Origin of the sequence: Sphaerimonospora mesophila, assembly GCF_001417795.1 — a bacterium.
Taxonomy (GTDB): Bacteria; Actinomycetota; Actinomycetes; order Streptosporangiales; family Streptosporangiaceae; genus Sphaerimonospora; species Sphaerimonospora mesophila.
In genome coordinates this window covers 1-54,140 of sequence record NZ_BCBX01000059.1, presented here as the reverse complement: position 1 = coordinate 54,140, position 54,140 = coordinate 1, and the positions used below count along the sequence as shown (strand labels likewise).

44 protein-coding genes and 1 pseudogene are annotated in these 54,140 nt (G+C 68.8%); 26 read left to right on the top strand and 19 right to left on the bottom strand.

Annotated features, from left to right (window positions below):
- Window positions 1-932, top strand: a 932-nt coding sequence (locus tag AP234_RS32440; protein ID WP_235558520.1) for an Acg family FMN-binding oxidoreductase, incomplete at its 5' end; no start/stop codon positions are given.
- A 228-nt stretch (window positions 933-1,160) separates the two neighbouring features.
- On the opposite strand, the gene fbp is transcribed toward AP234_RS32440, so the two are convergent.
- Together fbp and ppsA are read right to left on the bottom strand one after the other, a co-directional pair.
- Complete coding sequence (gene fbp, locus AP234_RS32435; RefSeq protein ID WP_055483573.1) at window positions 1,161-2,279, bottom strand: fructose-1,6-bisphosphate aldolase/phosphatase; 1,119 nt, start codon at window positions 2,277-2,279, stop codon at window positions 1,161-1,163.
- 182 nt (window positions 2,280-2,461) lie between these two features.
- Window positions 2,462-4,855 carry a phosphoenolpyruvate synthase gene (gene ppsA / locus AP234_RS32430; RefSeq protein ID WP_055483572.1) on the bottom strand — a complete coding sequence of 798 codons (2,394 nt, stop codon included), beginning with the start codon at window positions 4,853-4,855 and terminating at the stop codon, window positions 2,462-2,464.
- A gap of 147 nt (window positions 4,856-5,002) precedes the next feature.
- On the opposite strand from ppsA, the gene AP234_RS32425 reads away from it, so the two are divergent.
- On the top strand, window positions 5,003-5,602 hold the full coding sequence (locus AP234_RS32425) for a CBS domain-containing protein (RefSeq protein ID WP_055483571.1): 600 nt from the start codon (window positions 5,003-5,005) through the stop codon (window positions 5,600-5,602).
- A gap of 76 nt (window positions 5,603-5,678) precedes the next feature.
- Here the strand turns inward: AP234_RS32425 and AP234_RS32420 are convergent, their stop codons facing one another.
- Together AP234_RS32420 and AP234_RS32415 are read right to left on the bottom strand one after the other, a co-directional pair.
- On the bottom strand, window positions 5,679-7,019 hold the full coding sequence (locus AP234_RS32420) for a nicotinate phosphoribosyltransferase (RefSeq protein ID WP_062416344.1): 1,341 nt from the start codon (window positions 7,017-7,019) through the stop codon (window positions 5,679-5,681).
- 67 nt (window positions 7,020-7,086) lie between these two features.
- Window positions 7,087-8,541 (bottom strand): AAA family ATPase, encoded by a 1,455-nt coding sequence (locus AP234_RS32415; protein ID WP_235558517.1) that lies wholly within the window; start codon window positions 8,539-8,541, stop codon window positions 7,087-7,089.
- A gap of 201 nt (window positions 8,542-8,742) precedes the next feature.
- Here AP234_RS32415 and AP234_RS32410 point away from each other — a divergent pair, with 201 nt between their 5' ends.
- Both AP234_RS32410 and AP234_RS32405 read left to right on the top strand, forming a co-directional pair.
- Complete coding sequence (locus tag AP234_RS32410) at window positions 8,743-10,065, top strand: phosphoribosyltransferase family protein (protein ID WP_055483568.1); 1,323 nt, start codon at window positions 8,743-8,745, stop codon at window positions 10,063-10,065.
- Between the two features lie 48 nt (window positions 10,066-10,113).
- A complete protein-coding gene (locus AP234_RS32405) occupies window positions 10,114-11,049 on the top strand; it encodes a ribose-phosphate diphosphokinase (protein WP_055483567.1) in 936 nt (311 codons plus the stop codon).
- Between the two features lie 93 nt (window positions 11,050-11,142).
- On the opposite strand, the pseudogene AP234_RS35630 reads toward AP234_RS32405, so the two are convergent.
- From AP234_RS35630 to hypF, 3 genes and pseudogenes are all read right to left on the bottom strand, one after another.
- Window positions 11,143-11,250 (bottom strand): annotated as a pseudogene (locus tag AP234_RS35630) (dsRBD fold-containing protein); the annotation flags it as partial.
- 12 nt (window positions 11,251-11,262) lie between these two features.
- A complete protein-coding gene (locus tag AP234_RS39320; protein WP_268778098.1) occupies window positions 11,263-11,391 on the bottom strand; it encodes a hypothetical protein in 129 nt (42 codons plus the stop codon).
- A 138-nt stretch (window positions 11,392-11,529) separates the two neighbouring features.
- Window positions 11,530-14,004 carry a carbamoyltransferase HypF gene (hypF, locus tag AP234_RS32400; RefSeq protein WP_200926823.1) on the bottom strand — a complete coding sequence of 825 codons (2,475 nt, stop codon included), beginning with the start codon at window positions 14,002-14,004 and terminating at the stop codon, window positions 11,530-11,532.
- 168 nt (window positions 14,005-14,172) lie between these two features.
- On the opposite strand from hypF, the gene AP234_RS39040 reads away from it, so the two are divergent.
- From AP234_RS39040 to AP234_RS32350, 10 genes are all read left to right on the top strand, one after another.
- Entirely contained in the window at window positions 14,173-15,480 is a 1,308-nt protein-coding gene (locus tag AP234_RS39040) for a D-sedoheptulose-7-phosphate isomerase (protein ID WP_235558516.1), read from the top strand.
- A gap of 5 nt (window positions 15,481-15,485) precedes the next feature.
- Entirely contained in the window at window positions 15,486-15,782 is a 297-nt protein-coding gene (locus AP234_RS32390) for a HypC/HybG/HupF family hydrogenase formation chaperone (RefSeq protein ID WP_055483566.1), read from the top strand.
- Window positions 15,783-15,788: 6 nt separating this feature from the next.
- Complete coding sequence (hypD, locus tag AP234_RS32385; protein ID WP_055483565.1) at window positions 15,789-16,916, top strand: hydrogenase formation protein HypD; 1,128 nt, start codon at window positions 15,789-15,791, stop codon at window positions 16,914-16,916.
- A complete protein-coding gene (gene hypE, locus AP234_RS32380) occupies window positions 16,913-18,160 on the top strand; it encodes a hydrogenase expression/formation protein HypE (protein WP_235558514.1) in 1,248 nt (415 codons plus the stop codon). The genes hypD and hypE overlap by 4 nt, the downstream gene beginning before the upstream one ends.
- 160 nt (window positions 18,161-18,320) lie before the next feature.
- Window positions 18,321-19,424, top strand: a complete 1,104-nt coding sequence (locus AP234_RS32375; protein WP_055483564.1) for a 4Fe-4S dicluster domain-containing protein — start codon at window positions 18,321-18,323, stop codon at window positions 19,422-19,424.
- Window positions 19,421-20,230: an FAD/NAD(P)-binding protein gene (locus AP234_RS32370; RefSeq protein WP_055483577.1), complete on the top strand. Its 810-nt coding sequence runs from the start codon at window positions 19,421-19,423 to the stop codon at window positions 20,228-20,230. The genes AP234_RS32375 and AP234_RS32370 overlap by 4 nt, the downstream gene beginning before the upstream one ends.
- The gene (locus tag AP234_RS32365; RefSeq protein WP_055483563.1) at window positions 20,230-21,036 is read left to right on the top strand and encodes an oxidoreductase; all 807 of its coding nucleotides are present in this window, start codon (window positions 20,230-20,232) and stop codon (window positions 21,034-21,036) included. The genes AP234_RS32370 and AP234_RS32365 overlap by 1 nt, the downstream gene beginning before the upstream one ends.
- On the top strand, window positions 21,033-22,322 hold the full coding sequence (locus tag AP234_RS32360; protein WP_055483562.1) for a nickel-dependent hydrogenase large subunit: 1,290 nt from the start codon (window positions 21,033-21,035) through the stop codon (window positions 22,320-22,322). Before AP234_RS32365 ends, AP234_RS32360 begins: the two co-directional genes overlap by 4 nt.
- Window positions 22,312-22,755, top strand: coding sequence for a hydrogenase maturation protease (locus tag AP234_RS32355; protein ID WP_055483561.1), 444 nt, complete (start codon window positions 22,312-22,314; stop codon window positions 22,753-22,755). The genes AP234_RS32360 and AP234_RS32355 overlap by 11 nt, the downstream gene beginning before the upstream one ends.
- Window positions 22,756-22,774: 19 nt before the next feature.
- Window positions 22,775-23,452: a CBS domain-containing protein gene (locus AP234_RS32350; RefSeq protein WP_063843180.1), complete on the top strand. Its 678-nt coding sequence runs from the start codon at window positions 22,775-22,777 to the stop codon at window positions 23,450-23,452.
- A 24-nt stretch (window positions 23,453-23,476) separates the two neighbouring features.
- Here AP234_RS32350 and AP234_RS32345 read toward each other — a convergent pair whose 3' ends face one another.
- Window positions 23,477-25,351 carry a GNAT family N-acetyltransferase gene (locus tag AP234_RS32345; RefSeq protein ID WP_083502632.1) on the bottom strand — a complete coding sequence of 625 codons (1,875 nt, stop codon included), beginning with the start codon at window positions 25,349-25,351 and terminating at the stop codon, window positions 23,477-23,479.
- 153 nt (window positions 25,352-25,504) lie between these two features.
- A complete protein-coding gene (locus tag AP234_RS32340; protein ID WP_055483559.1) occupies window positions 25,505-26,374 on the bottom strand; it encodes a universal stress protein in 870 nt (289 codons plus the stop codon).
- A 268-nt stretch (window positions 26,375-26,642) separates the two neighbouring features.
- Between AP234_RS32340 and AP234_RS35620 the strand changes: the two genes are divergently transcribed.
- Complete coding sequence (locus tag AP234_RS35620) at window positions 26,643-27,119, top strand: Hsp20/alpha crystallin family protein (RefSeq protein ID WP_083502631.1); 477 nt, start codon at window positions 26,643-26,645, stop codon at window positions 27,117-27,119.
- Between the two features lie 6 nt (window positions 27,120-27,125).
- On the opposite strand, the gene AP234_RS32335 is transcribed toward AP234_RS35620, so the two are convergent.
- The gene (locus AP234_RS32335) at window positions 27,126-27,563 is read right to left on the bottom strand and encodes a pyridoxamine 5'-phosphate oxidase family protein (protein WP_063843179.1); all 438 of its coding nucleotides are present in this window, start codon (window positions 27,561-27,563) and stop codon (window positions 27,126-27,128) included.
- Window positions 27,511-30,006, bottom strand: a complete 2,496-nt coding sequence (locus tag AP234_RS32330; RefSeq protein ID WP_055483557.1) for a glycosyl hydrolase family 65 protein — start codon at window positions 30,004-30,006, stop codon at window positions 27,511-27,513. Before AP234_RS32330 ends, AP234_RS32335 begins: the two co-directional genes overlap by 53 nt.
- A 445-nt stretch (window positions 30,007-30,451) precedes the next feature.
- Here AP234_RS32330 and AP234_RS32325 point away from each other — a divergent pair, with 445 nt between their 5' ends.
- Complete coding sequence (locus AP234_RS32325) at window positions 30,452-33,271, top strand: cation-translocating P-type ATPase (protein ID WP_083502636.1); 2,820 nt, start codon at window positions 30,452-30,454, stop codon at window positions 33,269-33,271.
- Between the two features lie 53 nt (window positions 33,272-33,324).
- On the opposite strand, the gene AP234_RS32320 is transcribed toward AP234_RS32325, so the two are convergent.
- Together AP234_RS32320 and AP234_RS38270 are read right to left on the bottom strand one after the other, a co-directional pair.
- Window positions 33,325-35,847, bottom strand: coding sequence for a cation-translocating P-type ATPase (locus AP234_RS32320; RefSeq protein ID WP_055483556.1), 2,523 nt, complete (start codon window positions 35,845-35,847; stop codon window positions 33,325-33,327).
- Window positions 35,848-36,291: 444 nt separating this feature from the next.
- Complete coding sequence (locus AP234_RS38270; protein WP_235558513.1) at window positions 36,292-36,558, bottom strand: DNA methyltransferase; 267 nt, start codon at window positions 36,556-36,558, stop codon at window positions 36,292-36,294.
- Between the two features lie 115 nt (window positions 36,559-36,673).
- Between AP234_RS38270 and AP234_RS38265 the strand changes: the two genes are divergently transcribed.
- From AP234_RS38265 to AP234_RS32310, 4 genes are all read left to right on the top strand, one after another.
- Window positions 36,674-37,120 (top strand): hypothetical protein, encoded by a 447-nt coding sequence (locus AP234_RS38265; protein WP_200926821.1) that lies wholly within the window; start codon window positions 36,674-36,676, stop codon window positions 37,118-37,120.
- Window positions 37,104-38,132: a GAF domain-containing protein gene (locus AP234_RS34455; protein ID WP_200926820.1), complete on the top strand. Its 1,029-nt coding sequence runs from the start codon at window positions 37,104-37,106 to the stop codon at window positions 38,130-38,132. Before AP234_RS38265 ends, AP234_RS34455 begins: the two co-directional genes overlap by 17 nt.
- Window positions 38,017-39,528, top strand: coding sequence for a SpoIIE family protein phosphatase (locus tag AP234_RS32315; protein ID WP_160330530.1), 1,512 nt, complete (start codon window positions 38,017-38,019; stop codon window positions 39,526-39,528). The genes AP234_RS34455 and AP234_RS32315 overlap by 116 nt, the downstream gene beginning before the upstream one ends.
- 278 nt (window positions 39,529-39,806) lie before the next feature.
- On the top strand, window positions 39,807-40,694 hold the full coding sequence (locus AP234_RS32310; protein ID WP_055483555.1) for a recombinase family protein: 888 nt from the start codon (window positions 39,807-39,809) through the stop codon (window positions 40,692-40,694).
- Between the two features lie 15 nt (window positions 40,695-40,709).
- Here the strand turns inward: AP234_RS32310 and AP234_RS32305 are convergent, their stop codons facing one another.
- Window positions 40,710-41,243, bottom strand: coding sequence for a TetR/AcrR family transcriptional regulator (locus AP234_RS32305; protein WP_055483554.1), 534 nt, complete (start codon window positions 41,241-41,243; stop codon window positions 40,710-40,712).
- 95 nt (window positions 41,244-41,338) lie between these two features.
- Between AP234_RS32305 and AP234_RS32300 the strand changes: the two genes are divergently transcribed.
- Window positions 41,339-42,259: a zinc-binding dehydrogenase gene (locus AP234_RS32300; protein WP_055483553.1), complete on the top strand. Its 921-nt coding sequence runs from the start codon at window positions 41,339-41,341 to the stop codon at window positions 42,257-42,259.
- A gap of 201 nt (window positions 42,260-42,460) precedes the next feature.
- Here the strand turns inward: AP234_RS32300 and AP234_RS32295 are convergent, their stop codons facing one another.
- On the bottom strand, window positions 42,461-43,084 hold the full coding sequence (locus AP234_RS32295) for a TetR family transcriptional regulator (RefSeq protein ID WP_083502628.1): 624 nt from the start codon (window positions 43,082-43,084) through the stop codon (window positions 42,461-42,463).
- Between the two features lie 115 nt (window positions 43,085-43,199).
- On the opposite strand from AP234_RS32295, the gene AP234_RS32290 reads away from it, so the two are divergent.
- Both AP234_RS32290 and AP234_RS32285 read left to right on the top strand, forming a co-directional pair.
- On the top strand, window positions 43,200-44,342 hold the full coding sequence (locus AP234_RS32290; RefSeq protein WP_055483551.1) for an epoxide hydrolase family protein: 1,143 nt from the start codon (window positions 43,200-43,202) through the stop codon (window positions 44,340-44,342).
- The gene (locus AP234_RS32285) at window positions 44,335-44,952 is read left to right on the top strand and encodes a pentapeptide repeat-containing protein (protein ID WP_055483550.1); all 618 of its coding nucleotides are present in this window, start codon (window positions 44,335-44,337) and stop codon (window positions 44,950-44,952) included. The genes AP234_RS32290 and AP234_RS32285 overlap by 8 nt, the downstream gene beginning before the upstream one ends.
- Window positions 44,953-45,346: 394 nt before the next feature.
- On the opposite strand, the gene AP234_RS38260 is transcribed toward AP234_RS32285, so the two are convergent.
- Window positions 45,347-47,026 carry a Tn3 family transposase gene (locus tag AP234_RS38260; RefSeq protein WP_200926819.1) on the bottom strand — a complete coding sequence of 560 codons (1,680 nt, stop codon included), beginning with the start codon at window positions 47,024-47,026 and terminating at the stop codon, window positions 45,347-45,349.
- Window positions 46,948-48,375, bottom strand: a complete 1,428-nt coding sequence (locus AP234_RS38255) for a DUF4158 domain-containing protein (protein ID WP_200926818.1) — start codon at window positions 48,373-48,375, stop codon at window positions 46,948-46,950. The genes AP234_RS38260 and AP234_RS38255 overlap by 79 nt, the downstream gene beginning before the upstream one ends.
- A 208-nt stretch (window positions 48,376-48,583) precedes the next feature.
- Here AP234_RS38255 and AP234_RS32275 point away from each other — a divergent pair, with 208 nt between their 5' ends.
- Window positions 48,584-48,772, top strand: a complete 189-nt coding sequence (locus tag AP234_RS32275) for a hypothetical protein (protein ID WP_055483549.1) — start codon at window positions 48,584-48,586, stop codon at window positions 48,770-48,772.
- A 506-nt stretch (window positions 48,773-49,278) separates the two neighbouring features.
- Window positions 49,279-50,271 carry a bacteriocin fulvocin C-related protein gene (locus AP234_RS39745; protein ID WP_152990741.1) on the top strand — a complete coding sequence of 331 codons (993 nt, stop codon included), beginning with the start codon at window positions 49,279-49,281 and terminating at the stop codon, window positions 50,269-50,271.
- A gap of 6 nt (window positions 50,272-50,277) precedes the next feature.
- Here the strand turns inward: AP234_RS39745 and AP234_RS32270 are convergent, their stop codons facing one another.
- Window positions 50,278-51,681, bottom strand: a complete 1,404-nt coding sequence (locus tag AP234_RS32270) for a glycine--tRNA ligase (protein ID WP_055483548.1) — start codon at window positions 51,679-51,681, stop codon at window positions 50,278-50,280.
- Window positions 51,682-52,122: 441 nt separating this feature from the next.
- Between AP234_RS32270 and AP234_RS32265 the strand changes: the two genes are divergently transcribed.
- Window positions 52,123-52,980, top strand: a complete 858-nt coding sequence (locus AP234_RS32265; RefSeq protein ID WP_235558511.1) for a recombinase family protein — start codon at window positions 52,123-52,125, stop codon at window positions 52,978-52,980.
- A 393-nt stretch (window positions 52,981-53,373) separates the two neighbouring features.
- Here the strand turns inward: AP234_RS32265 and AP234_RS39740 are convergent, their stop codons facing one another.
- On the bottom strand, window positions 53,374-53,667 hold the full coding sequence (locus AP234_RS39740; protein ID WP_055483547.1) for a hypothetical protein: 294 nt from the start codon (window positions 53,665-53,667) through the stop codon (window positions 53,374-53,376).
- Window positions 53,668-54,140: the final 473 nt, after the last annotated feature.

Genomic DNA, 54,140 nt, shown 5'->3' with positions numbered 1-54,140 from the left:
GGCCGTGTGGGCCCCGTCGCTGCACAACACCCAGCTTCTCTGTCTTCGGCGAAGAGATCGGTGTGCGGGCCGACCCCGAACGCCGTCTGCGTGTGGAAGACACGTCCGGTCGGGAGATGCTCATCGGCTGTGGTGCGGCACTGTTCAACGTGCGGATCACGCTGCGCGCGATGGATTACCTGCCGCTGGTTCGGTTGCTGCCCGATCCGGATCGCCCGAACCTGCTGGCGACCGTACGGCCGGGCACCCTCGTGGCGGCGGACGAGCATGCCCGGCTGATGCACGCGGAGATCGAGCGGCGCCGAACTCACCGCGGCGCGTTCGCCGATATTCCCCTGTCTGAGGAGTTCCTGGATGCCCTGGGCAGGGAGGCTTCCGAGGAAGGGGCACGGCTGGTGCCGATTGGATCGCAGGCCGCCGTTGAGGTACTCGCCGCGCTTACCTGCGCCGCCCAGCGGGTGCAGGAGCAGGATCAGCCCTTCGCGCTGGAGGTGCTGCGTTGGTCTCGGCCACCCGGGAGCACCCGCCGTGACGGTGTGCCCGCTGGTGCCTATCCGCTGGAGCCGGGCCGGACCGATCCCGAGTTCCTCCAGCGTGATTACGCACGCGGCCAGCCATGGGGGTACGGTCGGCGACCCGAGGATCCCGAAGCGGCCTCCGCGGGCGTGGTGGCAGTGCTCACCACCGCCGGGGACGTGCGAGAGCACTGGCTCGCTGCTGGGCAGGCACTCCAGCGCGTCCTGCTGCGCGCCTCGGCGCACGGCGTCAGTGCAGCCTTCCACACTCAGGCGCTGGAGTTCAGCCACCTGCGGGAGTTCCTCAGGCAGGAACTGCTCTCCGGGGAGCACCCACAGATGATCATGCGGTTGGGGGTCACCCTCGAGGTGCCCGAGGGCGCGCGCAGGCCGCCCGAGGTGATCGAGGAGCAGTGACGGAAGGCAGAGTCCTACGCGTACGGCACTGCTGCCGGTGCCTGGGAGACGCTGACCGGCCCAGCCATCCGGTACATCATCGTGGGCATCGGCTAGTCCGAGACCGACATGGTCGGCACGTTCCTCCTGCTGACGCTCCCCTCAGCGGCGACCAACTTCAGGGCACCAAGAAGAGCGTCCGGCGCGAACGCCTGAAGCGGTCGCCGCTGTTGATCTGTGACCGACTGATCAGGTCGGTGCCGTCGCGACCTCGGTCGTCAGTGAGGTCCAGCGGTGGGCGAGGCGCTTGGTCAAGGAGGCCATCGTGGTGTACTCCAAATCCTCCAGCGGTAGCCGGTGCGGCTCGAACGGGCCGTGACGCCGCAGGTAGTCCATGACCTCGGTCGCCTGCACGCGGGCGTGGTCGAAGGCCGGGTCGTCGAACATGTCGCGCGGGCCGATCAGCTTGCCCTCGTGAACCTGGAAACCCAGGGCGACCACGCGTGGCGGGCCGTCGAACCTCGAGGTGTGCGACTGCTTCAGTGGCACCGGCATGAGCGGCGCGTGGTGCGAGCCGCGCATGCATCCGCCGACCGTGTGCGAGAAGGCGAACGGCTCCAGCGCCTCGCCGACGGCGGGCAGCCCCGACTGGCAGCGGACGATCATCACCGGGTCGTCCTTTCCGACGTACTTGCCGGCGATCAGGGACAGCCGCTGGGTGCTGGTCGCGGCCGCCGTGATGTCCAGGGTCTTGGAGCGGATGCTGTGGATGACGTAGCGGGCCGGTGCGCCGATGTACATCAGCATGTCGTAGAGATCGGAGGGGCAGTCGAAGATGATGCGCTTCTCCTCGTACAGGTCGTACACCTCGAAGCCGAACCCGGCGTGCATCTTCTCGTCGATCACCAGGCCGGCGGTGTTGAACGGGTCGGCGAACATCTTGTACAGCGGCAGGTTCCACGCCCCCGGCTCGGTCTTGTCGGCTAGGAAGCACAGGACCGGTTCGGACGGACGCTCCTCGAACTCCAGCTCGGCGTAGCCTGGGCCCATCCCCCGCAGGTTGCCGGAGAAGGCGTCCGACAGCAGGTCCTGGCCCGCGCCGTACAGGCCGAGCTCTTTGGCGATATGGGTGGTGGACTGGAAGGTGTCCCAGGCGAAGGAATGGATCAGACCCGCGTCGCAGCCGTAGGTGTGGGTCATGATGAGCGAGATGTCGTCCCCGCAACTGGCCACGGCCCCGTCGATGAGCAGCCCGGAGTCCTTGGCCCGTTCGACCTCGCGCCGCGCCTCGGCCATCATGTCCGGGTGGACCGCCGAATGTCCCACGAATCCCCCGGTGTCAGCCTTGATGATGCTCAACGTGATCATGGAGATCGCCCCCGTTATCCGTCGTCTGCCGGACGCGACGGACCCGCTCCTCCGAGATAGGACGGCAGAGCCCGGCGGCTCACGTGCCTCAATAGAGCCGCTGGGACGTCACCCGCCGCTCCGCCTGGAAATTCTGTCCGGTTTGTCTCCGCCGAAACTCCCTGGCTCGGCGACCGGGCTGCTCAGCGGTCGAGCTGCTCTGCCGTCGCGACGTTCTCCTTGACGGAGAAGAAGCTGTCCGGGGCGATCGAGATCGAGTCGATGCCCGCCTCGACGAGGAACCGGGCGAATGCCGGGTCGTCGCTGGGGCGTTGACCGCAGAGCCCGACCTTGCGGTTCTTCGTGTGCGCGGCAGAGATGAGATGCTCGATGCTGCGGGTCACCGCCGGATTGCGCTCGTCGAAGAGCCCCGCCAGAGCCGCCGAGTCCCGATCGACCCCCAGGGTGAGCTGGGTGAGGTCGTTGCTACCGACGGAGAAGCCATCGAACCGGTCAGCGAATTCCTCGGCCAGGATGACATTGGAGGGGATCTCCGCCATGGCGTACACCTTCAGGCCATTGCGTCCTCGCTCCAGTCCCTCCTCAGCCATCACCTGCAGGACGTGGTCGGCTTCCTCGACCGTCCGGCAGAACGGGATCATGACGATCACGTTGCTGAGGCCGACCTCGTCCCTCACCCGGCGCAGGGCACGGCACTCCAGGGCAAACCCCGCACGGTAACCCTCCGTGTAGTACCGACTGGCTCCGCGCCATCCAAGCATCGGGTTCTCTTCGCTCGGCTCGAACCGGCTCCCGCCGATGAGCCGGGCGTACTCATTGGTCTTGAAATCGCTGGTACGGACGACCACGGGGTCAGGCCAGCGCGAGGCGGCGATGCGGGCGATCCCGTTGGCCAGCCGCTCCACGAAGTACTCGGTCCGGTCTTCTTCGTAGCCGCGGGTGAGCTCGGCGATCCGGCGGCGCGCGTCCTCTTCCAAACGGTCGAAGTGGACCAGGGCCATCGGGTGCACCTTGACGTGGTTGGCGACGATGAACTCCATCCTGGCCAGGCCGACGCCGTCGGCCGGTAGCCGCCACCAGCGGAAGGCCGCCGCCGGGTTGGCGAGGTTGAGCATCACCCTGGTCCGGGTCCGCGCGATGCCCTCGAGGGCAATCTCCGCTTCCTCGTATTCCCGAATGCCCTCGTAGACGAAACCTTCGTCACCCTCGGCACAGGAGACGGTGACCGCCATCCCATCGTGCAGCGTGGCGGTTGCATTGCCGGTGCCGATGACCGCGGGAACGCCGAGTTCGCGACTGACGATGGCGGCGTGGGAAGTGCGGCCGCCGTGATCGGTTACGATCGCCGCCGCCCTCTTCATGATCGGTTCCCAGTCGGGGTCGGTAATCTGGGTGACCAGCACGGCACCGTCGATGAAGCGGTCGATCTGGGCCGCGCTGTCCAGCCTGCACACCGGACCGATCGCGATCGCGTCGCCGATGGACAGCCCCTTGACCAGCGTCTTACCGCCCTCGCCGCGGAGCCGATAGGAGCGCAGCAGGGAGGCCTCCCTGCGGGCCTGGACGGTCTCCGGCCGGGCCTGAACAATGAAGATCTCACCGGTCCTGCCGTCCTTGGCCCATTCCATGTCCATCGGCATGCCGTAGCGATCCTCGATGGCCGCGGCCCACCGGGCCAGCGCCACGACCTCGTCATTGTCGAGGGTGTATCGGATCTGCTCCGCTTCGCTGGTGGCGACCTGCTGGGTCCCGCCCGTCTCGTCGTATACCACCTTGCGTTCCTTGCGCCCCCGGGTCCTGGCCACGACGGGGCACAGATCCTTGTCGTGGAGCAGCGGCTTGAAGACGACGTACTCGTCCGGGTCGACCTGGCCGCCGACCACCGTTTCACCCAGCCCCCACGAGGCGTTGATCAGCACGGAGCGGGGGAAGCCTGTCTCGGTGTCGATGGAGAACATCACCCCGGCGGCGCCCAGGTCGGAGCGGACCATGCGCTGCACGCCGATCGATAGCGCCACACCGAGGTGGTCGAACCCGTTGTCCTCGCGGTAGCTGATCGCCCGATCGGTGAACAGGGAGGCGTAGCAGCGCAGGCAGGCGTCGAGCAGCGGCGTCACTCCGGTGACGTTGAGGAAACTTTCCAGCTGCCCGGCGAAGCTGGCCTCTGGTAGGTCCTCGGCGGTCGCGCTGCTGCGCACCGCCACGTCGGGGTCCGCACGCCCGAGGGCCTCCGCCAGCTCGTGGTAGGCGTCTTCGACGGCCGTGGTCAGGTCGGACGGGAGTCGTGCGGCCGAGATCGCCTCCCGGATCGCGGCGCCGACGGCCGGAAGGGCGGCACCCCTGTGCTGCCGGTCGACCCGGTGCAGCTGGTCGATCTGCCCGGCGATGACGTCGCGAAGCCCGTTCTCCGCGATGAACATGCGGTACGCCTCGGCCGTGACGGCGAAGCCCTCCGGCACGCGGACCCCGGCTTCGGCCAGGTTGCGTGTCAGCTCGCCCAGGCCGGCGTTCTTGCCGCCCACCAGGGCGACGTCCGTACGACTGAGCTCCGGAAACCAAGCGACCAATCGAGACATCTCGCACCCCGCCGCATCTGACCGATTGTTAAGGCCTTGCCCGTTCTTCGCCCAATGTCACCGCTCACCTGTCCTGGCGGCCCGACCTGCCGTATCTGCGGTGGTGATGGGAAGGATGACCTGCGAGAAAGCGTGCGGAGGTGCGCCATGTTGGTCCACGAGGTGATGACGACGCCGGTGATGACGGTGCCGCGCACATGGACGGCGAAGCAGGCCGTCCTCCTGCTCTACGAGAAGGACATCACGGCCGCTCCAGTGGTCGACGAGCACGGCCGGATGGTCGGGATCGTCAGCGAGATGGACCTGCTGCGCGGCGAGTTCGAAGCCGACCCCCGGGCCTACCTCCGCCTCTCGGCACTGCCGGGCTCCCAGCCGGCCCTGGGGGTCGAGGACGTTATGAGCCCAAACGTCAAAACCGTCCGGGAGGACACCGACGTCCTGGACCTCGTGGAACTCATGATCACCGTGGGGATGAAGAGCGTTCCGGTCGTGCGGGGTGACGAGCTGATGGGCATGGTGAGCCGGCGAGACCTGATGGGAATCCTCGCCCACGGCGATGACCGGATCCGTGACGACGTGCTCGCGGCCCTGCGTGAGACCTCGCCCGAGACGGCGTCCTTCGAGGTGGCCGTCACCAATGGAGTCGTCGAACTGTACGGTGGGGCCGGGGACGACAGTTCGGGCCGGGTCGCCGAGCTCATCGCCAACACGGTGCCCGGCGTGACCCGCATCGTGCACAAGCCGTGAGGTCACGACCCGTGCCAATACAGTGCCGTGTTCTTTGCAGTGCCGACGTTCTCCCGCGGCAGCGCTCGGCTGAGTGCTACATCGTCGGCTGGTCCGCCGTCATCTTCACCTGGATCTCCTCGCGCGTGCGACGGGTGAGCAAAGCGAGCCGTTCGCTGTAGCGAGCCTTGATCGGCTGTGGATCGCGCAGCACGCGTGCGGACGCCGGCAGGCGGGCGAGGCCGTCGGCGCAGCGGTCGCGCATCGCGGTGATCGGCTCGGGCGCGGTGAGTCTGCGTCCGGCCGCCATCACCGGGACCAGCAGGGGGTAGTGACCGGGCGGCGCGGGCTCGTCTCGCAGACCGATCATATCGCCGGTCTGTCCGCGAAAGACCTGCTTGGCGCCCGGGGCGTTGATCTTCCCGGTCGAGAGCTTCATCACCGGTCGCCCGCCGTAGTCGACCAGTTTGTACGCGCTGTTGAGCGAGGGCGCGTCGGCAGACACGCCCACCTTCGTGCCGACGGCGTAGAGATCGATCGGGGCGCCTTGCCGTACGAGCTCGGCGATGGCGTGCTCGTCCAGTCCGCCGCTCGCGAAGATCTCCGCATCGTGCAGGCCCGCCTCGTCCAGCATCCGGCGGCTCTGGCGGGCCAGGTCCGCCAGGTCGCCGGAGTCGAGTCGTACGGCGATGCGCCCGGGCAGGCGCGTCCGCCGTGCGACGGCGATGGCCGCCCGCACCCCATCCAGGGTGTCGTAGGTGTCCACGAGGAAGGTGTTTACGCCGGGGAGATCGGCTGCGAACGCCGCGAAGGCGGCCTCATCGTCGCCGAAGGCCTGGACGTACGAATGCGCCATCGTGCCCACCGGACGCAGGCCGTACCGGCGGGCCGCCTCGATGTTGCTGGTTGCGAAGAACCCCGCGATCGCCGAGGCCCGCGCCACCGACATGGCGGCGTCAATGCCCTGGGATCGCCGGAAGGCGAAGTCGACCAGGCGCGATCGGCCGGCGGCGAGCACGCACCGGGCGGCCTTGGTCGCCACGGCGGTCTGGAAGGTCACGCGGTTGAGCAGCATGGTCTCCACGATCTGGGCCTCGGTGATCGGGGCGCTCACCTCGAGGATCGGTTCATCGGCGAACAGCACGGTTCCCTCTGGGACCGCCCACACGTCGCCGGTGAAGTGCATGCCCTCCAGGTATCGCAGCATGTCATGGCCGTACAGTCCAAGAGTTTCGAGGTAGTCCAGCTCGGGGCCGGTGAAGCGGAAGCCCTCCAGGAAGGTCAGGCAGTCGTCCAGGCCGGCCGTGACGAGGAAGCCTCGATCCGGCGGCAGCTTCCGGACGAACAGGCTGAAGGTCGCGGTATCGGTCATGCCGCGGCGAAGGTAGCTCGCCACCATGTTGAGCTCGTACAGGTCGGTGAGCAGCCCGCTGGCCATGGCCCCCTCCTCGATCTCCACCCGGCGCGACGCGCCGCTTCCCGCCGCAGGGCCACTCCGGTCCGGCTCAGCCCGGTTCCATCCGTGGGCGGCGGAACCGCTGGGTGATTCCGGCATGGCGGGCGTGGATCGCCGCGAGCGCCCGTTCCAGTGCCCACTCGGGGGAGATGCCCGTGTCGATCTCCGCAGCCTCCGGCCAGGGCGTCGTTCTCGCGGTCATGGCCTCGGCGATCGCCTGGTCGGCGTCGGATATGCCGCCGGTACGGCGGGCGAGCCGTTCGGCGGTAACCGACGGCGGTGCGGTGCAACGCAGCGCTATGAGATCGCTGGAGGTGCGCCGGGCGAGCCGTTCGGCGGCGGCGCGGTGCGCGGCATCCGTCCAGGAGGCGTCGAGAATGACCGAGTCACCGTGGCCGAGCAGCCTTTCGGCCCGGGACAGCAGCTCGGCGTAGGTCCGATCGGTCAGATCCGCGCGGTAGATGCCTTCACCGAAGGGGGCGGGCGCGGGCTGGTGGGGCGGGATGCCGGCGAGCTCCTTACGGACACGGTCACTGCCCAGCAGCGTGTGACCGAGCCGGCCGGCGATGGCCGCGCCCAGGGTCGACTTGCCGGTCGCCGGCGTCCCGCCGACGAGGACCAGGGTGATCGTGCCCGCCCGCAGGTGGCGGAGTGCCAGCTCCGCCAGATCATGTGCCTCCCCCGCGGCGCCGGGCGCCCCCTGCCCGTGCCGGAAGCAGGCGACCTTGGTGCGGACGAAGGCACGGTAGGCGACATAGTGATGCCACAGCGACGGCGGGGCGTGATCGCCGGAGAACTCGGCATACCAGCGCAGGAACAGCTCCGCGAGCCGCGGCGCGCCCAGCCGTTCCAGATCCATCGCGAGGAACGCCGCGTCGTCCAGGCCGTCGAGGAAGCGGAACCGGTCGTCGAACTCCAGGCAGTCGAGAATCCGCGGTCCGCCGTCCAGGCAGAAGATGTCGTCGGCGAGCAGGTCGCCATGGCCGTCCACGATCCGGCCCGCTGCGACACGGGCGGCGAACAGGGGCTCGCGGCCGTCGATGAAGCGCAGCGTGAGCCGCTCGATCTCGCCGAGGATCCCGGGGTCGAGGATCGGGTCGGGCAGCCCCCCGACCTCGGTAAAGCTCGCGACCCAGCGGGACCGGAGCGCCGTCCCGTTCCCCTGCTCATCGATCCGCGGGTCATGCGGGGATCGGCTGTGCATGCTCGCGACCATCCGGGCGACCTGGCGCAGCGGCGCCTCCACGGATTCGCCGGCGCGGACCAGGGCGGACAGGCGGCGCTCGTCGGGCATCCGCCGCATCACGATGAGGTGCTCGCAGACCCGCCCGTCAGGCCCGACCACGTCGGCCACCCCTTCGTAGACGTCCGGCGCCAGCCTGCGGTTGAGCCTCACCTCCTCGTGACAGACCCTCCGCCGGGCCTCCAGCGTGGTGAAGTCCAGAAAGCCCAGGTCCACCGGCTTCTTCAGCTTGTATGCGTGATCTCCCAGAAGGATCACCACGCCGGCGTGCGTCTCCTTGACCTGTGCCCACGGCCCCATCCAAACGCCCCCCGCCCCGAAACCCCTCACCGGCGTGCTGAATGCATATCCCCGCTGCTCAGGCATTGAATACGGGTACGGATGGACATAGGTTCCGCGACGCCGGCCGCGAGACGGTCCGGCGTTCCAGATGGACCTCGGGAGGCGGCCGGAGGGGGACGGATGTTTCTCGATCGCCAAGATGCGGGTGTTCGCCTGGCCGAGCGGCTCTGCGGGCTGCACGGTGCTGAAGGCACGGTTGTCGTCGGGCTGCCCCGGGGCGGCGTGCCGGTGGCGTTCGAGGTGGCCACCGCCCTCGACGCGCCCTTGGATGTGATCGTGGTCCGCAAACTCGGCGTGCCGTACCAGCCGGAGTTGGGGTTCGGCGCGATCGGCGAGGGCGGCGTGCGCGTCGTCAATCCCAGCGTCGTACGGCTCGCCGGTCTCACGCCGGGCGAGATGGCGAGGGTGGAGGGGCGCGAGCAGGCCGAGGTGGAGCGCCGGGCCCGCCGCTTCCGAGGGGAACGCGCTCCTGTCGATCTGGCGGGCCGTCGGGTGATCGTGGTGGACGACGGGATCGCCACCGGCGGGACCGCCCGGGCGGCCTGTCAGATCGCGCGGGCGCGCGGCGCCTCGCGGGTGGTGCTGGCGGTGCCCGTCGGCGCGCCGGAGACGGTCGCGAGCCTGCGCGACGTCGCCGACGAGGTCGTCTGCCTGGAGACTCCCGACTCCTTCTACGCGATCGGGTTCTGGTATCAGGATTTCACTCAGACGACCGACGATCAGGTCGTCGAGCTGCTGCGGCGGGCTGCCTCCCGCGAGCGCGCCCGTGCCAAGGCGACGGCGGGGTCGCATCCGCACGGCCTCGCCGAGGACGTCGAGGTGGGCGCCGGGCCGGTACGGCTGCCGGGCCGGCTGGTCGTGCCGAGGGACGCCGGTGGGATCGTGGTATTCGTGCATGGCAGCGGCAGCAGCCGGCACAGCCCGCGCAACCGGTACGTCGCCTCCGCGCTCAACCAGGCACGACTGGGGACGCTGCTGTTCGACCTGCTGACCACACAGGAGGAAATTGACCGCGGCAACGTGTTCGACATCAACTTGCTGGCGGGAAGGCTGGTTCAGGTGACCGACTGGCTGGGCGGGCAGCAGCGGGCGGCGGGGCTCTCGATCGGATATTTCGGCGCCAGCACCGGAGCAGCGGCCGCGCTGTGGGCAGCGGCGGAACCCGGCAGCGAGATCGCCGCCGTCGTCTCCCGCGGTGGACGGCCCGATCTGGCCGGACCACGCCTCGCCGCCGTGCAAGCCCCGACCCTGCTGATCGTGGGAGGCCGCGACGATGTGGTGCTCAACCTCAACCGGGAGGCACAGGAGCGGCTGCGTTGCGAGAGCTCACTTCAGATCGTCCCAGGTGCCACGCACCTGTTCGAAGAGCCCGGAGCGCTCGAGACGGTCGCCTCACTCGCAGGCGACTGGTTCACCGAGCACTTCCGGCCCTACACCGCGTGAACGCGACCGGACGCGGACGCGAATGACCTGGTCGGTCCAGGAGGAGTGATGAGTCTGCGAATCGTGGCCGGATCCGCCGGCGGCGCGCTCGCGGGCGCCGTGGCGGCAGCGCTCGACACCGAGCCGGTCGCAGCGGACCTGGAACGCTTTCCCGACGGCGAACTTCGGCCCAGCGTCGACGGGGTGCAGGGCGCAGACCTCTACCTGGTACAGCACACCGGGCCGCCCGTGAACGATCACGTCGTGGAGTTGCTGCTGCTGCTCGACGCGTGCGGGAGGGCCGGCGCGGGTCGGATAACCGCAGTGGTGCCCTACTTCGGATACGCACGCCAGGACCGGCGGAGGCAGGCCGGCGACGCGATCGGCATCCGGGTCGTGGCGGACGCGCTCGCCTCGGCCGGGGCGCACCGGCTGATCGTGGTGGACCCGCACACGGCCGCGCTGGAGGCGATCTGCGAAATCCCCGTGGAGATGCTCACAGCCGTACCCGTGCTGGCTCGCGCTCTCGGCCAGAAAATCCCAGCGGGAGCCGTCGTGGTCGCGCCGGACCTCGGCGCGGTCAAGCTCGCACAGCACTACGGCAGACTGCTGTCCAGCCCCGTCGCGGTGGTCCGCAAGATCAGACTGACCGGGACGAGCGTCACGGCCGAGGAGCTCATCGGAGAGGTCCGCGGCCGTCCAGCGGTCATCGTAGACGACATGATCAGCACTGGCGGCACGATCGAAGCCGCCGTCGAGGCCCTGCTGAACCAGGGCGTCGCGCCGGAGATCACTGTGGCGGCCACCCACGGGCTGCTCGTCGAGGCGGCGGAGCAGCGTCTCAGCCGCTCCTCCATCCCAGAACTCGTGGTCACCGACACCATCCCGCAGCATGACAGGCCGACGTTGCCACTCAGCGTGTGCTCGGTGGCCCCCTTACTTGCGGACGCCATCGGACGCCTGCATCGCGACGAGCCGCTGGACGATCTACTGGGACATGCGTGAGCTGGGGCTGTCGATCGGAGGTCATGTCCCATCCCTTGACATCCACGACCTTCGAGGGGGCGGCCAAGATGACAGCGGCCCAGTCGAAGGGGCTCACTGACCCTCGTGTCGGCTTCCGTGGCGGTACTCGATATGTGCGTCCGGTCCCGGTAAGACGAGGGCCTCCTGTTTCTCCTCGTCAAGCCAGTGCACCGGGTAGGGAGGCGAGCCGTTCTACCGTTCGGCCATGGCCAGCGGCAGTTCGAACTCCATGGTGACACAGAGGTGCTGCCCTGTCGTCGAGCGGCGCAGCCGCACGAGCAGGATTGGGATCTGCTGCCCGAGCTGGTCGAGTGCCTCCACCAGCGGGGTGATGTCAAGACGATGCTGTGAAGGTTGGGCTAGAAACAGCGCCAACCGGTGATCGAATTCTCGCCGGAGCGTCTCGTCGTCCCGGACATAATGAATGGCGATTTCCTTGCCGACGTCGTCAGCCGAGCATCAGACCCTCCCCTGTTCGGTGCTCCGCGCGGAAACGCATCGTGCCAGGGCGGGATCCATCGCCGCGGCCACGGCTGCCTGGCCGAAGCTGATCCCGGCGTCGTTGGGCGGCACTCGGCGATGGGTCAGGACGCGGAAGCCGCGTTCCTCCAGTGCCTGTACGCATCGGTCGAGCAGCAGCGCGTTTTGGAAGACCCCGCCGGACAGCGCGACCGTACCGATCCCGGCCCCGCTCGTGGCGTCGGCCCTGGCTGGAGCCGTCGCGCCGTCCCGTACTAGGGCGCATGCGGCGGCCACGGCAGCGGCGAGACCGTTGTGGAACCGGGCGGAGACCTCCGCCGCCTCGGTGCCGCGCAGCAGGTCCTCGGCGACCGCGCGGATCAGATCATCTCCCCTGATTACCAGGCCGGTTACCAGGCCGGCACTGTTCACGAAATCGGTTCCGGACTCGAGCCGTACCGGGTAGGCGCGCTGTTCGGCCGGATCGGCCCGCTGCTCCAGGGCCATCGCGGCCTGTCCTTCGAAGGTGACCCGGTCGCCCAGTCCGCACAGGGCCGCGACGGCGTCGAAGAGCCGTCCGGCGCTGGAGGTGAGCGGCGAGTTCAGCCCCGACCGGGCTACGGCCATCACCCGGTCCCACTCGGCGGCGTTTCTGAGGCGTACGGCAAGATCTGGCGGTGGGGCGCCGTCGAAGGCGGCATCCAGGTGTGCCGCCGCCATCCGCCAGGGTTGCCGGATCGCCACCGTGCCGCTCGGCATCGGGACCGGCGCCAGGTGACCGGCGCGAGTGAACCCGGTCAGGTCGGCCACCAGCAGCTCGCCGCCCCACACGGTCCCGTCCGGGCCGTGGCCGGTTCCGTCGAACGCGATGCCGATCACCGGTCCCTCCTCTCCGCTGTCGGCGAGGCAGGACGCGATGTGGGCGTGGTGGTGCTGGACGGCGATGAGGTCGACGTCGGCCAGCTCCTGAGCGTACTTCGTCGACAGGTACTCCGGGTGCGTGTCGTGAACGACCAGCGCGGGCGTGACGTCGAACAGTCGCCGGAAACGTGTGATCTCCTCGGTGAAGGCGCGGAGCGTCTCGTAGTCCTTCAGGCCGCCGATGTGCGGAGAGAGGAACGCGTGCCCGCCCCGGGCCAGGCAGAAGGTGTTTTTCAGCTCAGCGCCGCAGGCGAGGATCGCACGCCGGGCCGGCCGCGGCAGCGGCAGCGGCAGCGGCGCGAACCCCCGAGACCTGCGGACCGGGATCTCCCGGCCATGGGCGAGGAGGATCACCGAATCCTCCGCTCGTGCGTGGATCGTGCGGTCGTGCGCCAGGAAGGCGTCGGCCAGACCGCCGCCGAGCCGGTCCGTCGCGTCTCGATCCCGGTACACGATGGGTTCGTCGGAGACGTTTCCGCTGGTCAGCACGTACGGACAGGTGAGTTGTCGGGCGAGCAGGTGGTGCAGTGCCGTGTACGGCAGCATGATCCCGAGCCGGTTCACGCCAGGCGCCACCTCGTCGGCGACCGTCCCGCCCGTACGGCGCGGCAGGACGACGATCGGCCGGGCCGGGCTGCTCAGCAGCCGCTCGGCATCCGGGCCGATCTCGCACTGCTGCGCTGCCATGGCCAGGCCGGCGACCATGACGGCGAACGGTTTGTCCAGTCGGTGCTTGCGGTCGCGCAGCGTGCGTACCGCCGGGCCATGGGTCGCGTCGACCGCCAGGTGGTAGCCGCCCAACCCCTTGATCGCGACGACCTTGCCCGCTCGCAGGAGCGCAGCTGCTGCATCCACGGGATCGCCGTCCATCGGCCGTCCCCGCGAGTCGAGCAGCCGCAGGGCCGGTCCGCAGGCCGGACAGCAGATCGGTTGAGCATGGAACCTGCGGTCACTCGGGTCGTGATACTCGGCGGCGCATTCGCCGCACATCGGGAAGGCCGCCATGGTCGTCGCCTCCCGGTCGTACGGCAGGCCGGTGACAATCGTGAATCTCGGGCCGCAGTTCGTGCAGTTCACAAACGGGTGCAGGTACCTGCGGCAGGCAGGGTCGAACAGCTCGGCCAGACAGTCATCACAGGTGGCCACGTCGGCCGGGATCAGCGCCGACCGTCCGCCGTCGCGGCTGCCCGCGATACGGAAGCTCCGTTCGCCCAGTACGGGGATCACGTCGGCGGAAATCCGGTGGATCAGTGCGAGCGGCGGCGCCTGGTAGGGCAGCTCCTCGCGAAACCGGGTGACGTCACCCTCGGGGCCCTCGGCCTCGATGAAGACGCCGAACCCGTCGTTGCCGACCAATCCCGACAGGTTCAGCCTTCTGGCCAGCGCGTGCACGTACGGCCGGAACCCCACCCCCTGGACGATCCCCTCCACTCGGATGCGCACCCGAGTCGTACGGCCTGCCGCGAAATCACAGCCGGGACAGCGATCGAGGTCATCCGGTCGTGTTCCGCGATCCGGATCGCAGTCGAAGGGGTCGAAGGCCGTATCCGTCACGTCGCCATCTTGCGCGTACGGCGCGGCGGCGGACCGGCCGCGGCGCGTTGGCCGGGAAATGCGGAAGGCCGCGTGAGCAGATCTTTACCCCTCCCGCGTCATGCGGTCGACGCATCACGGAAACACGGAACGTAGCGTGATGACCACGCCAGATCACGGAGCCTGCCCATGCCTGCCGCACCTATGACGAACACGATGAACGACGCCCTCCACCGGGCCTTCGCCAGGCGCATGGCCCCCGGCGATGCGCTGATACGCGACGCGGAGCACATCACTCGTGCCTGCCGGGACATGGCGGAGCGGTTCCGGCGGGGCGGCAAGCTGATCGTCTTCGGCGGCGGAGGTGACGGCGCGGATGCCGCGCACGTCGCTGTCGAGTTCATGCACCCGGTGATCGTCGGCAGGCGGGCGCTGCCCGCGCTGGCGTTGAGCAACGACGCGGCGACGGTCACCACGATCGGTGCCCGTGACGGCCTGGGCGAGGCGTTCACGCATCAGATCGCGAGCTGGGCCGAGCCGGGGGACATCGCGCTCGGCATCTCGCGTGATGGCCGGTGCACGGGCGTGCTACGTGGGCTGGCTGCCGCCCGGCGGCTCGGCCTGCTCACCGTGGCCCTGATCGGCGGGCAGAGTGACGGTGACGGTGGAGTGACCGATCGGAGCGGCATCGCCGCCGATCACGTCCTGCTCGCCCCCTCCCACGACCCAGACGTGGTGAAGGAGCTCCACGTCACCACCTATCACCTGCTGTGGGAGCTGGTCCACGTTCTGCTGGACACCGTTTCCGAAGAGAGCCGCTGTGGCCTCGGCGAACCGCCGTTGGCGGAGATGCGCGGGCTCTACCCCTTCCTTTATTCCGACGAGGACAGCCGGGCATCGGTGCCGGCCGAGGCCGTGCGGTCTACTGAGGGCAAGGCCGCCGAGATCGCGCGGTTGCGTACGGAGGCCGCGGGACTCGACCAGCGACGGATCGCCGCCTGCGCCCAGGACATGGCGGTCCGGTTCGCCGCCGGGGGCCGGCTGTTCACCTTCGGCAACGGAGGCAGCAGCACCGACGCACAGGAGGTGACCACGACCTTCCTCGCTCCGGCTGGCTCCGGCCGTCCGCTGCCCGCGCACTGCCTCACCAGTGATGTCGCCCTTGTCACCGCGCTCTCCAACGACGTCGGCTTCAACGTGGTCTTCTCCCGGCAACTCGCCGCGCTCGGGCGGCCCGGCGACATCGCGCTTGGGCTGTCCACCAGCGGCGACTCCGGCAACGTCGTCCAGGCGTTCAAGGAAGCGGCCAGGATCGGCATGCTGACCGTCGGCCTGGCCGGCGCCGGGGGCGGCAGGCTCGCCGAGTCCGGCCTGCTGGACCACCTGTTCGTGATCCCGTCGTCCTCGGTGCACCGCGTCCAGGAGGCGCAGACCACGGTCTACCACGTGCTGTGGGAACTGACCCAGGTCGCGCTCGATGTTTCAGGGCAGCGGTGACGCCGATGTGCCTGGGCATCCCCGGAGAGATCGTGGAGATCCTGCCCGGTCGGCATGAGCTCGCCGAGTTCGCCGACCTCGCCCTGGTCGACGTGGGCGGCGTACGGCGGAAGGTCCATATCGGCCTGCTGGACCACGAGAGCCTCGCGCCCGGCGACTGGGTGCTCATCCACGTCGGCTTCGCGCTCTCCAAGATCGACGAGACGGAGGCGGCCGCAACGCTCGACTTCCTCAAGAGCCTCGGCGCGGCGTACGAGGACGAGATCGCCGCCTTCCGCGAATCCGCCAGTGAACAGGAGTGACCTTCGTTGCGTTTCGTCGACGAGTACCGTGACGCCGACCAGGCCCATGCGCTGGCCGACCGGATGGCCGCGCTGTGCCGGCCGGGCCGCAGGTACCAGTTCATGGAGGTCTGCGGTGGGCACACCCACGCGATCTACAAGCACGGCCTGGAGGACTACCTGCCCGACGCGGTAGAGATGATCCACGGGCCCGGCTGCCCCGTCTGCGTCATCCCAATGGGCCGGCTCGACGACGCGTTCCACATCGCCGAGCAGCCCGGCGTCATCATGACCACCTTCGGTGACATGATGCGGGTGCCCGGCGGGCGCGGGACGTTCCTGGACGCCAAGGCTCGCGGCGCCGACATCCGCATGGTCTACTCCCCGCTGGACGCACTCAAGATCGCCCACGCCAACCCCGGCAGGCACGTCGTCTTCATGGCCGTCGGTTTCGAGACCACCGCCCCCTCGACCGCGCTGACGATCCTCCGTGCCGAGGCCGAGGGGATCGGCAACTTCTCGGTCTTCTGCAACCACGTCACGATCATCCCGTCGATCAAGGCCATCCTCGACTCACCCGACCAGCGGGCCGACGGTTTCGTCGGCCCGGGCCACGTCTCGGCCGTCATCGGCTGCCGCCCGTACGAGTTCGTCCCGCGCGTCTACGGCAAGCCGTTGGTCGTCACCGGGTTCGAACCGCTCGACGTGCTGCGCGCTGTCCACCAGCTCCTGACCCAGCTCGCCGAGGGCCGCTGCGAGGTCGAGAACCAGTACGCCCGGGTCGTTCCCTGGGACGGCAACGCCAGAGCACTGAGCGTGATCGGGCGGGTCATGGAGCTGCGTGGCTACTTCGAATGGCGCGGCCTGGGCTGGATCCCGCACTCCGCGCTGAAGATCTCCGAACGGTACGCCGCCTACGACGCCGAGCGGATCTTCCAGATCCCGGGCGTACGGGTCGCCGACCCCAAGGCGTGCCAGTGCGGTGAGGTGCTCAAGGGCGTGCTCAAACCGTGGGAGTGCAAGGTGTTCGGCACCGCGTGCACCCCGGAGACGCCGATCGGCACCTGCATGGTCTCTTCCGAGGGGGCCTGCGCCGCCTACTACAACTTCGGCCGCTTCTCCCGTAAGCGCGTCAGGGAGGCGACCCGCCGATGAGCCCGCGCCACCTGGACGATCCCATCAGAGAAGACGCCCCGCTCGAAGACACCGGGCTCGAAAACACTTCTCGACCGGACCTGGTGCCCGGTGCGGCCCAGGCTGAGGCCGCGGTACGCGAGGCCTGCGAGCTCGACCAGCCGGAGATCCCCCACGGCCACATGAGCGGACACTCTCGTGAGGAGGAGGTGCTCGAACGGATCGAACGCGCCAGGAAGCGCAGGGCCCGCGTCCGGGAGGATCGCATCACACTCGCACACGGTGCTGGAGGCAAGGCGGCCCGTGCTCTCATCGAGGCCGTGTTCCTGGAGGCGTTCGGCAACCCGCTCCTCGAGCCCCTCGGCGACGGCGCCGTCACCGGCCCCGTCGCCGGCGGTCTGGCGTTCACGACCGATTCGTTCGTGGTCCGGCCGCTGTTCTTTCCCGGTGGCGATATCGGCGACCTCGCGGTCAACGGCACGATCAACGATCTCGCCATGTGCGGGGCCGCCCCGCGCTATCTGTCGGCCGGGTTCATCCTGGAGGAGGGCTTCCCCGTCGAGGATCTGCGCAGCGTGGTCGCCTCCATGGCCGAGGCCGCTCGGGCAGCCGGCGTCTGGATCGTCACCGGCGACACCAAGGTCGTCGAGAACGGCAAGGCCGACGGCTGCTACATCACCACGGCGGGGATCGGCGTCATCGAGCGGCCGGTCCGGTTGAGCGCGGCGGCCGTCGTGCCGGGTGACTCCGTCGTCGTCTCCGGCCCGATCGGCGAACACGGCATGACCGTCATGCTCGCCCGTGGCGGGCTCGACATCGAAACCGATCTCACCTCCGACACCGCGCCGCTGCACACGCTCGCCGACCGGCTGCTGGCGGCCTGCCCGGGGCAGGTGCGCTGCCTGCGGGACGCCACGCGCGGCGGCGTGGCCACCGTGGTCAACGAGATCGCCGCCGCGGCCCAGGTCGCGATCGTGCTCGACGAGAGCGCTGTCCCGGTCCGGCCGAACGTGCGCGGCGCCTGCGAGCTGCTGGGCATCGATCCGCTGTACGTGGCCTGCGAGGGGCGGATGGTCGCGGTGGTGGCGGGAGATCACGCCGATGCCGCCCTGGATGCCCTCCGGTCGCACCCGCTGGGCACCGATGCCGCGGTGATCGGCCGCGCGGGCGACGACCCGGCCGGGCTCGTCCTGATGCGCACCCACTCCGGCGGCACCCGGGTCGTCGATCTGCTCGTCGGTGACCCGCTCCCGCGCATCTGCTGACGAGTGCGGTGATCACAGACCTTGGCCGGGCCGGTCCCTCGATCCCGGTGAGCGTTGGTGGACAGCGCTGGGCCGTTCGTCCCTTTTCTGGCATCTGTGCTGGTAGTTACGTTGGAGGGGGTACATGTCCGTCGGTGGCAGCGTTGGGGGGAACGCTCTGATGGACACCGTTGTAATCGAATCCCTGGAGCCGCTCATCGCGGCTCTCCAGTCAGCCGGCTACGCAGTGGTCGGGCCCACGGTGAAGGACGCGGCCGTGCGGATGGCCGAGATCTCCTCGGTCGAGGACCTGCCGGCAGGCGTAGGCGACGTCCAGAGACCGGGCAACTACCGGTTGGCCGAGCGGGGCGACGAAATGCTGTTCGACTTCGCCGCCAGCCCCGACTCGGCCAAGCGCTTCACCCAGCCGCCCCGTCAGAGGCTGTTCCGGATGCGCGGCCAGACGATCGAGGAGGTCCGGGAGAAGGCGCCGCGGGTGGCGCTGCTGGGGGTGCGCGCCTGCGATCTGGCCGCGATAGCCGTCCAGGACCGGGTGTTCCTGGGCAGGCACCCTGATCCGACCTACCGGCGGCGGCGCGAGGCGCTGTTCTTGATCGCGGTCAACTGCGCGGTGCCCGGCGGCACCTGTTTCTGCGTCTCCATGGGGACCGGGCCGAAGGCCACCACCGGATTCGACCTCGCGCTCACCGAGCTGGCGTCGCCGCATCGGTTCACGGTAGAGAGTGGCAGCGAGCGAGGCGCGCAGATCGTCGCGGCGATTCCGCACCGGCCGGCCGACCAGGGTGACCTCACCGCGGCCGAGGAGGTCTCGCGCATCGCCGCGACCCGGATGGGCCGCCATGTGGACACCGAGGGCATCCAGCAGTGGCTGCCCGCCGCGCACGACTCACCACGCTGGACCGACGTGGCCTCCCGCTGCCTGAGTTGCACGAACTGCACGATGGTCTGCCCGACCTGCTTCTGCAGCACGGTCGAGGACATCACCGACCTCACCGGCGAGGTCACCGAGCGGTCCGAGCGGTGGGACTCCTGCTTCTCGCTGGACTTCACCGAGCTCAGCGGCCAGCCGCCGGTGCGCTCCTCCGCCCTGGCTCGCTACCGGCAGTGGCTGACCCACAAGTTCGCCACCTGGTACGACCAGTTCGGCACATCCGGCTGCGTGGGCTGCGGCCGATGCATCACCTGGTGCCCCACCGGCATAGACGTGACCGAGGAACTGTCGGCCATTCGAGACGGCACCGGGGAGACGTCGTGCATCCGATGACGCCAGTGCCGTACCGCGTACGTTCACGGCGTCCGGACCGGGCCGACACCGTCACGCTGGCGCTGGAGCCGGTGAGCGGGCCATGCCCCTTCTCCCTGCCGGGCCAGTTCACGATGGTCTACGCGCATGGCGTCGGCGAGATCCCGATCTCGCTCAGCGGCCGAGGGCGCACCGGGGCGCTGGTGCACACGATCCGGGCCGTGGGCGCGGTCAGCCAGGCGCTCTGCCGCAAACGACCCGGCGACCTCGTGGGGGTGCGCGGGCCGTACGGCACCGCCTTCGACGTCGCGGGGGCGGCCGGGCTGGATGTGGTCGTGGCGGCGGGCGGTCTCGGCCTCGCACCGCTGCGCACGGTCGTCCGGGAGCTGATCGCCCACCGCTCGCGGTACGGCCGGATCAGCGTGATCGCCGGCACCCGGACCCCGATGACCCTGCTGTATCCGCGTGAGCTGGACCGCTGGCGGATGGCGCACGACATCGACGTCCAGGTCATCGTGGATCACCCCGATCACATCTGGCCGGGCCCGGTCGGGCTGGTCACGAAGCTGATCGACCGGATCGTCTTCGCACCGCGCCGCACCGCCGCCTTCGTCTGCGGCCCGGAGATCATGATGCGCGCCGTCGCCGACGACCTGATGGCGCGCGGCGTGCCGGCCCGGCGGATCGCGCTGTCGCTGGAGCGCAACATGAAATGCGGCGTCGGCCGGTGCGGCCACTGCCAGCTCGGCCCGTTGCTGCTGTGCCTGGACGGCCCGGTGGTCGACTACGAGCGGGTGGGCGGCCTGCTCGCGGTGCGGGAGCTGTGATGGGCACGCGCGAATCGGGCTCCCGGCCCCGGATGGCGGTGTGGAAGTTCGCCTCCTGCGACGGCTGCCAGCTCACCCTGCTCGACTGCGAGGACGAACTGCTGTCCCTCGCCGCCGAGGTGGAGATCGCCTACTTCCTGGAGGCCTCCAGCGCTGTCGGCCCCGGGCCGTACGATCTGTCCCTGGTAGAGGGGTCGATCACCACGCCGGAGGACGCCGAGCGCATCCGGCACGTGCGCCGGGTGTCGAAGCGCCTGGTGACGATCGGGGCCTGCGCCACCGCCGGCGGGATCCAGGCCCTGCGCGACTTCGCCGACGTGAAGGAGTTCGCCTCCGTCGTGTACGCGCGGCCCGAATACATCGCCACTCTGGACAAGTCGACCCCGATCTCCGCCAACGTGCCGGTGGACTTCGAACTGCGCGGCTGCCCCATCGACAAACGGCAACTGCTCGAGGTCATCACCGCGTTCCTGGCCTGCCGCCGTCCCGTCGTCCCCAGCCACAGCGTGTGCGTCGAGTGCAAGCTCCGCGGCAACATCTGCGTCCTGGTCGCCCACGGCACGCCGTGCCTCGGCCCGGTCACCCAGGCGGGCTGCGGCGCGCTGTGCCCGGCGTTCAACCGGGGCTGCTACGGCTGCTTCGGACCGGCGGACACCACGAACTCCAGGGCACTGAACACGAAACTCCGCGTCCTCGGGATGAGCGACCCCGAACTGGTGCGCGTCTACCGGACGTTCAACGCGACCGAGGAGCAGTTCATGCGGGCATCGGAGGAGGACCAGGGGCCGGAGGAGGACCGGGCGTGACGCACAAGAACATCCGCATCGGCGGGCTGTCCCGCGTCGAGGGCGAGGGAGCACTGCTGGTGCGGGCCCGCGACGGCCGCATCACCGATCTCCGCCTGAGGATCTACGAGCCGCCCCGGTTCTTCGAGGCGTTCCTCCGCGGCCGCGCCTACGACGAGCCCCCGGACATCACCGCGCGCATCTGCGGCATCTGTCCCGTGGCCTACCAGATGAGCGCCTGCCAGGCGATCGAGTCAGCCCTCGGCGTCGCGGTGAACGGGCCGCTACGCGACCTGCGGCTCCTGCTGTACTACGGCGAGTGGATCGAGTCGCACGCGCTGCACATCTTCCTGCTGCACGCACCCGACTTCCTCGGCTACGACAGCGGCGTGGCGATGGCCGCCGACCACCGAGAGCCCGTCGAGCGGGGCCTGGCGGTGAAGAAGGCGGGAAACGAGCTGGTCGCGACGCTGGGCGGGCGCGCGATCCACCCGGTCAATGTACGGGTCGGCGGCTTCTATCGCGTTCCCCGGCGGCAGGAGCTCGCCCCGGTGGCCGAACAGCTGCGCCGGGCGCGCGACCACGCGCTGGCGACCGTGGCCTGGGTCGCCGGGTTCGACTTCCCCGACATCGAACACGACTACCGCTTCCTCGCGCTGCGGCACCCGGAGGAGTACGCGATCCTGTCCGGAACGCCCGCCGTGAGCGACGGATCCTCCTTCCCCGTCGAGGCGTGGCCGGAGCACGTGGTGGAGGAGCAGGTCCCCGACTCCACTGCCCTGCACGCCCGTCTCGACGACGCGGGCGGCTACCTGGTGGGCGCCCTCGCCCGCTACGCGCTCAACTCCCACCGGCTGTCCCCACTGGCCCGCGAGGCGGCACGCGACGCCGGGCTCGGCGAGGTCTGCCGCAACCCGTTCCGCAGCATCGTCGTCCGCGCCGTCGAGGTCGTGCACGCCTGCGACGAAGCACTGCGGATCATCGACGACTACGTCGAACCCGACGTGCCCGCCGTACCGGTCGAGCCGACGGCCGGTGTCGGCCACGGCGCGTCTGAGGCCCCGCGCGGCACGCTGTACCACCGCTACCACCTCGATGGGGAGGGGCTGATCACGGAGGCGGACATCGTGCCGCCGACCTCCCAGAACCAGGCCCGGATGGAAATGGACCTACGCGAACTCATCGAACCCCGCCTCAACCTGGCCCAGGCCGAACTGGCCGCACTGTGCGAACGGGCCGTCCGCAACCACGACCCCTGCATCTCCTGCTCCGCTCATTTCCTGGACGTGCACCTCGATGCCCGGTAACGCACTCGTGATCGGGATCGGCGGCTACGCGCGCGGCGACGACGCCGCGGGCCTGGAAGTGGTACGGCTGCTGCGCGGCACGCTCCCGCCCTCCATCGACCTCGCCGAGAGCTGCGGAGATCCCATGCAGCTGGTCACGGCCTGGAGCGGCGCGCATCTGGCGGTCGTGATCGACGCGGTCTCCTCCGGCGCGGCGCCGGGCACCCTCCATCGCGGCCTGCGGCCGCGCCCCTGGCCCGTCTGGCAGCGAAGCTCGCACGCCCTCGGCCTGGGCGACGCGATCGCGCTCGGCCAGGCGCTCGGCCGACTCCCTGAGGAACTGCTCGTTTTCGGGATCGAGGGGGGCGACTTCGGCCTCAACGCCGCCATCACGCCGCCGGTCCGGGCGGCGATCCGGGAGACGGCCGAGGCCGTACGGCGGACGGTGGGGTGAATCCGGGAGGAGGCCGATCGTGCACAAGAAGGTGCGAGATGTCATGACCACCGAGGTGGTAGCCGTCACCGCCGACGCGCCATTCCGTGTCATCGCCGAGGTGCTTGCGACTCGCGGGGTGAGCGCGGTCCCCGTCATCGACGGTGCAACCCACGTCCTCGGCGTGATCTCCGAGGCCGATCTACTCCACAAGGAGGAGCTCAGAGAGCAGTACTACAAGGAGGATTACCGTCCTCCTCCCCCGCCGCCCGGTCACCCAGGTAGGCGGGACGCGACGGAAAAGGCCCGGGGACACACCGCCGCAGAACTGATGAGCGCTCCGGCCGTCACCATCGAGGACTGCGGCAGTGTCGTGAACGCCGCCCGACTGATGCACGAGAAGGGAGTGAAACGCCTCCCCGTCGTTGGCGACGACGGGCGACTCCGGGGGATCGTCAGCCGCCACGACCTGCTCAAGGTCTTCCTGCGCAGCGACCACGACATCGCTGACGAAGTGCGCGAAGACATCATCGACGGCCTGCTGTGGGCGGACACCTCCGGCGTCTGTCTCCGCGTGACCGGTGGGGTGGTGACGCTGAGCGGCTGGATCGAGCACCGCAGTGACGCGCGGATCCTGCTACGCATGACCGAACGGATCAACGGGGTGGTAGATGTCATCGATCGGCTGGAGTGGGCGGAAAACGACATCCCAGGCTGAGCCGACGTACCGACCGGCCTGCGGTCATCGCATGCGCCGCAGCACCTCCCACACAGCCCCCGAACCGATCAGCGGAACGTCGACTTCCAGAGGCCGGCGTCGCCACTCGGCGTAATCGGCCACGTGTGCGAGCGCCGCGACGGCCTGTTCCGCTGCGGCGTAGGAGGGCACCCGGCCGTTGATGAGGCCGTCACGTCCCATCACGCACGCCAGTACGGTCTTCGTGGCCGACCCGGCCGCATTCGCAATCGCCTCCCCGGTCCGCGTCAGAACGGAGGCGGATGACGGTGCACAGACGGCGAGGATCGCGTCAACCTCCGAAGCCATGTTGGCAGTCGCGATGGCACCTCCCAACGCCTCATCCTGGACTGCCGCGCAGGCCACGACCGGCGACACGATCAGGCCCAGGCGCTCGCAGGCATCGACGGCCGCGGCCCTGAGATCGCCGGAGTCGCCGACGATCGCAACGCGACGCCCGGCAGGCAGCGGTTGAGAGGCGAGCAGCGACGCCACGCCGACAAGGGCCTCGACATCGTCCAGGCGGATCACGCCACACCCCGGGACGAGGGCGTCGACGGTGGCATCCGCAGTAGCGCCATCACCATGAGAGCACGCGGCCGAGTCCCCCGAACCCCCCATCCTGACCAGCCCTGTCCTGATCAGCAGGACCGGCTTCCTGGCCCCCACCCGGGGCGCGATCCGGGCGAACTTGCGCGGGTTCCCGAAAGACTCCAGGCACAGCACGATCACGTCGGTGTCGGGGTCGTCCTCCCAGAACTCCAACAGGTCGTTTCCGCTGACATCCGCCTTGTCCCCGACCGACACGAAGAAGGACACGTCCAGCCGCTCCAGCAGCGACGACCCGATCGTCGCGGATTGCGACATCACCGCGATCCGGCCGCGCCGCGGGGCGTACGGGAAGAGGCTCGCGTTGAGGCCGATCGCGGTGTTCACGATGCCCGATGAGCCGGGGCCGATCAGCCTCATTCCGGTGGTACGGCAGATGCCGAGAAGTTCCCTCCTCCTGTCGCGGTCGCCGTGCTCGGCGGAGCCGTACGGCAGGACGACCAGTCCGGCCACCCCTGTCTCCCCGCACACATGTGCCACCTCCACGACCCGTCCAGCGGGGACCGCGAGGATGGCGACGTCCACCGGCTCCGGCGCCGATCGCAGGCCCGGATAGCACGGCAACCCAGTCGCCTCGGTGACGTGCGGGTCTACCGGGTATACGGCACCCTCGTATCCGCCCTCGATGAGGTTGTGCAGCACCCGGCGCCCCGCCTTCGACTCGTCACCACCGACTCCGATCACAGCCACGGACCGTGGCCGCAAAACGCGGGCCAGCGAGGCGAGCTCGGCCTGATGATCCCGCGCTTCGATGCCGGCCAACAGCCGCGGTGTCGAAGTGAGCGGGACCCGAACGTGGACCGTACCGTCGTGCGTGTCGTGGCACTCCACGTCCAGACCCAGATCGTTCAGCACCTGGATCATGGCCCGGTTCTCCGCGAGCACGTCCGCGACCAGAGCCCGGACACCGTGCTCCACCGCGCCGGCGGCGAGGTGTTCGAGCAGGAGCATGCCCAGGCCACGACCGTGGACGGTGTCGTCGATCAGCACGCCCAGATCGGCCGAGGTCACGTCGAAGGGAAAGTACTCCGCCACGGCTACCAAGGTCCCCTGCACCGTCGCCACCAGGGCGTGCCCCTGATAGTCCGGCGCGGTGATCCGGTCCATGTAAGCGTGGGCCGTGGCTCGGCCTCCCGCGAAAAAACGCAAATACGCGGATCTTTCCGACGACCGCGCCACGAGCGCGTGCAAGGCCGGCCGATCCTCGGCGCGCAGTGGCCGGAGGCGGGCGATACCGCCGTCTCGCAGGAGGACATCGCATCCACCGGACATGGGTTCTCCCGTCTAGCCGTGTCTGGGTTGCCCGCCGGTGGCGCCGCTGCCGCGCCGGCGGTTCCAGCACATCGCATGCCATTCGGGAACGACAGGGCCGTTCGGCATGTGATCGGATGGGCCAACGTCCCGTGCTTTCCGCTTTCCAATGCCTCAGTGGCGTACGACGGCGACCGGACCGTGCGCATGATGCACGAGCGCATGGGCGATGGAACCCATTCCGAGCACGGTACGAAGGCCGCAGTGCGCCCCGATGACAGTGAGATCATGTTCAGCGGATGCGTCGATCAGCGCCTTGGCCGGATGCTCACGCACGACCTCCTCGATCACCCGGACGTCGGGGAACTTGTCCCGCCATCCCGCCACGGCCTCGGCCAGCAGGATCTCCTCGCTCCTGCCGATGGCATCCAGGTCGTTTACCAAGGGAGGCGCGCCACCAAGGGTAGGGACGACCGGCGGGATCCACGCGTGTAGCAGGCGCAGTGACGCGCCGCGCACCTCCGCTTCCCGGAAAGCGAAATCCAGGACCGGCACCTGATCGGACCTGCCGGTCACGCCCGCGACGATCTCCCCTGTGGGGTAGGGGCGGGACTCCCGTACCACCACCGCTGGACAGGATGCCCGCGTGAGCACATGTCGGCTCACCGAGCCCAGCAGCAGCCCGGTGAACCCGCCGAGGCCCCGGCTGCCGACGACGATCAGCTGTGCGTTCTCCGCTGCGGCGACCAGTGCGTCCCACGGCCCGCTGTTGACGACCTCCGTGGTGACCCGCACGTCTGGATGACCTACCCGGGCCCGATTGGCCGCTTTCTGCAGCAGTTCCTGAACGACTTCGGCTTTCGCAGGTCCCCAGGGTTGCGGCTGCGGGGTAAGCGGAACGTAGTACATCCACTCCAGCGCCGCATGCATGATGTGCACCCGCGCACCGCGTAGCACGGCCTCCTCGCCGGCCCAGGCCGCAGCCTCCAGTGAGGACGGCGACCCGTCGACCCCCACGATGATCGGTTTATCCGTCTGCTCCATGGCTCCGTCTCCCTTCCGGCCCACCGGACTCGCAGTCAACGGTCTGCCAGGGTGAGAAGTCGGCCGGTCGGGCCGTCGTTCCACTGCTCATCGGGTCCGTACCCCGCCTCAACAGCGAGAAGCGAGGAGAAGGCGTACGGCTCGGCCGCAGGGGAAGGACCTGAGGACTGAGGGCCTCTGACACCTACCCCTGCTGCTGAAATGCGAAGAGATGGGCAGGGAAGGCCGAAGCGACGAGAGGAAGCCAGGAAGACAAGGAGGTACGCGTATGGGCGGACTTATGCGCCGGGAATCTCGGGGAATCCTTCCTGAGATCTTCGACTGGCTGGAGGCTCCGTTCGCTGGGCTGCGTCCCCTGCCAGGCCAGGCCATCCGATTCGAAGATTACGTCCAGGGCGGGCGATACGTGCTACGCGCCGAACTGCCCGGGATCGACCCTGAGAAGGACGTCGAGAGCACCCTGTCCGGAGGAATCTTGACAGTCCGTGCCGAGCGCCGAGAGGAGCAGAGGGAGCAGCACAGGACCGAGTTCCGCTATGGCTCGTTCACCCGCTCCATATCACTGCCAGAGGGTGCGGACGAGAACGATGTGAAGGCGACAGTCGCAACCGCCACCGGCGGCGAGCATCCGCACCGTCGAGCGATCCCTTCGCCGGCGGAAAGTGGCCCCTTCGGCGGGGAAGACGTCAGGCTATGGGCAGGCGGAGCTGGAGCAGGGCGGGGCGACGAGTCGGTTCCCTCCTGAGGATCTTCAGGAGGTGATGCGGCGGCCGGTGATCTGCTGCGGAACGATGCGGACGTCGAGCTCGCGTTCGCCCCCGGCCCAGGGCTCCACCCCGGCAATGGTCATCCCGGGCAGCTCTTCCGGTGGGGTGACGTGACGGACTGGGCCTCTGACGCACACGCTCCAGCCCCCTTGCTCGGCCTCGTCGATGTGGTCGACCTGGAAGGCGACCTTGATCTCCGCCCCTTCGATGCCGCTCCGTAGATCTTGGTTTATGGGCCCACCGAAGGCGGTGCGGAAGATGATCGCCCCTTCGTGGAGGCGATAGTTGACCGGCAGCACGGTCGGCCCCTCAGCGCCAAGGAAGCCGATGCGGCCGACGCCGCCGGGTGAGATGATCCGCAGGCATTCTTCACGGTCCATTTCCTGCAGTACGGGGCGGGTAACCTGGGGGGCCCAGGTCACCGGGTGACATCGACTGTTCGGCCATCGGCTTCTCCCTTGTCTCGCCGGCCACTGGGAAGGTACGCATTTCGCCGCGGCCGAGCCGGGCACGCTGGCCGCCAACGGTCACCCGCAGCACGTCGGGCCCGTCGTCGGCCCGGCCGATCCGCACCTGGCGAGGGTCGGCATCGATCGATATCTCCCCGCCCTGATAGCGGATGCACAGCGACAGCCTGCCGAGTTGCTCGGGCAGCAGCGGGTTGAGGTGCAGGCTGTCGCGGCGGATCCGCAGATCGAGGTAGCAGCGCTGGACCAAGTCGAGCGTGCCCGCCATCGCACCCAGGTGAACGCCTTCGGCCGTGGTACCGCCCTGGACGTCGCTGAGGTCACCGGTGAGCGTCTCGGTGAAGAACTGCCAGGAGCCGGCGCGGTCGGAGCGGGCCAGCACCCAGCCGTGCACCACCGCGCTCAGCGTCGAGCCGTGGCAGGTCCGGGCGAGGTAGTGGTGAACGGTACGGGGGATCATCTCGGGGTCGGCCGGGTAGCCGAGCCGGCCGAGGATCTCCAGCAGCTCACCGGCTGTGAGCAGGTAGAACAGCATGAGCACATCCGCCTGCTTGGAGGCCTGGTACCGGTTGGGGCTGTCCCCCTCGGCCTCCAGCACCCGGTCAAGTCGGCGTACTCCCGGGTAGCGGCTCCAGTCAAGCTCCGCCAAGTCGGAGTAGCCAGTGAACTGGCTGATCACCCCATCGTGGAAGTCCACCCGCATCCTGTGAGTGATCTGCTCCCATCGGGCGGTCTCGGTGTCGTCGAGGGCGAGCCGCTCGGCCAGTTCCGCGCGGGCGCGGCTGGGCAGCAGGTCGAGCACCTGACGGGCCCGCAGCAGCAACCAGACCGTCATGACGTTGGTGTAGGCGTTGTTGTCCAGGCCCGGCAGGGCGGCGCCGGGGTAGGCGTCGTGGTATTCGTCCGGGCCCATCACGCCGCGGATCTCATAGCGGCCCGATGGTGGATCGAACCTGGCCAGCGAGGCGAAGCATCGGGCGATCTCGATCAGCAACTCGGCCCCGGGCTCGACGAGAAACTCCATGTCGCCGGTGGCCTGGTAGTGCTGCCAGACGTTGTAGGCGATGGCCAGCCCGACGTGACGCTGCAGGTGGGAGTGATCGGCCAGCCAGCGCCCGGAGCGAGGATTGAGATGAAAAGTCTGACTCTCTTCCCGCCCGTCGCTGCCGCTCTGCCAGGGGAACAACGCCCCCGCCAAACCGGCCGCGCGGGCGGCTGCCCGGGCCGTCGGCAGCCGCCGCAGACGGTAGCGCAGTAGACTGTGGGCGATTTCGGGGAAATGCAGGTTGAGCCATGGCAGCACGAACAGCTCGTCCCAGAACACATGCCCCCGATATGCCTCGCCGTGCAGCCCACGCGCCGGGACGCCCGCGTCCAGGTCAACGGTGTGTGGCGACAGAGTCTGTAGCAGGTGGAAGACGTTCAGGCGGATGTCCCGCTGGATGGACTGGCCGTCGACCTCCAGCCGAGCCCGCTCCCACAGCCGCCGCCAGGCCATTCGCTGCCGTTCCAGCAGTATGGCGAAGCCCGGCGCAAGCCGTACCCGCCGCAGCACGAAGGAGAGGGCGTCGGAGATTGCACGGTCGCGGGACGTGGCCAGCGCGATCGTCTTGACGACCGTTACCGGGCGGTTTTTCTCCAGCTCCAGGGTGTGATGCTCGGCGATCCAGTCATTGTGCCGCTCGATCTGGCTGGTCTGCGCGGCTTGGTTGATCTGCCCGTAGATCGAGGTCGTCTCGATGCGGGCCGCCAGCGCGATCGTGATCTGTGAGGAGCGGGTCCGGACGCACAGCCAGGTGAGCCCGTCTCCCGACCCGGTGGCGTGGCCGGTGAGGTGGTCACCGCGCAGGTCGCGGTAGCGGGGCACGCCCCGATTGGTCACCCGTCCTTCTAGCGCGGAACGCACGCGCAGCGGGCCCGACCAGTTCTCGGCCGTGAAGGTCGTCTCCAACGCGGCCAGGTGCGGGTCGGCCATAGAGACCAGGCGGCGCTGCCGTACCGAGGTGATTCGCCCGTCCGCGCAGCGGAACCGGACCAGCCGGTGCAGGACGCCCTCCCGCATGTCCAGTTCCTGCCGCCAATCCAGTAGGTCGGCGCAGCCCAGCAGGTCGGTGTGCTGCGGGGAGAACCAGCCGGAGCCGGGGACGGCGAAGGACAGCGGGAGCCAGTTGGGCAGATTGACCAGGTCCTCGTTGGTCACCGTACGGCCGGCGACGGTGGAGGTCAGGCGGTCGTAACAGCCCGAGGCGTAGGTGCCGGGGTAGTGCACCTTATCGGCCTCGGCTTCTGGGGCCGCACCTCGAGTGGCGAAGTAGCCATTGCCCAGGGTGCACAGCGCCTCGCGCAGCCCCTCCTGTCGAGGATCGAAGCCGTCGTAGACAAGCGACCAGGGACTCACCGCTCACCTTCCGGTATCCGTTCAATAACGTCGGGACCGCCGTGGCCAGATGCCGGTCCTTGACTGCGCCCGCACCGTCCACTGTGTCCGCCGGGGCGATCCGCACCGCTCCTGCTGGCATGCTTCCCGAGACTTGGTCGCCTGACCCGCAGGACCGCCCCATGACAGGGCGACGGGTCTCATGGACATTTGACCCCTGGTGACCGCGAGTATTAGGGCACGCGGGCATCACCTCTAGCGATCGCTCGCATCAAGAAGCCGCTACCAGAAAGCCGATGACAACCCGATAGATCGATTCCCTGGAGCGGCGGTTCGCCTGAGCGGAGTACCCGCTTCATAGGACCGTCGTCTCCTGCCTCGTCTCAGGGCGACGCTGGAACGGGGGAGCCGTTGGTTCACGAGCTGCCCCAGGTGGCACGCATAGGGATTGGAGCTCGTGTCCAACATGCCGTCGGTACGAAAGTTCCTGCATGACGTCCGGGGGCGTGCGCTGCCCCGGGGGCGCGGGGTTGACAGTATCGGGTATCCGCCGACGTCTGAGTCCGGCTTCCCTGCGGAGGCCGCCGATCGCCTAGCGAACCCGCGTGAGCCGCTGGCGCTGCTCCGTAGGGAACTGGGTACGGGCCTCGGGGGGCTGTCGGAGCGGGAGGCCGCTCGGCGGCTCGCCGTCTACGGTCCCAACCAGGTGCGGCGGCCGGCGGAGACGACGCCGGCGGATCGACTGGTGCGCCAGCTGGCCCACCCGCTGGCGTTGCTGCTGTGGGCGGCCGGGGCGCTGGCGTTCGTGGCGGGGATGCCGGTGCTGGCGTGGGCGATCCTGGCGGTGATCCTGGTGAACGCCGCGTTCGCGTTGCTGCAGGAGCGCCAGGCCGAGCGGGCGGTCGAGGCGCTCGCGGCCTACCTGCCGGAACGCGTCCATGTCATCCGCGATGGATTGCCCCAGGCGGTGGAGGCGGCCCGGCTGGTGCCCGGCGACCTGCTGGTGCTGTGCGAGGGCGACAAGGTGCCCGCCGACGCCCGGCTGACCGAGGGCGCGCTGGAGGTCGACCTGTCGATGCTGACCGGGGAGTCCGCCCCGGTGGAACGGATCGCGGGCCCGGCCGACGAGCAGGCCGCCCTGCTGCGCGAGCCGCATCTGGTGTTCAGCGGCACGACCTGTGTCGGCGGGCAGGCGCAGGCGATCGTGTTCGCCACCGGCGCACAGACCGAGCTCGGCCGGATCGCGGCGCTCAGCCACCGCAGACGCCGGACCCCCAACCCGCTGGAGACCCAGGTGAAGAGGGTCGCCTGGCTGATCGCGGCGGTCGCCACGGGGATCGGTGCGGTGTTCCTGCTCGTGGGCGTCCTGGTTGGGCTGTCCCCGACCGACGCGCTGATGTTCGCGATCGGGCTGCTTGTCGCCAACGTCCCCGAAGGCCTGCTGCCGACCATCACCCTGGCGCTCGCGGCCGGGGTGCGGGTGATGGCCCGCAGGGGAGCGGTTGTCAAGCGGCTCAGCGCGGTCGAGACGCTGGGATCCACAAACGTGATCTGCACCGACAAGACCGGCACGCTCACCCGGAACAGGATGCGGCTGCAGGCGTTCTGGACGATCGACGAGGGCGTCGTGCCGGCCTCGCCCGAACAACCGGTGCCTACCGAACTGGCCCGGGCGGCGATCGCGTGCACCATGGTCGCCTACGACCACGACGGCGCACTGCACGGAGATCCGACCGAGATCGCACTGGTCGAGGGCGTGGCTAGGCCGCGCCCGATGGCGGACGTCGCGGACATGCTGACCGACCGGGACGCGCGGCGGCGGGCCGTGTTCCATTTCGACCCCCGGCTGCGGCTGATGTCGACCGTCACCCGGCCCCGGGACGGCGATGACCGGCTGATCATCGATGTCAAGGGGGCGCCAGAGGCGGTGCTGGACCGCGCCGTGCTCACGGGGGCGGAACGCGCCGCGGCGCACACCGCCGCCGGCGAGCTCGCCCGCCGCGGGCTGCGGGTCCTGGCGATCGCCACCCGCCGGCTGCCCGCCTCCACCGCGGTGCCCAAGCGGCGAGACGAGGCCGAGGCCGACCTGCTGCTGATCGGCCTGGTAGGCCTGTACGATCCGCCGCGCCCGCAGGTGGCCGGCGCGGTCCGGCGGTGCCATGAGGCCGGGCTCCAGGTGCACATCGTGACCGGTGACAACGGGGCCACCGCCGCAGCGGTCGCCGGGGAGGTCGGCATCGGCGTGCCACGGCTGCGGGTGGTCGCCGAGGCGGAACGGCTCACCGACGGCGAACTCGACGAGCTGCTGGACGACGACGCCGAGATCGTATTCGCGCGCTCGTCCCCCGAGACCAAACTGAAGATCGCCGACGCGCTGCGCGCCCGCGGCCGGGTCGTGGCGATGACCGGCGACGGCGCCAACGACGCACCCGCCCTGCACCAGGCCCACATCGGGGTGGCGATGGGCCGCTCGGGCACCGACGTGGCCCGCGAGGCCGCCGCCATGATCCTCACCGACGACAACTTCGCCACGATCGTCACCGCGATCGAGTCCGGCCGCCAGGTCTACGACAACGTGCGTAAGTTCATCCTCTACATCTTCGCCCACGCCGTCCCGGAGATCGTCCCGTTCCTCGTCTTCGCCCTCAGCGGCGGACTCGTTCCGCTGCCGCTGACCGTGCTGCAGATCCTGGCGATCGATCTCGGCACCGAGACCCTGCCCGCCCTCGCGCTCGGCCGCGAACCCGCCGAACCCGGCCTCATGTCCCGCCCACCCCGGCCACCCTCCCAGGGCGTCATCACCCGCGACATGCTGATCCGGGCCTGGGGCTACCTGGGCCTGATCTCTGCCACGCTGGTGATGATCGCGTTCTTCTACGTCCTGTGGCGGGCCGGCTGGCACCCAGGCGCCCCTACCGGACCGGGGACGCCGCTCCACCACGCCTACCTGACCGCCACCACCGCGACCTTCGCGGGACTGGTCACCTGTCAGGTCGGCACCGCCATGGCCGCCCGCACCGACCACGCCTCCCTGCGGCAGATCGGCTTGACGTCCAACCCGCTGCTGCTGGCCGGCATCGCCTTCGAGCTCGCCTTCACCGCCGCCCTGGTCTACCTGCCGCCCCTGCAAGGTCTGTTCGGCACCGCCGCCCTGCCCGCCGACGTCCTCGCTCTGATCGCCGTCTTCCCGGTCATCGTCTGGGGCGCCGATGAACTGCGCCGCTGGGCGCGACGCCGCCGACATTCTGTCGGACAGACCTCCCCGCGCGTGTGCTTGCCTGAATAGCGGGACTCGAAGAAGGGCCGATGCGTGTCAGTAACATCTACCGTCGGCATCCGCTACTGATCCTTTCTGCCAGATCGCCGAAGGGCGCTATCCGAGCCGAAGTGGATCATGTCGTTTACGATCACGGATAGTACGGCGGCGCCGAGCGCCATGGCCCAGCCGGCGGGTGGCAGGGGCACCAGCGCGAGCGGCGCGCCCAACGCCGGGACCACCGTCACGAGTGCCTGCAGCGCCGCGGTGGCGGTCACCGCGATGAGCACGGCACGGCCTCGCCACCAGCCGCGCTCGAAGGTCCGGCGGCGTGCCCGAACAACGTAGGCGAGGGTGAGGCGGGCGAAGACCAGGGCGAGCACGGCCTGGCCGCGGACCTGGTCCTCGCTCCAGCCGAGGCGGCGGGCGACCTCGACGGCCGCGAAGACGAGCGCGCCGACGACCAGCGCACGCAGCGCGATCCGAGTCAGCACCGGCCAGGAGAGCAGGCCGCCGGTACGCGGGCGCAGCGCCAGCGGATCGCCGGCGGGCCGGTCGACGCCGAGCGCGATGGCGGGGATGCCGTCCAGCACCAGGTTGATCCACAGCAGCTGCACGGGAAGCAGCGGCACGACCAGGTCCGGCCAGGCGACCAGACCGGCCAGGACGATCAGGATCTCCGCGAGGTTGCCCGTCAGCAGATATCCGATCATCGAGGCCACGTTGTGGTGCAGGCGGCGGCCTTCGCGCACCCCGGCGACGATCGTGCCGAGCTCGCCGTTGGTGACGACGACTGCCGCCGCCTCCCGGGCCACGTCGGTGCCCTCCTCACCTACCACGGCCACTCCCACGTCGGCGTTGCGCAGCGCAGGGGCGTCGTTCACCCCGTCGCCGGTCATCGCCACGACCTCGCCGCCCGCACGCAGGGCGCGGACCAGGTCGAGCTTGGTGCCCGGGTCGACCCGGGCGAGCACGGCCGCCTCGCGCAGCCGGGCGAACCGTCCCGAGTTATCACCGCCGAGATCGAGCGCGGCGCCCGTCACCGCGGGATGTGCGTCGATGCCCACCTCCGCGGCGATCGCGCAGGCGGTGTCGGGGTGGTCGCCGGTCACCATCACGACGCGGATGCCGGCGGTGCGGCAGTCCGCCACGGCCTGCGGAGCCGAGGGACGAATCTCATCGCTCAGCGCGACGAGGCCGAGCGGGCGTAGCCCCCGGCTGTCCAGATCACCGGTGTCCTTGTCGGCGAGCGCGAGCACCCGCAGGCCACGGTCGGCCAGACCGGACACCGCTCGCACGAGCCGCTCGGTCTCCGGCCCGGGAACGCACCGGGCGAGCACCACCTCCGGAGCGCCTTTGACGGTCAGCAGCGGTCCGGCCGCGCGGCCGTTCCCCTTGGTGATCACGGCCATGGATCTGGTCCCGGCGTCGAACGGCCGGGCGGCCAGGCGCTCCTCACCGGGCGGCAGCCGTACGCCGTGCCGCCGGGCGGCGGCGGCGAGGGCCACATCGACGGCGTCCCCCAGCCCGTCGCGGGCGTCGTTGCAACGCAGCGCGGCACGCCACAGCTCGTCATTACCGGACACCGCCACCTGGTCGACCACGGTAAGGCGACCGGTGGTCAGCGTGCCGGTCTTGTCTGTCGCGATAACGGTGGTCGCGCCCAGGGCCTCGATGGCCGACAGGCGCCGTACGATCACGCCGAGCTTGGCCATGCGCTGTAAGCCCAGCGCCAGCGCCGTGGTGACTGCGGCGGCCAGGCTCTCCGGCACGGCGGCGATTGCCAGCGCCACCCCCGCCAGGATGATGTCGAGCAGCGCGACCTCGCCCCGCTGGACCCGGGTGAGCCCGATCAGGATCATCACGACACCGGCCATGACCGCGACCAGGCCGATCCGCCGGGACACCTGGGCGAGCTCCACCGCCAGTGGGCCCTTGACGCCGCTGCCCAGCGCGGAGGCGATGCGCCCCATCTCAGTGCGGGCACCGGTCCGAGTCACCTCGGCCACGCCCGCGCCACGGACGACGAGCGTCCCTGCGAACAGTTCGCCCCGGCGATCGGCGAGCGGCACGACGATCCCCGTCGACCCGGCCGGCTCCTCCGCTCCCGCCGCCTGCTTTTCTGCTGACAGCGACTCCCCCGTGAGCATGGACTCGTCCACGGCCAGCGCATTGGCCTCCAGCAGTCGCGCGTCGGCCGGGACGCGGTCTCCGGCGGCGACCTGCACGATGTCGCTCGGCACGATGTCGGCGGCGGGAACCCTCCGTATGACGCCGTCACGGACGGCCTTGGCCATGGGCGCGGTGAGGGTGCGCAGCGCCCGTACGGCACGGTCCGCCTTCATCTCCTGGCTCACCCCGATGACCACGTTGACCAGGAGAATGGCCAAGATAGCCGCACCCTCAGGCACCTCGTCGAGGACGACCAGCGTGACCAGTCCGGCGACCAGCAGCAGGATCGACATCGGGTCGGCGAGCTGGCGGACCGCCCGGGCAGACAGCCTTGGCGGCCTCGGCTGCGGGAGCTCATTCGGCCCGCACTCGGCCAGCCGCCGGGAGGCGGCCTCCTCGGTCAGCCCGGTCAGTGCTCGCACAGAGGTATCCATGCCCTTAAGCCGATCACTCAGGCGTACGGGGATACCGCGGTCGAAAGGCACCTGGCAGGGGACCTTCGGCTCAGCGGACGGCTGCCGTGAGCAGCGCGCTTACGACCACCGCGGGCGGCCGGATGTCGCCTCTACCCGGCCGCCCGCTAATGCTCAGCGGGTATCTACAAGCGCGTCCGAGGCCCGTAGGTCTCACCGCCGCTCAGGGTGTCACCAGCTATTTATCCGACCTGCTTCTCCGCGTTGGTTAGGTCGAGAGCAAGAAGTCGAAGAACCTCGATGGTGGGAACCCTGTACGTGTCGCCTGCCTGGATTACCCGGCAGGGGAACTCACCCCGCTTGACGAGGCGGTAGGCGGTGTTACGGCTGAGCCGAGAGTGCAGGCGGCGGTCAACAGAGGGACGACGGCCGGGAGGACTCGTACTTCCTCGATGGTCATGGAGTTCACTCTGCTTCTCCTCCCATCGCTGCTCCTGACGCGAGCAGCCGGGCCTTGGCAAGTGCGCAGTGGTCGATGTTGAGCTCGATACCGACGAACTGCCGGCCGAGTTGCCGGGCGGCAAGAGCCGTTGTTGCCGCTCCGGCGAACGGGTCGAGAACCTGCCGCCGGGTTCGGCAGCCGGCGGCCCCGGTGCGCTCATCTCGGCTCGAGGACCGCGGGTTTTCGCAGACATTCGGCGCGATGCGCCGTATTTGAAGATGATTGGTCACTTTACCGTTTTCGGCCGGTATATCAGGTATAGGTTTTAAGGCGCGCAGGTGGGAAGTCTGTGTTCGGGGAGATGCATTTGCAGTGACCTGGCCGCCAGCCGCCCGAGAAGGTTCTGTGCAGCCTGACGAGCGGATCGTGGAGCGCTTCTTCGAGCAGGAGCCGGTCGAGGGGCGGGTGCATCCTGCCATTCTCCGGTTGTGGTGGCAGTGCCGGGCGGCGGGCCTGGCCCCAGGAAAGCTTGATGTCGCGCTGCTGGCCGACTCGGCTGTGGCGCTGGCACGATCCGTGGTCACCGAGGCTGGCGAACGCCGCCACGAGGCCGATGCCAACGCCGAAATGGTCCGGCTCCTACCGCGCACGCGGGATCTGCGCTCGGCACTGCCGACCGTTTCCCAGCACCTGGCGCGGGCACTGGGGCTGCCATCCCCGACGATCGAACCGCAAGCGGCCTCACCGCGACGACCACCGCATCGCATTGCCGTTGATGCAGGGTGCCGCCAGGCTCGGCACGCTCGTCATGCTCCCAGACCTGCCGGAGGCGACCATGCGCCGACTGCGTGAGCGGGTGGTGCCCGCGCTGGAGGCGCTGCTGCAGGCGGCGCGTGATCGCATGTCCTTCGGACATGCCCTGCAGGCCAGCCGTGACGAACTGCGCTGGATCGCACAGGAGCAGGCCGCGCTGCGGCGGGTGGCGACGCTGGTCGCCCGCGGAGCCTCTACAACGGAGATGTTCAACGGCATCGCCGGTGAGATGGGCCCCATCCTTCAGGCCCCGTGCACGATGATCGGACGCTACGAACCCGATGAGACGCTGGTCGTTGTGGGCTCCTGGAGCGGTGACAGCCCTGGCAACGCACTGCCGCTGGGTTCGCGCTGGCCGCTTGAGGGGGAGAGCATTCCGGTGATCGTGCTGGAGACCGGGCGGGCGGTGCACATCACCAACTACGCCGACGCCACCTGGAAGATGGCCCGCTGGGCCCGGGAACGGGGATACTTTGCCGCGATCGGTACCCCCATCCTCGTGGACGGAGGGTTGTGGGGTGTGCTGAAGGCCTTCTACCACGTAGACGAGGACGCCCCCGACCACGTCGACGAGCACATGCTGGAACTCACCGAACTGGTGACGATCGCGATCTCCAGCGCCCCGGCCGCCTCGGCCAGGAGGCGGCTGCGAATCCTGTCCGATGCCGCCATGGGTATCGGCCAGACGCTGGATGTGGTGCGGACGGCCGAAGATCTCGCGCAGGCGACCGTTTCCCGCTTCGCCGACCTCGTCACGGTCGATCTCGCCGAGTCCGTCCTGCGCGGCCAGGATGTCGGCGATCCTTCGGCAGGCATACGCCGCGTCGTGGTGCAGGACACCGGGGACAACTCGGACATCATGGGCCCCCTGGGGCAGGAGGTCCAACTACCCTTCCCTGTCCGCGCAGGCACGCTGCCTCGCGGAAAGCAAGCCGGTGCTGTCGCCAGGGCAGCAAGCAGGCATCCGATCCCTCATCGCCGTTCCTCTGTGCGCGCACGGCAACGTCTTGGGCGTGGCCACCTTCATGCGACGTGCCACACCGTTCGATGACGACGACCTGTCTCTTGCCGAGCAACTGAGCACCCGTGCAGCGGTCTGCCTCGACAATGCTCGCCGGTTCACCCGCGAGCGTGCCACCGTGCTGGCCTTGCAGCGTGCTCTGCTGCCCCGGCGCCTGCCCGAGCAGAACGCGGTCGAGGCCGCCTACCGCTACCAGCTGGCCGAGGGGGCGGCTGGCTTTGCCTGGTTCGATGTCATCCCCCTGTCGGGCGCGCGTGTCGCCCTGGTGGTGGGCGAGGTCGCAGGCCACGGATTGCGTGCCGCAGCCGCCATGGGCCGCCTGCGCACCACGATCAGCAACTTCTCCGCTCTCGACCTGCCCCCCGAGGAGATTCTCGCGCATCTCGACGGCTTGGTCCGCCAGTTCGCAGGCGAGCAGGCCGAGCAGGCCGGCGACGATGTCACCCAGTCGCTCGGGGACATCGTTGGTGACGTCGTCGGTGGCGTCGCGTTCGGTCGTGCCGACGATGTCGTCACCGGCACGACTTGCCTGTATGCCGTCTACGACCCGACCAGTCAGCGCTGCAGTCTGGCCTCGGCCGGCCACCTCGCACCCGCTATCGTCGGCCCCGACTGCACGGTGGAGCTCCCGCACGTGTCCGCCGGGCCGCCGCTGGGCCGGGGAAGGCCGCCCTTCGAGACGACCGAACTCAGCCTTCCCGAGGGCAGCAGGCTCGTCCTCTACACCGGTGGGCTGCTCGCCAACGACCCGGGCGACCCCCGCACTGGGACGCAGCGCCTGCGCCAGGCGCTGGAGGCAGATCCCGGCCGCACCGCCGAGGACGCCTGCGCGGCTGCGCTGTCCGCCCTGCCGCACGGCCAGCACCGCGAGGACGTCATCGTGCTGGCGGTGTGCACCCGGGCGCTGCCGGCCGGCCACCTCGTCTGCTGGGACCTGCCGGCCGATCCCGCGGCGGTCTGTCGCGTACGCGCCCAGGCCGTGCGGCAGCTGTCGGCCTGGAACTTGAGCGAGCTGTCTTTCAACACCGAACTGATCTTCAGTGAGCTGATCACCAACGCGATCCGTTACGGGGCCGAACCCATTCAGGTGCGCCTGCTCCTGGACCGGATGCTGATTTGTGAGGTGTCGGATGCCAGCGACGTCTCGCCCCGCCCTCGACGGGCCGCCGTCACTGACGAGGGAGGACGGGGGCTCTTCCTCGTCGCTCAGCTCAGCGAGCGATGGGGCACCCGCTACACCCGGCGTGGCAAGGTCATCTGGGCCGAGCAGCTCCTGGATCAGGAAACACAAGAGGACGCCATGGAGCCGCAGGCAGCCCTCGGCCTGCCGGAATGGGACCTCGACGGCTTCGAGGTCTCGCGGCGAGAAAGATCCGCACGCGGAGTGTCGGGGGTTGAGCAGCATGCGAACGAAAAGTCGCGGTAACGGGCCGGGCGGAAGCGGCTTGGCGTGACATTCCGTTCCGAACTCATCTGGACGAGAACGGTGCCAGTGAGCCCTTGAGTGGCCCATCGCTCGGGATCTGCCCGACCGGACGCAAGGTAGCTGTGTGTAGCGGTCGTGACTTTTTGTGTTCTCAGAAATGACCAGTTCTGAGAGAGCTGGCGATCATCCGGCGAGTGTCCGTTTTATCCTTGATCTTCGTTCTCAGAACCTCTCGCAAAACCGACTTCTCAGAATGGTTTCACGATAGGTTTTGCGACATGACCGAGCTCACGGATCCGGCTGCCGTCGTGGAACAGTTCGATTGCCCGATGTGCAAGGCGCCCGCGGGCAGCGCCTGCCGTACGCGGGGCGGCAAGGTCGCGTCGAAGTACCACACGCCGCGCTTCATGCTGGTGCCGCAATTGCGTACGGAGTTGGAGGTGCGCACTCCCGCCGAGCGCGGGCCCGGGCGCGTCTGGCAGGCGGGCCCGGCCCTGGACGTTGTGGCGCCTGCGGCCGCGAGGAGGCCGACTCGGGTGGGCTATGCCCGGTGCAGCACCGCTCAGCAGGAACTGGACAGCCAGCTCGACGCCCTGAAGGAGGCGGGCTGCGAACCGATCTTCGCCGAAAAGATCAGCACGCGTATCAAAGTGCGGCCGGAGTTCACCAACGCGATGGACTACGCCCGCACCATCAAACGAGCCGTCCCGCACCAGCGCGTGATCGTCACGGTGCACGAGATGAAGCGCCTGGGCCGGGGCGCCGCCGAACTGCTCGCCATCGCCGAGGAACTACGCCACCACGACATCGAGCTGGAGCTGCTGAGCGGCCCGCTGCAGGGCATCTACAACCCCTCAGGGCACGGGGCGGCGCTGTTCGCCTTCTTCGCCAGCATGGCCGAGTCTGAGCGGGAGTACATCCGGGAGAAGTCACTGGAAGGCCAGGCCTCTGCCCGCGAACGCGGCCGGCACGGCGGCCGCCCCAAGGTGTTCGACGACGACATGATCGCCTACGCCCGGTCGCTGCGCGCTCGTGGTGTACCGGTGACTGACATCGCCCGCAAGCTGGTCATCCCTGCCGGCAAGAACAAGGGCCAGCATCCCTCGGTGGCCAGCGTCTACCGGATCTTGGCCGACGACGGCAGCGCGATTCCGGCCGAGAGCTGATCGGCGTGCACACGGTCAGCCGGCGTGGGCGGCGAGGCCGACGAGGAGCACCTGCAGAGCCTTGCGGCGGCGCTCAGCGGGGGCGGTGCCGTCCGCCATGCGCATGAACGCCGCCACATCCTCCACGCTCACGTCCTGCCGCAGGCTGCCCGCGGCCTGAGCCCGCTCCACCAGCGGGCCGATCACCTCTGCCGTCACCGCCCGGCCCTTGTCGGCGCTCGGCGCGCTGACCCTGGCCAGCAGGTCGAACAGCGCGAGGTCGCGCTCGCTCAGCACGCACGCCTCCATGAACACCAGCTCGAAGGCCCGCCAGGGATCCGGCTCGGCCGCCGCCCGCGCCGCCACTTCCCGAGCTCCTTCGCCCAGCTCGTGCAGCAGCGCGTCCACGAGGTCGTCCTTGGTGGGGAAATGCCGGTAGAACGTGGTGGCTCCCACGCCGGCCCGCCGGGCGATCTCCTCCACGCTCACCCCGGCCCCCCGCTCCATGAACGCCTCCCGCGCGGCATCGAGCAGCCGCCGCCGATTGCGCTCCTGGTCTCTGCGCGGCACACGACCTCCCCCATAAACGGTAGTAGTGCTACCGCTTTTGCCGTTACGGTAGTGGCACTACCGTTTTGTTGGCACTCTAGCTCACGGAGCGATCCATGCGCGCACTGCAAGCCACCGGCGACACCGCCCGCCTCGTGGAATTCACCGACATCCCCGAACCCGTCCCCGCTGCCCACGAGGCCCTGATCCGCGTCGAGGCCTTCTCGCTAAACCGCCCCGACTACCTCTACCTCGCCATGCCCGGCACCGCCTATCGACCGGGCATCGACGCGGTAGGCGTGGTGGAATGCCCCGCCGCGGACGGTTCGGGCCCGCGGGCGGGCCAGCGGGTGGTCATGCACGTCCCCTCCGGCGGCGCCGCCGCCGAACGGATCACGGTTCCCGCCGCCCGGCTCGCGGCCGTTCCCGGCACCCTCGCCTCCGAGGTCGCCGCCTGCCTCCCGCTGGCAGGCATGGTCGCCTTGCGTCTGTTGCGCGCGGCCGGACCGCTGAAGGGCCTGAACCTGCTCGCTACCGGGGCCACCGGCGGCGTCGGCCAGTTCCTGGTGCAACTGGCCGTGCACGAGGGCGCCGCCATCACCGTCGTCGCCCGCGAACACGACCCGTGGGCCCACCTCGCCCGCGCTGGCGCCACCGTCGTGCACGACGTGGACCACCTGCCGCCGGGCGGCTTCGACGTGGTCCTGGAGTCGGTGGGCGGCCGGCTCGGCTCAGAGGCGGCGCTGCGCCTGCGTACCGGCGGCCTCTTCCTCTGGTACGGCCAAGCCTCCGCCGAGCCCCTCACCCTGGACTTTTTCGAGCTGTTCCAAGGCGGGCAGTCCATGACGCTGCGGCACTTCGTGTACTCGGGGCTGGCCGACGACCGCGAAGACCTCGACCTCCTGCTGGACCTGGCGGCCAGGGGCGTGCTCCAGGTGGAGATTGGGCATCGGGGCGACTGGGGGCAGACGGCCGACGTGCTCGACAGCATCTCCCGGGGCGAGCTGCGAGGCAAGGCCGTGCTCGAGGTGAAATAAGGGGAGAGCGGTGCGCCGAGTGAGCGCACCGCGGTGACAGCGCCGGTGGCCTGGAGGAGTCGAAGTCGGGCGCGGGGCAACCGGACGCGGGGCACCCACTCATGGCGAGGGATCCATCACCGCGAGAGTCCGAGGCCGATCTTGAAGCGGGCGCGTCGAACACCATGCGCTGCCCCCAACCGGGGCGACGCGATGCCGACGTCACTTCCGGGAGGACTCCTTGGCCGGGGCTTGCGTCCGCAGGACCCGGCTAAGGAGAACCTCCTCGAGGGCGCGCAGGGGAAAGTCCGGGTCTTCCGCGGCCAGGGACAGGCCGCCGCGGATGCAGGCGAGCAGCAGCAGCCGGTCACCCTGGGGGTCGGGCGAGCGGCAGCCACGCAGGGCCTGGTCCAGGGAGTCGAGCAGGTCGGCCGATTCCTCATCGGCCTGCGCCGCCCGCAGCACCTCTCGCGCCTGGGGGTCGGCGAGCAGGGCGGAGACCGCTCGGCCTTCCTCGACCTCCTCGGGGGAGGTGTCCAGGCCCATCAGCGCCGATCGCACCAGCAGGCGCAGGGCGGCGGCGGGCTCGGCCTGCTGGTCGGCGGCCAGGGCCGCCAGCGCGGCCCGGGTCCGCTCGCGCCAGCCGCTGGCCACATCGAGGAGCAGGCCGGCCTTGCTGCCGAAGTAGTGCGAGGGCAGCCCGGCGGCCACGCCCGCCTTGGCGGCGACCTGCCGCAGGGTGGTGGCGTGGTAGCCCTGCTCAGCCATCAGCAGCACCGCCGCCTTGCGGATGCGAGCGCGGGTGGCCGCTCGCACTACCGCCGACGCTTCAGGCGTTCTGGGCATCACCGCTCCTCATCGTAAAAATGAACCGCCGTTCAACCTACCGTGGCGCCGGCGGTTCTCGCAGCATGTACATTGAACATTCGCTCAACCAAAAACCGTTCAAAGGAACCATCGAGTGGCAAATCCGATCAAACCGTTCCGAATCGCCGTCCCGCAAAGCGACCTCGACGACCTGGCCGCCCGGCTGACCGCCACCCGCTGGCCCGACGACCTGCCTGGAGCGGGCTGGGACTACGGCGTCCCGCTGCCGTATCTACGAGACCTCGTGACCTACTGGCGCACCGGCTACGACTGGCGCCTCCACGAAGCCGCCCTGAACGCCTTTCCCCAGTTCACCACCCGCATCGACGGCGCCCACGTACATTTCCTGCACGTGCGCTCGCCCGAGCCCGACGCCCTCCCACTGATCCTCACCCACGGCTGGCCCGGCTCCATCGTGGAATTTCAGAACCTCATCGGCCCGCTGACCGACCCTCGCAGCCACGGCGCAGACCCCGCCGACGCCTTCCACGTCATCATCCCCTCCACTCCCGGCTACGGCTTTTCGGGCCCCACCCAGGACAAGCACTGGGACTACCACCGGGTGGCGGCGGCGTGGATCGAGCTCATGTCCCGGCTGGGCTACGAGCGCTACGGAGCCCAAGGCGGAGATTGGGGTTCGGGCATCTCCCGGCAGATGGGCGTCCTGGCACCCGAGCGCCTGCTGGGCATCCACCTCAACAGCGCACCCACCTATCCCGACGGCGACGGCGACGGCCTGGACGAACTCGACAGCGCCCGCCTGCAGACCTGGGCTCGTCACCAGCAGGAGACCTCCGGCTACACCGCCGTCCAGGCCACCCGCCCTCACACCCTCGCCTACGCCCTCACCGACTCACCCGTCGGGCAACTGGCCTGGATCGTGGAGAAGTTCCAGGAGTGGACCGACTCCACCGGCACCCCCGACAGCGCCGTCGACCGCGACCGCATCCTGACCAACGTCATGATCTACTGGCTGACCGCGACCGCGGGCTCCTCGGCCCGGCTGTACAAGGAGTCCGCCCGCATCTGGGCCGAGGCGCAAGTCTCACAGGTCCCCACCGGCATGGCCGTCTTCGCCCACGACATCACCCTGCCGGTCCGCGCCTACGCCGAACGGCTGGACAACATCGTCCACTGGTCGGAGTTCGAGCACGGCGGCCACTTCCCCGCCCTGGAGCAGCCCGGCCTGCTCATCGGCGACATCCGCGCCTTCTTCCGCACGGTGTGCCGTGGCTGACCGCAAGCACGGCGTCCCCGCCCCGCCCATCACCAGCACCATCCAGACCCTGCAATGGCAGGCCGAGGAACTGGACGGCGAGCAGTTCGACAAGGTCCTTTTCGTCGACGTCGACATGATGGAACTCGTCAATCGCGGGGCCGTCTTCACCGACTGCACCTTCCGGGGCGTGCGCTTCAACGTGTCCACGCACGAGAACGCCGCGTTCATCAACTGCACGTTCGTGCGCTGCTCGTTCTTCGACGCGGTCTTCACCGACTGCAAGTTCGTCGGCAGCATGTTCGACGGATGCTCCTACGGCCTGCTGACGGTCAACGGCGGCGACTGGGGGTTCGTCGGGCTACCGGGCGCCGACCTGCGCGGCTGCGCGCTGCGCGGCGTGCGGTTGCGCGAGGCCGACCTGACCGGGGCGCTCCTGGCCGAGGCCGAGGTGAAGAGCTGCGACCTGTCCGGCGCCTGGCTGCACAGCGCCGATCTGACGCGGGCGGACCTACGCGGCAGCGACCTCACCGGCATCGATCCGCTGACCGTCAAGCTGAACCAGGCGGTCATCGACGCCGCCCAGGCCACCGTGATCGCAACCGCCCTGGGAATGCAGGTCTGGCCTTGATCCCGACCTCCAGATCGGCGTAGAGCCACCATGACGCCCTGCATGAACGGCTTCACGGCTTTCCCGGCGCACGACACCTGGCCGAGCAGAAGAGCCCACCCGACTGCCGCTCCGTCCGCACTCCGCGTAGCTTGCCCGACTCCTTGCCGAACCGTCCAGCAACACCGCCACCCGCGCGCGGCTGCGCCGCACCCAGCGGCGCGCCGTAGCGCCGGCGCGCCGTAGCGCCGAAGGGGGGACCGCGGGTCGACGGCGACGGGCTGGTGGACCCCCGCCTCACCGTAGCCCCCGTGGGATCGCGACATGCGAGCCCGACGCACACCTGAAGCGCCGTACGGGCCGTGCTGCGCCGCCCCAGCGCGTCCGGAGCACAGCGCGATCGTTTGCGTCAACGTCAGTCGTCCCACTCGGGCTCGTCCGGGTTTCGCAGCTCCCGCACGCCCCCGGGGCCGAGATCGGGCAGCGCGAAGGTGTAGGTGCCGATCACGTTGATGTGCCGGCGGACGAACGGCGACAAACGGGCGACATCCTCCTCCGCCAGCGGGTAGCCCGCCCTCTGTAGAGCGCCCAGAGCCTTGTCGACGTAGAAGCTGTTCCACAGCGTGACGCAGTTGAGCACCAGGCCCAGCGCCCCAAGCTGGTCCTCCATGCCCTTGTAGTAGCGCTGATAGACCTCACCTTTACGGCCGTGGAAGATCTTCCCGGCCAGGGCATGGCGGGACTCCTGCAGGTTGCGGATGCCCTTGATGTCACGCCGATACGGCTCCTCCACCGCGTAGATGAGGATGTGCAGCGTCTTGAAAATGCGGCCATAGGCGGCGATCGCGTCCCCGAGCGGGGTGGGGTTGCCGTCGCGCTGCAGCATTCTCATCACGTCATAGGCGCGGATCCGGCCAGTGTAGATCGACACCACCACCCGCAGGATGTCGTCCCAGTGCCGCTTGACCTTGGCCAGGTCGATCTTCCCGCGGGCGAAGCGTGCCAGTGGCCCATAGTCGGCGTCCTGGATGCGCCAGCCCTTCTGATCGGGCAGGTCGGCCAGCGCCGGACGGTACTGCATGCCCAGCAGATGCACCAGCCCGAAGACCGCGTCACTATAAGAGCCCGTGTCGGTCACGATGATGTCCGGCCGCTGCCCGCCGTCGCGCCGGAACAGCACGTCGATCATGTGCAGCGAGTCCCGGACAGTGCCGGTGACCACCTTCGCGCCCAGCCCCGCACCGTGATCATTGATCATATTGAGCCAGGTCAGACCCCTCTTGCCGCCGAAAAATTTCCGGTTGGGCCGGGTGTAGATAGACGGCACCGGGACCACGAACCGCATGCCGTCGATCGCCGCGACCAGACCGCCACCGAGCTGCCGGGCGAAACCGATCTTCGCCTGCTCCTCGATCAATGGCGCGTTGGCCAGGGAGAACGTCTCAGCCGACAGATAGTTCTGGGCCACGTGGCTGAGCCGGGCGCGTTCCAGCGCCGCGGTGCCGGCCTTGACGACCGGCGCGTAGCCGATGTTCAGCGCCTGCGCGGTCAGGCAGGCCGCCACCGAGACGTGGAAATCGGCCAGCTTGCTCACCCCGCCCGCCACCGAGGTGAAGGCCGCCTCGAACCCGGGGACGCGGCCCATCACCTCCAGCAGCAGCTCGGGCAGGTCCACCCGGGGCAGCATGCCGGCCACCCGCTTGCGCAGATCCACCAGCGACGGCGGCTCGGGCATGGCCTGCAGCCTGGCCACGTGCAGCCGCCCCTCCTCATCGACGGTGACGTCGACGCCGTCGGTGCCGAGCCGGGCGGCCACGTCCCGCAACGCCAGGTGCAGCACCAGCGCGTGCTCGGCCAGCAGCGTCTCCGGATGCTCCGGCAACTGCAGGTCCGTCAGTGCCGGCCCCTTGGCCGCCGCCCAGTCCGCGCCGTCCAGCAGCTGGCCGCGCGGGTCACGCCAGCGGGCCGAAGCCTCGGCATAGACGTCGCGCCGCTTAAGATGTCGGTGGAACTGGGTCAGCACGCACATGGTGTAGGCGTTCTTGTCCACCGTGCTGCCGTGCGAGCCGGCCCGCAACACCAGCCGCGCTTCCACGACCCGCTCACCAGCGCGACGTCAATGTCGTCCTCGGTCACCTTCTTCTTACGGCCGTCCAGCAGCCGCGGCAGCGTCCTCATCGCCGCCAGCACGCGCTGCGCCTCGGCGTTCGCGCCGAACTCGATCACTGTGGTCAGCGTCTTGAGGAACCCCGACACGGTGGCGATCCGCTCGGCCAGCAGCGCCCGCATCTGCCCGTCGGCGTCAGCGTCCGGCGGCGGCACCATCCCGGTCACCGCGGCCACCGCCTCCTTCAGCTCCCGGCGCGGCACCATCGCATCGATCGCCTCCCACACCTGCTCCAGCCGCAACTCCTCGCCGTACTCGGTGACCTCCAGCAGGGTCTCCACCGCGACGGCGAGGGTGGCCGAATGCCGGGCGAGCTTGGGGTGCTGGCGGGCCCGTTCCTTGTCGGTGGCGGTCTCGGCCTTGCCGATCAGCTCGGTCGTCATCAGCAGATCGAGCAGGTCCAGGCAGTCGTCGACCGACTTGCCCTCCAGGTAGATGACCGTGGCCAGCAACGTGGCCAGCTGCCGCGAGGGGCCGTGGCGGCGCAGCGTGGTCGCCGTGGCGGTCATCCCGTACCGGGCCAGGTCCACCATCCGACGCTGCGGCACCCCCGGCGGCAGCTCCATCGCGCCCAGGCCGACACTGAGAATCTCCCCCGCCCGCTCCAGCGCTTTTTCCATGTTCCGGCCTGAGGGCACCGACGGGCCCTTGCGCCAGCGCTCCAGATCCGAGGCCCGCGCCCCTTCCGGTACCTCCAGTAGCCGGGCCAGGATGGCCTGCTGCCGCGGCGACAAGATGCCGTGCAGCGTTTCGTGCAGCCGCTCGGTCGCCTCATCGCGCACCCGGGCGATCAGCCGGGTCAGCGTGGTCACCCCCGGCAGCAGCACCTTGTTGGTGCGCAGCCAGCTCACCCCGTCGATGAAGATGCTCTTCTTACCGTCCCCGGTGTTCCATGCCCGCGCGTCCACCCACGCGGTGAACTCCGCCTCCACCGCGGAGAACTCCCGCAGCCCGTACGCCTTCTTGATCTCGTCCTGGTGGTCGAACTGCGTCTGGCGCCGCTCGGTGTACTGCTTGACCTGCGAGACGTCCGCCACGCCGAGCTGATCGGCCAGGTAGTCGATCACTTCGGCCGGGACCTCCAGCGGGTCCGGCAGGAACCGGCCCACGAACCGGGCCGTGGTCAGTTGCAGGGCGAACCCGAGCCGGTGCTGATCGCCACGGCGACGCCCGATCAGTTTCCGGTCCGCGTCGTCGAGGAAGAACATCTTCTCCAGCTCGGCCCGCGTCGGTGCCCCTACGTAGCGGCCGTAGGCGGCCGCCTCTTCATCGCTCAAGAACTCAACTGGCATGGGCCCCGAAAGTAGAACTCATCCATCAGCGCCGGCCAGGCTCAAGATCGAACCGTTACGGAGGAAACGGCTTCAGCGACCCTCTGAGCAGCACGTTTCTGCAGGTCAAGCACATCGGAAAAGCCATCCACGCCAAGCGGGGTTTCGGGGGCGGCTAAACGAGACTTTTCGTTCGCATACTGCTCAACCCCCGATGCGCGCCGAAGGCCGCTACGTCAACGACGAAGCCTTGGCCCACATCTCCCCAGTCCGCAGCGAAACCGTCAACTTCTTCGGCACCATCAATGTGGAGGTCGACACCGAGCTCGCCAAGCTGGATGCCGCCGGCTATCGCCCGCTGCGGCAGTCCCAGGCCGATGCGACCATAGGAAGCCAACCGTGACCGCGATCGGCGTGCCCCGTGTACGGGTGCCGTGTCGTGAGGTCACGCGACTCCCTGGCCAGGCTCCGCCAGGCGCTGTCCGATGCGCCCGCCATGAACACAGAACCACCGGTGGTGTGCCTCGGCATGCGCCAGCTGCCGACATAGGAGTGCTCGGGCTTGTCAAGCTGGACAGAGCCCAGCAAGGAGAACGAACAGCCCGAAATGGAACAAGTCGCTTAAGCAGCCTCAAACGGTTAAACAGTACCGAGGCCGGGCCCCGAAGCGAATACAGAAGTTGAAATGCCGGGTTCATACACGATCTGCTCGTTGACCTGCAGGGATTGACCATCCCGGCCGCGAAGGGCAATTGATCATCTTTATCATGCGGCGTGGGCGGTAGGCGTATTTGGGGTAAATCCACTCAAACCTATTGACAGGCGGACGACCTTGTCGTCAACTCGCTGTATGACCATGCGGCGGCATGGGCAGTGCCTCATCGGGGCGAACGCAGAGGAGGGAACGCAATGCGCAAGAGAACGACCGCAAGGTGGGTTCTGGCGTTTGACGCTGGTTGTGCGCACTGCCAGCGGATCGCGGAAGCGGTAAAGTCCTCTTCGCACAGGGGCATCGAGGTCTTGCCGCTCATGCACCCCGATGTCCGCGCCTGGCGGGAGCAGGCTCTTGGTGAGAATCCAGTGTGGGCGCCGACTCTGATCAAAGTAGAAGAAGCACGGATTCGTGCTTGGGTCGGATCGCAGATGAGCCTTCGGCTTCTTATGCGAATAGGCCTTCCAGCTAGCATACGACTTCTCGGCGCTCTCAAAGGAATTTATGCCGACACGGGTACGAGTTCAAGCGGCCGGTTCGGCGAGATGGATAGGAAGCGTTTCCTAAAGCTAGGCGCCGGCTTAGGTGCCGCGCTCGGGCTTGCTGTTACAGGGGCTATCCCTGCTCATGCGGAATCAGGCGACGCCCAGCTAGCGGCGTGGCTTCAGGCTAATAAACACCGCCTTCCGCGAGAGTACAACACCTTCTCTAATTACTCGATGTCGTACAGGCGCGCCATCTTCGGTGAGCTATCTCCCGCGGACAGGAGCCGGCTGTGGGTAGAGCATGTACGTCGGTACAGAAGCACCCATCAAGAAACCCTCTCTCCCGCCCAGGACGAGGTCCTCTCGCGAGCGGAGGAGATCTTCAGCAATGAAGCCACTTTTGCTGGCAGGCCACGGACTTCTGATCCACAGCTCGACAGTCTGAAGGAAGCAGCGCTCGCAGCGTTCGGCCCGGAGGAGACCCGCCTACTCCTCATCACCCTCGGCCCCGCCGAAGATCCACCTCATGACACCGAACTGAGGAAGCCTAAATGTCACTGCTTTACACCTGATCCCGTCGAATGTCCGGGCTCCTGCTTTAGCGGAGGATGCGACTGGCAGTTCGGCTGCGGACCAGGATGGATGTATCAATGCAATGGGCTTTGCATCGCCGCGCCATCCACTAACAGTAGTCCAACTTCTTGAATGGTATTAAACATCAAGAAGCTGTGCTATCAAGAACTTCTCAACGCTGCCCATCGGCACACGTTGCTGATGCATCGAATCCCGATCGCGCACCGTCACGGCATGGTCTTCTAGGGTGTCGAAGTCGACCGTGATGCAGTACGGCGTGCCGATCTCGTCCTGGCGGCGGTAGCGGCGGCCGATCGCGCCCGCGTCGTCGAACTCCACGTTCCACCTCTTGCGCAGGTGCGCGGCCAGGCCACGGGCCTTGGGCGTTAGATCGGCGTTGCGCGACAGCGGCAGCACCGCCACCTTGACCGGCGCCAACCGATGGTCCAGGCGCAACACGGTGCGCTTCTCCATGACGCCCTTGGCGTTGGGCGCATCGTCCTCGGTGTAGGCGTCGAGCAGGAAAGCGAGGGTCGCGCGGTCCACACCGGCCGCCGGCTCGATGACGTAGGGCACCCAGCGTTCGCCGCTTTCCTGCTCGAAGAAGGACAGGTCCACGCCAGAGGCCTTGGAGTGGACGGTCAGGTCGAAGTCGGTGCGATTGGCGATGCCCTCCAGTTCGCCCCACTCGCCGCCGGCGAAGTTGAAGCGGTACTCGATGTCGACGGTGCGCTTGGAGTAGTGCGACAGCTTGTCCTTGGGATGCTCACGCAGGCGCAAGTTATCGGGGTTAATACCTAACTCCGTGTACCAGCGGAAGCGCTCGTCGGCCCAGTACTGGTGCCACTCCTCGTCGGTGCCGGGCTTGACGAAGAACTCCATCTCCATCTGCTCGAACTCGCGCGTCCTGAAGATGAAGTTGCCCGGGGTGATCTCGTTGCGGAACGACTTGCCGATCTGGCCGATGCCGAACGGGACCTTCCTGCGCGCCGACTGCTGCACGTTGAGGTAGTTGATGAAGATGCCCTGGGCGGTCTCGGGCCGTAGGTAGGCCAGGCCGGACTCGTCCTCGACCGGGCCGAGGAAGGTCTTCAGCAGCCCGCTGAACTGCCGCGGCTCGGTGAAGGCGCCCTTATTGCCGCAGTTGGGGCAGCCGATGTCGGCCAGGCCGTACTCGGGCGCGTGGCCGTGCTTCTCCTCATAGGCCTCGATGAGGTGGTCGGCGCGAAAGCGCTTGTGGCAGGACAGGCATTCGGTCAGCGGATCGGTGAAGGTCTCCACGTGGCCAGAGGCCCTCCAGACTTCGGGCGCGAGGATGACCGAGGAATCAATGCCCACGACGTCGTCGCGGGACTGCACCATGGAGATCCACCACTGGCGCTTGACGTTGTTCTTCAGCTCGACGCCCAGCGGACCGTAGTCCCACGCCGCCCGCAGCCCTCCGTAGATCTCACTCGACGGGTACACGAACCCGCGCCGCTTGGCGAGGCTGAGAATTTCCGCCAGGGTGCTACTGCTACGGCTCACAGTGTTGGCCTCCATCTGTGCGAGCGTGGGATTTCAAGGGGTCCGTGGCGAAGCGTGTACCCGATCTTGCTGGCGAGCTTAGAGCTCGGAGATGAAATACATACCCTCTTCAGATGAGGACCACTGGTTCGAGCAGAGACAGGCTACGCATCGCCCTGGCCAGGTTGTGAACCAGGCGGGAGACGTGGTCATTGCCGGTCTCGCCTTCGTCTCAGCCAGCGGCGCGCGCCCTGCCGCACCTCCCGCGGAAACCTGGCGTGGCCCGCTCTACATTTGACCCCTATGTGACCATCCGATTGCAAGGGTAGAGGCGACTGGGGCCGGTGTTTCATGGGCGTTCACCTATGAAACAGCCGCCGGGCGTCCGGCCGTCCAGGGCGTTCCCGCCCTGATCCTGTTCCATGAGTCGTTTCAAATCCCTGGAGCTTTGAAACGCATCCATGAAACGATCGCCGGGTGAGCGACGACGACTTTTCCCGCGTGGAAGCCTTCGACTGCCCGATGTCCTCCTGCGGCGCCCCGGCGGGGTCGCCGTGCCGGACTGGCAAGGGGAAGGTGGCCGTCCAATACCACACCGCCCGGTTCCGGCTCTTGCCCCACCTGGCCAAGACGCTCAACGTCCCGACCCCTCCGGTCCGCAAGCCGGGATCGGTCTGGATCGAGCTGCCCCGCCCCGTGGACGCAGGGACCGAGCCGACCGGGCACGTGAGGATCGGCTACGCCCGTGCCTCCACCGTCCGCCAATCGCTGGACACCCAGCTCGACTCCCTCAAGACCGCGGGCGTCACCCGGATCTTCTCCGAGAAGATCTCCACCCGCGCAACGAGGCGGCCCGAACTCGAGCGGGCCGCCGCCCTCGCCCGCGAGCTACGGGCCTCCGGTGTGGCGGTCACCCTCGTGGTTCACGAGCACAAGCGGCTCGGCCGCGGCATCGAACTCGCGGCGCTGGCCGAACAGCTCAAAGCCGGCGACATCGGCCTCGAGTTCCTCACCGGCGAACTCCAGGGGACGCACGACCCGTCCGGGATCGTGTTCACCGTGCTGGCCGCCCTGTCGGGGATGGAACGCGAATACATCCGCGACCGCACCCTGGAAGGCCACGAGTCCGCGCGCACGCGCGGCAAGACCATCGGCGGCGCCACCGTCACCGACGACGCCATGCTGTCGATGGCCCTCCACCTGCGCGAGCAGGGGATGAGCCTGCGCGACATCGCCGTCCGGCTCGTCATCACCAAGGGCAAGAAGAAGGGTCAGCATCCCGCGACCATCCTGCGCATGTTGCGCGAGCACGACGAGCAGACAGCCACGTCCTGAGCGTTACGCTCACTACTTGCCACTTCGCCGGGAAGCTACGGGAGCGGAGGGCCTTAGAAAGCAGCCACATGTTCTACCTGGTCAGGCAAATGTGTTGGATTTTCGGCGGATGCTACGGCTAGCCCGATCGGCTCGGGCCACTCCGCGCAGCGCTCCCAGCCTTCGCGTTCCAGGACCGAATCGAACCAGTCCGGAGGCGGGCACGCCTCGGTGCGCGGTCCGACCACCCAGTTACGGGGCGCCCACTCGCCATCTTCTTCGCTGCGGACGAGGTTGCTGGGGTGGTCCACTTCGACGCACCAGGACGACCCTGTGGTGTTGATGCGGGCAATCGGCTCGTCACCGAAGCGGGTCTCATAGAGGGGTGATCACGATCGCCCGTCCTGGCGCTGATTACTGGCACCGTGGCCATCGCAGCTGCGCGTTCGCCGGCGTATCGTCAACGTGTCGGAGCATGAGGAGATCCGTATGGCAGCTGAGTACGCGGACCGTATCTTCCAGGGTTTCCGTGAAGAAGTTACCGGCGCGAGTGGTCTTCGCATCCGCAAAACCGGCATACTTGCCGCCGAGCAGGCTGGTGGCGGCCTGACAACTGATCATGGTGCGAGTGCTGTTCTGATGGAATTGCAGGTCGACAGTCGTATACGGCGCGATCCTGGCCAGGTCCGCACGAGGCTGTCGGGACATCCACTCGGCGCGGGCGAATAGGCGCAGCAGATCGTCCTTTTGTCATTGACCGGAGGTCACCGCGTGCTGCGGGAGACCGGCTGATGGATTGCCGACGGCGACGGACACCGGATGGTTGTTCACTGCTCTCTCCTGCGGTCGATGGTCAGGAAGGGCTGGCGAGGAGACAGCCGACGGCCGCGCCGGACGGGCGTGGCACGAATCCGACCACCTTCGTTGCTGTCGAAGCGGAAATGACAGCCGGTGATCGTCTCTCCGATGGAGAAGGGGCTGAGGTCCCGGGTGCCGTCCTGGCGTCGACCGGTGCGTTGAAGGCCTCACGGTGCTACAGGCTCGCCACGTGCGTCGCTACGTCCGCGACAGTGGGCAGCGGCTCAATGCCGAGCAAGTTACAGTCCGGGTCCGTCTTCTCTCCGAGGCGCTGCCACCGTATGACGGGCCCTGGCTTTGCCAGTTGTCCGTGGCCATGTAAA

Coding starts and splice junctions, on each gene's coding strand:
- AP234_RS35620 (WP_083502631.1), top strand. CDS start 26,643: ATGGGCGGACTTATGCGCCGGGAATCTCGGGGAATCCTTCCTGAGATC.
- AP234_RS32345 (WP_083502632.1), bottom strand. CDS start 25,351: ATGTCCGGTGGATGCGATGTCCTCCTGCGAGACGGCGGTATCGCCCGC.
- hypE (WP_235558514.1), top strand. CDS start 16,913: ATGAGCCCGCGCCACCTGGACGATCCCATCAGAGAAGACGCCCCGCTC.
- AP234_RS39745 (WP_152990741.1), top strand. CDS start 49,279: ATGCGCAAGAGAACGACCGCAAGGTGGGTTCTGGCGTTTGACGCTGGT.
- AP234_RS32300 (WP_055483553.1), top strand. CDS start 41,339: ATGCGCGCACTGCAAGCCACCGGCGACACCGCCCGCCTCGTGGAATTC.
- AP234_RS32410 (WP_055483568.1), top strand. CDS start 8,743: ATGTTTCTCGATCGCCAAGATGCGGGTGTTCGCCTGGCCGAGCGGCTC.
- AP234_RS32390 (WP_055483566.1), top strand. CDS start 15,486: ATGTGCCTGGGCATCCCCGGAGAGATCGTGGAGATCCTGCCCGGTCGG.
- AP234_RS32340 (WP_055483559.1), bottom strand. CDS start 26,374: ATGGAGCAGACGGATAAACCGATCATCGTGGGGGTCGACGGGTCGCCG.
- AP234_RS32275 (WP_055483549.1), top strand. CDS start 48,584: ATGCGCGCCGAAGGCCGCTACGTCAACGACGAAGCCTTGGCCCACATC.
- AP234_RS32270 (WP_055483548.1), bottom strand. CDS start 51,681: ATGGAGGCCAACACTGTGAGCCGTAGCAGTAGCACCCTGGCGGAAATT.
- AP234_RS32320 (WP_055483556.1), bottom strand. CDS start 35,847: ATGGATACCTCTGTGCGAGCACTGACCGGGCTGACCGAGGAGGCCGCC.
- AP234_RS39040 (WP_235558516.1), top strand. CDS start 14,173: ATGCCTGCCGCACCTATGACGAACACGATGAACGACGCCCTCCACCGG.
- AP234_RS32355 (WP_055483561.1), top strand. CDS start 22,312: ATGCCCGGTAACGCACTCGTGATCGGGATCGGCGGCTACGCGCGCGGC.
- AP234_RS34455 (WP_200926820.1), top strand. CDS start 37,104: ATGCGCCGACTGCGTGAGCGGGTGGTGCCCGCGCTGGAGGCGCTGCTG.
- AP234_RS32425 (WP_055483571.1), top strand. CDS start 5,003: ATGTTGGTCCACGAGGTGATGACGACGCCGGTGATGACGGTGCCGCGC.
- AP234_RS32370 (WP_055483577.1), top strand. CDS start 19,421: ATGACGCCAGTGCCGTACCGCGTACGTTCACGGCGTCCGGACCGGGCC.
- AP234_RS32325 (WP_083502636.1), top strand. CDS start 30,452: ATGCCGTCGGTACGAAAGTTCCTGCATGACGTCCGGGGGCGTGCGCTG.
- ppsA (WP_055483572.1), bottom strand. CDS start 4,855: ATGTCTCGATTGGTCGCTTGGTTTCCGGAGCTCAGTCGTACGGACGTC.
- AP234_RS32365 (WP_055483563.1), top strand. CDS start 20,230: ATGGGCACGCGCGAATCGGGCTCCCGGCCCCGGATGGCGGTGTGGAAG.
- AP234_RS32420 (WP_062416344.1), bottom strand. CDS start 7,019: ATGGCCAGCGGGCTGCTCACCGACCTGTACGAGCTCAACATGGTGGCG.
- AP234_RS32405 (WP_055483567.1), top strand. CDS start 10,114: ATGAGTCTGCGAATCGTGGCCGGATCCGCCGGCGGCGCGCTCGCGGGC.
- AP234_RS32375 (WP_055483564.1), top strand. CDS start 18,321: ATGGACACCGTTGTAATCGAATCCCTGGAGCCGCTCATCGCGGCTCTC.
- fbp (WP_055483573.1), bottom strand. CDS start 2,279: ATGATCACGTTGAGCATCATCAAGGCTGACACCGGGGGATTCGTGGGA.
- AP234_RS32310 (WP_055483555.1), top strand. CDS start 39,807: ATGACCGAGCTCACGGATCCGGCTGCCGTCGTGGAACAGTTCGATTGC.
- AP234_RS39740 (WP_055483547.1), bottom strand. CDS start 53,667: ATGTCCCGACAGCCTCGTGCGGACCTGGCCAGGATCGCGCCGTATACG.
- AP234_RS32295 (WP_083502628.1), bottom strand. CDS start 43,084: ATGCCCAGAACGCCTGAAGCGTCGGCGGTAGTGCGAGCGGCCACCCGC.